This window comes from sulfur-oxidizing endosymbiont of Gigantopelta aegis, from assembly GCF_016097415.1.
In the GTDB taxonomy this organism is placed as follows: domain Bacteria; phylum Pseudomonadota; class Gammaproteobacteria; order GRL18; family GRL18; genus GRL18.
On sequence record NZ_JAEHGE010000003.1, the window covers coordinates 14,491 to 72,161 of the forward strand.

The window sequence follows — 57,671 nt, forward strand, 5'->3', positions numbered from 1 at the left end:
ATCTCAACAATGGTATCAGAAACCACACAATAACTCCCCATAGAAACTAGTGGTGCATAGGCCTGTAATTCACTCAGTACATGTTCATGTGTATGGTTCGAATCAAGACAAACAAGTATTCTGGTAAAATTTTTGCTATAGGCTATTACTTTATCAATAATTGTTTGTTCAATACTGGATCCTTCTATCAGATCGATATGGGGAAACAAGGGGTGTGATTCTAATGCCTGACGATTATGTTTTCGAATATCAATATCAATACCTAAAACTTTTCGTTTAGGCTTAGATGGGTCAATCATTAACGAGTTTTGTTGTGCTTCAGCGTATTCTAACAAGGCTAACACGGATGCATTAGAGACTAATGAACCACCATGTGCAATACCTGTCTCAATAATTAAATCGGGCTTCACTTGCCAAATAATTTCATGCAGCGCCATTACATCTTGGGGAAATTGAATAATAGGACGCCCAAGCGATTTAAAATTATAGGTGTAATGATGATCGGCTGAAGCAATATTCCATGCAAGAGACTGTTTTTTAAAATCTTCATCCTTAGATAAGCCACAGATATTATCTTTAACTTCTTTTTTAAAATCACTGACTGGATCCATAAAGACTACCTTTTAAGCTATTTATATTTATTAAAAATAATTTACTAATTTTTAAACGACGCAGATTTAACCAATTATTTAACGATTGACATCATTTTCAGAGCGCATCATGACGATCTTTTGAAAATAATCATTACTCTGACTGGTATCGCCCTGTTTTCCCATCAACCACTTTGTCTCATCTCCATCAATTTCTTTATGCAGTGGTAATTTTTCCTTAAACGTAAAACCTAAGGCTCTATTTAATTTTATTGCCATAGGATTTTTTGCAATGATATAACCATATATTTCGTTAACTTCAAACATTTCAAACAACCATTTAATAAGTGCTAATGCCGCATATTCTATCAATTTTGGATGCCCTCCACGCTCACCACGCATTGCATTATCTAATAAAACCGACTCATTACTCAGCTCTTTGAAACCATAATGCCCCAGTAATGTCCCCTCACTATAAATTAAAAACATCATTTGTGTGGCACTGGATAAAACGGTATTCTCCAGCCATTGTCTGGTTCTTTCGGATGTTGCATTAAATTGTGTTAAAAAAAATTCTTTATTTGAATTTCTCCAATCCGTTATTTTTTTTATCATTGTTTCATTGAATAAATCTTTTTTATTCAATGCACGTAATAAGCCAATTTCATTGGCTTGATCATCATAAATTATAATTTCTAAGACCTCATCTCCCATTGAAATCTTTTTTATATAATCGGTCTCTTGTTTATCATTCAAGCAACTGTCCTCAGGCGTCATAATATTCTTCTAAGTCTTTATAGCTTATCTTTCCTGACTTATTTTTAGGAATGCAGTTAATTGCTTTCATATAAAAAGCACTTTGATTCAACTGTGTTTTATTAACTGTATAATCTTTTACTTTTTCGAGTAGAGTGTTTATTTTCACGTTTGATAACTCATCATTACAAATAAATATATACATCTTATCATCCAAACCACTACAGGCAATATCTACAGGTGCAAACTGTGCTTTAAGTAATTGTTCCATTTCATCGAGATTCAAACGGTTGCCATATATTTTTATAAAACGTTTTTTCCTACCCACAACCCAATAATAGCCATCCTCATCAACCTTAACCATATCACCGGTTAAAAGCTTACCCGCACATTCATCACTTTTGTTAAGATCAGCGCCTTGTTCAGCATATCCTAGCATCACATTCTGGCCTTCATACATTAATTCGCCAGTCATATCAGTACTTTCTATAACGTCTCCATGTTCATCGAGAATAGAGAGTTTTCCACCAGGAATGGCAATTCCAATACTGCCATATTTATCAAGCGACTGTTCATAAGGTAAATAAGACATTCGTGCCGTGGCTTCTGTTTGACCATACATGACATAAAATCGCTTACCTGTCTCTTTAGCATAGCGGGCAATTTTTTCATGAAGTGCTGGCAATAATTTACCACCTGCCTGTGTCATCGTACGTAATGCGGGCAGTTGCAATTTATAAAATCGGAGTCTGTCCAGCATTTCATAAGTATAAGGAACGCCGCCAAATGAAGTGGCATTAAAGTCCTTTAGTTGCTGCCAAAAGTTTTTTTGTACTATTGTTTGTTGCGTTAAAATTAAGGATGCACCCGCACATAAATGACTATTTATAATTGATAAGCCATAAGTATAATTCATTGGTAAAGTCGTAATTGAGCGTTCTGTTTCATCAATTTCAAGATAGCTCGTAATGGCTTGCATATTACTTTTTATATTGTCATAACTCTGCCTTACTAACTTAGGGCTACCGGTTGATCCCGATGTGGTCAATAACAATGCCAGTTTTGAAAAAAGAGCATATGCCGCAGTGTGAGATGTTTTCAACAATGTATAATCACAATCACTGTATACAACTTGATAATCTTCAAAATCTGCTACTCTCTCTGAGGGTAGCCAAAAATAATCCGGCTGATAGCTTGCCGTTAGCTTAGCAAAAAACTGACTGTCAATTTGTGCATCAAGCATCACTGGAACAATATTATGATTGATAAAAGTCACATAACCCAATAATGAACCTACATTGTTAGTGCAAAGACAAAAAACCAGGCATCGAGCACTTATTTGTTCAGCTAGTTTTTCTGTTGCTACTTGTAAATCAGCATAACTTAGCTTATCCCCTGCTTCGTTAATAATTGCAACATTATCACTGTATTGTTTAAGATCCCACATGCTTAACACCTTTAAGGATTTTGTTACTCATTGAGCAAAATCTGCTACTGTGATCAAAGTGTTTTCTTTGACATCCTGCACTAATATTTTACCGATTAACTGTTTCATTTTTTCTGGTGGCAATCCCGTTCCAGGTCGTTTTACATCTAAGTCATCGGTCGTTAATTGAGTGCCTGCCGATAGATCTTTCGTTGCAATAATACTACGTCTCATTTTTGTTCTTTGTTCTATTTCTTCGCTTAAGACAATACGTTCCTCATCCCCTAGTGCTTGTTGAACTATACGGCAATGGTTGACCATTAAGCTCATCTCATTAGGTTCCATAGCCATTTGATTATCCATTCCAATTCGTGTTTTATCAAGGGTGAAATGTTTTTCAATCATGCATGCCCCCAAGGCAGTTGCCGCTGTGGCAATTTCTGTTCCGATTGAATGATCGGAAAAACCAATGGGATAATCAGGAAATTCCTTACGTAAACCAATAATATTATTTAAGCGTATGGTTGATACTTCCGGAGGATAAATAGAGATACAATGTAATAGGCATATCGCATTATTACCAGTTTGTTTAATGCTTGCGATAGCACTATGAATTTCTTCTAAATCCCCCATGCCGGTGGAAAGTACTATCGGCACTCCTGAACGAGCAATATAATCTAGAAAAAAATGATTATTCAAATCCATTGAAGCAACTTTAATATAGGGCACTTGACAGCGCTCAACGAGAAAATCAACTTCAGCCTTTGAGTAAGGAGTGGATGCAAAAGCAATTTCTGTTACACTGCAAAAATCAGCAATTTCTGCTAATTCGCTTTCTGAGAAAGAAAATTTATCAGCCATTCGCTTTGCAAAAGGTAATTCGTCATAATATATTTGTGAGTATAAGGAATCTGCTGACCATGATTGAAATTTAACACAATCACAGCCAGATTTTTTTGCTTCAACAATCATTGCTTTTGCCGTATCCATATGACCAAAATGACTGGTATTAACTTCGGCAACAATATATGGACGACCATAATCACTGATCATAGTTGAATCATTCAGTTTCAAACTTGCCAAAATCTATTCCTCTTTATGAATTGTGCTCTTAAACTCTATAACATCAAGTGATGAAGGACAATCATCGACATTATTGATCAATCGGCTCTATGATCATTTCAGACTGAAACAATTCTCTATCCAGAAATGGGCTTTGATCTTCAAGGGGGCGTTGAACATATTGTCCCTCAGAATTACGTGCATGTGAGACATTAATGTAATCCTGATTTTCCAAGCCCATGATTTCACACAAAACTGGTCCGTCCATAGCAATTACAAATTTAAGATTGCTTGCTAAATCTGCACTATTTAAAATTTTCACATACGAAATTTCAAATCCTGATGCAATCTTTTTAAAATCCGAACATTCTATGCCATTATCTGCATCCGTTCCTATGGTACGTGAACGGAATAATTTAACCTGTCTTTTTCGAATAACAGCATAAGCATTATTATTGATAACAAATATTTTTGCTGGAATTTTAAGGTATTGAATCGTCTTTAATTCTTGTAAATTCATCATAATTGAACCATCACCAATAACCGCAATCACCGGCAAATGACTCGCATAATATGCCCCTATAATTGCAGGCAATGCAAAACCCATTGCTCCTTGAGAGACAGGGTGAATACAGCGCATTCCCTCTTTAAAGCAAATATTAGTGGGCAATATAAGCTCATTAAGCCCGGAATCTGTTAAAAAAACAGATTCCAGAGGTAATATTTCAGAAAAACTCGCTGCCAAGTGGTATAAATCCACTCGCTCTTCATCGAGATGCTTATTTATAATGTGAACGTCACTAATAGAAAAAAGTTGTTTCCAATGTAAACATTTTTTTATCCATTGCATCTGTGCTGATTCTGACTTAATTGTTATAGTCATCAACTCATTTAATAAATGTTTAATATCCGCAATAATCAAGCGATCTATTTTAATCGACTTTTTACTATGCTCAACGCTGTCAATATCAACAACAATGACTTTTGCTGAGCGTGCAAATTTACAATATTCAGTGCCTGTCGTCATTGAAGATAATCGACAGCCCAGTACCAGCAATAAATCTGAATTCTGCAAGGCAAAATTGCCTGCACGGGTACAGCCCATAATGCCCACTGAACCAATTGAAAGTAAATTATCTGTGCCATAGCTATCCACTGCTGAAGCCGAATAAACCAGTGGGATTTGGTATTGTTCAATAAAACGGTGTAATTCATCTATCGCATCAGCTGAACGAATACTACTGCCAATTAATATAACCGGACGTTCTGCTTGTTGAATTGCTTGACGAAGATACTGAATATCTTCAGCTATAGGCTGAAAATAAACCGGTTCCGGAACAAAGGATTCTAATTCATCCGGCTCTATGTGCATACTTTGCACATCCAGAGGTATATCTATCCAGACCGGCCCTTTTCTTCCCGTTTGAGCTAAATAAAGTGCTTTTTCAAGCGCATATTTAATTTTTTTGGGATCGCTGATCATGGTGGCATATTTTGTAATTGAAGTAACAATAGGGATAATATCAGCTTCCTGTTGCCCATAGGTTCTCAGCGCTATTCCGGTATAATGTGTCGTTTCTTGCAACATATTCTGACCAGAGATAAACACACAAGGGATGCCATCCTGCCACGCAGAAAGAACGCCCGTAATGGTATTTGTTGCGGCACAGCCTGTAGAAACAAGACAAACACTGGGCTGTTCTGAATAATCCGCATAAGCTACGCTGGCATAAGCTGCTGCCTGTTCATGATGTACTGATATACTATGTGTAGCCTTATGTCTTGCCACAGCATCGGTTAGAAATAAAGCACCACGTCCCGTTACCATAAAGATATGTTTGCAACCTTCTGCATACAAACGTTCTATAACATAATCGGCAACGCGCATCATTGATTAATTTCCATTTTATTCTGATCGTGGCTTTTTGGGAATGTAGCTATTCAACACATCAGGAATGCCCACAATAAAGTCTGCACTACAAGCTAGTTCGCCATCAACAAATGACTCACATTGTCCCATTGCCATACCGCGCCGAAAAGAGTTCAATATAGCGACCGATTCCAATGTGTCTCCCGGAATTATTTTTCTCTTAAAACGCACTTTATCGACACTGATAAAATTGGTTTTTTTACCCTTGTATTCAGGCATACAGAGAAAAGACATAATGAAAGTTTGTACCATACACTCAATTTGAATAAATCCCGGCACATTCGGATCACCCGCAAAATGTGCCGGAAAAAACCATTCATTATATGAAAAACATTTGATACCCCGAGCACTCTTACCGGGTACGGCCTCAAGAATACGATCAACAAATAATAACGGATGTCTGTTTTGCTGACAGGCCTGAATCCCCATCAGATCAAAGCTTAAGGGCTTAGTATCATTACTCATGCTTTTATCCGTTAAATTTCCACAGCATATTTTTTTAAAATATTAATGCCTTCTTCATAACTAGAGAAATCAATTACATCATCAATATCCAGCTCAATTGCAAATGCATCTTCCAGACTTGCCATCAATTGCATATGACCGACACTATCCCAACCTTTAATGTCTTGATATTTTAAGCCCGCCAGATCACTTTCATTAATATTAAATATTTTAGTAAAAACCTCATTATAAGTTTCTCTATTTGACATATTTTTTCCTTACATGGGATCAATAAATCCCTTAATTCTCTCTAATATCTATAAATACTGCAATACTTATGCCATGGATATGATTCTCGACATCTGCCGAATTAAATCATAGCCATCCCAAACTAGGCCGAAATCTGTTGCCTTACCACAAGGAACAATGCGATCCACACCTAAAACACCTTTATTTAAAAAAAGCTCGACAATTTCATTTTTCTCCAGTCCAATATATACCAAAGTCTGAAACTTTCTTGTAATAACGTCACAAAGTTTATCGAGTGACGTATCTGAATACTCAAAAAAACTACCACCCGCACAAACATGTTCTGGTAAATCATCCGGTAATGCACTTAATTGAATTCGACTAATACGATTATCCTGTGTTTGAATTATTTGAACATCCTGATAATCAATAGCAGCACTACAAGCAGTATAATATTTATTAATCGAACTAATTGCGGTAGTTTTATATTTTTTCTCATCAAGCATGACTTGCACATAATGCCAAAAAATAGCTTTTGCTTCTGCTATCTCTGTCTCACTACCCAACCAATATATCAAGCGAGGTGATGAGCACGCATTTTGATCAAATAAGTAGGTATCATTATAAAACCCTAAAGCAATTTTATGCTTATCGCTTATCTGTAAATAATCGCCTGCACTAATAACACAGAGTGAATAACGATCAGCAAAAGTAATATCATAGGCTCGTGCTGCTAAAGGGGATTGACGGATTTCAGCAATGCTTTGATCCCCGCCCCAAATAATTCTGACATCACATAAGCCTGAAAAATAGTCATTTATTATTGCATTATGTTCATATTTAATTATAGAAATACGCGCTTTTAAGTCAATAAATTTATCTTCATCTAAGACTTGGGCAATAGCATCACTGACAATACGGGTTTGAATAAAATCTTTAGAAGAAGACCTGACGATACAAGCATTGCCCGAAATCAGTCCCACAAATAAACTATAGGCAAAGTTTATCGGCACATTGGATGGTGCAATATGAAAGCTCAGGCCTCGGCCAAGCCATTGTGATGCATTATCTTCATAAGGTTTTTTTAGCTGTTTTATGTTTGCCCGTCGGCAAAAAAAACCGAAGCTAGTAATGTCAGGATAAGCACGACTATCTGGATGCTTCAATAACTTTTTTGATAAGCCATCAAAAAAATTGATGTGTGAGCCGTTCCATTCACCCAAGGTATTTTCACAACGGTAATGATCCTGTTACAATATCTTCACGGCACAGGCTGAGGAGCCGATGGCCGTCAACGGTAATGGGCGGCATTTATGTCGCCTTTTACCCCTCTTCAATCAATCGATTTAAGCTATTTCCTGCTGTATTTCATAATCGACTGGTGACAAATAATCATTAGCCGAATGAAGTCGCTCCCGATTATAAAATACCTCAATATATTCAAATATTGCCTGCTTTGCTTCTACTCTGGTTTTGAATCGACAATGGTGCGTCAATTCAGTTTTCAAACTATGAAAGAAGCTCTCTGATACAGCATTGTCCCAGCAATTTCCTTTGCGGCTCATAGACTGAATTATGTTATGATCCGACAATATTTTTCTATGACTATCAGAGGCATATTGGCTACCTCGGTCAGTATGCCAAAGCAATCCATCCATTGGTTTACGCTTCCATATGGCCATCAGTAAAGCATCATTGACTAGCTTGGCTTTGGCTTTCATTCGCTCATCCATCGACCAGCCAACAATTTGCCTAGAGAATAAGTCAATGACAACCGCTAAATATAACCAGCCTTCCTTGGTGGCAATATAGGTAATATCACCCACATAGTAGCGATCAGGTTGAGAGACAGTAAACTCTCTTTCCAGTAAATTTGGAGATATACGCTTATTATGCTTGGAATTAGTCGTCGCTTTAAAGCGTCTCTTCGTTTTACAAAACAAACCGGCTTTTTTCATTAATCGACCAATTCTCCGGCGGCTTATATGAACGCCTTTTTCAGCCAGTTTTCTTTTAAGACGACGGGTTCCATAAGTCTTGCGACTGTCTTCAAACAGTTTTTTAGCTGCTCAGTAAGCGCTTCATTTTCTTTCTCTCTATCCGTTTTAGGAGAGCTAACCCAATCATAATAGCAACTACGGGAAACATCCATAAAACGGCACAGAATCGTTACCGGGTAATCTTTAGCCTGATCAGTTATCCATGCGTACTTCACAAAGTTTCCCTTGCAAAGTACGCTGTGGCCTTTTTAATAAATCACGCTCCTGAATCACTTTTGCCAATTCTTTTTTTCAGACGTTTTACTTCATCATAAATGTGTTCATCACTTCTATTGGCTACCGTCTTCACCGGTTTGGAATATTTACTGATCCAGGTATGTAGAGTATTTACATTAACACCTAGCTCCCTGGCAGTCTGAGAAACGGGTTGATCCGTCTCATTAGCTAATTTGACAGCTGATTCTTTAAATTCTGATGTATAGCTTTTATTCGGTTTTTTTGTTTGATCATTCATTTTAGGTCACACTTTTTATCTTTTAGTTATTTTAAGTTGTGTGTCCGGTTAAGTATAGCCACATTAAATCAATCAATCTTACATCAAAAGGCCTATAGGTTTTTAAACAAGGCATTGCCTCATACTGATCACTACCAGCAAGTAATTGAATATCAGATAAATTCAGCGGCATGAGTATCACTGCATCCTCTTATTTCTGCATTTTTTATACGCCCTGTTATTGTGAAGTATTTTCCCTTACGACCACACGAACAATCATCCTCACCCAGTAAAATCCCATTATCTTCGGTCAATAAAGAGTGTCCAGGATAGGACATCGGTAGTGCCGACAAAACTTGAACAATACCTTCTTCCCCCACCTCAGCAGGCATAAAATCACTTTCTCTGCGTACAATCACATCACTGAAAATACTACTATGTAAATAACCAAATTCACATTCCATAGACAGAGTACCCGTCTGCTCAACCATGCCATAGTAATCATAGACTTTTTCAATAGCGCACACCTTATTAAGTGAGTCTTTAAACACTTGGGGAGAAACCGCATTGTCTATTAGTTTTTTCCATCCGCCCCCATGCAGCAAAATAGCTTGGGATAGATCCGGACAATAAGTGCTATTTTTTAAGGATTGATAAAAATACTGCCAGATCATAAAAGTAAAACCAAATATCAGAATTTTTTTGCCGGCATATTGAGTAAAAAAGTCATCCAGAATAGCAAAATCCAATACCATATTGTCATCAAGCGCATAGGTCACATCACGTCCAAACATGGAAAAACCCAATATACCCGCACCTCTCGCCGAAAAAAGTGCACGGTCTTTAACCACCGATGCACTGTCAATGATAAGCATGGGAAGGCGCACACTACCCAGAAAGGATTGAATGATTTTTGCCAGAACTTTTGTTTGATAACGCGAGGTTTCCCGATCTAAATATATTTTTGATACTTGCTGGCCTGAAGTACCTGAAGAGGTCATTGTTTTTATGATAGCTTTTTGATTCACACTTTTTAAATCATATTGTTTAAACAATCGAACTGGTAAAAATGGCAATTCAGATAAGCTGGATATGGTTTCAGGTTGAACACACATTGCATCGAGTATTTTTTTATAAGCTGCACAATGCTGGTAATGGTAAGCTGTTAAATATTTAAGCTGTGCCCCTAGAACATTGGATTTTTCCTGCTGTGCAAGTGAAAAAGGTGGTATTGACAGCATATCGTCAATATTTTTCATTGCTCGATAAACCTGTTGTTTTCTGCCATGTTTTTGACACCTATTTTAACGCAGCCTTTAACACAGTCCTTAACAACATTTGCAACACGCTCTAAATCTTCATTTGTCATATCATGATAGCTGGGTAAATTAATTGCCCGTTGAGGAATTGACCAAGCATTGGTATTTGTTTTTACCGCTTCAAACATGGGCATTGCCGATAGTGGCCAGAAAAAAACACGGGCATCAATATTTTCTTCAGAAAATAAACGCAGTAATAATTCCCGTGTTATGCCCATATTTTTAGCAAAGACAATGGTTGGCATCCAGGCACCATTAACAATATTATCCGGCTCGGGATTTATTTTAATGCCATCAATAGCACTAAATTGTTGTCGGTAATAAGCCAATATGTCACGTTTTCTACTGATTAATTCATCAATACGCTCTAACTGAGCACAGCCAATCGCTGCTTGTATATTGGACATCTTAAATTTAAACCCTACAGTGTCAGCCCAAAATTGTTTAGTCTGTGTGGGTGAACGGCCATGAGAACTCAGCGTTAAGACTCGCTCATAAAGCGCATCATCATTGGTAACAAAAATACCACCTTCACCTGTTGTAAGTGTCTTTGTACCATGAAAAGAAAAAGCCCCGAACTTGCCCATTGAACCCGCTCGTTTACCATGATAAATTGAACCAATTGCTTCGGCTGCATCTTCAACAATAGGGAGATTATACCGCTTACCCAAGGCCAGTAAGGCTTGCATTTCACATAAATTACCATAGAGGTGGACTGCAATGATAGCCTTGGTTCGTGGTGTAATAGCCGCCGCAATCAACTGTTCATTGAGACACCAAGTATCCTCTCTGATATCAATAAATACCGGCTTAGCACCCAAATGGACGATGGGTGATGCGCTTGCAATCCAATTGCTATCTGCCAGAATCACTTCATCACCAGCACCGATGTCTAAGGCTGATAAGCCCATGTGCAAAGCACCAGTACAACTGGATGTGGCGATAGCATATTTCACCCCCAGATGCGCTTTAAATTCTGCTTCAAAGCGATCCAAATAATCATAGCATTGAGCGCCCCAACCATTTTTTGCTGCATCGGTTGCATAAGCAACTTCTTGTTCGCCAATAGAAGGCTTAGTATAATAAATACGTTGCTTTGTCATAGTAGCTCTAACTCTGGAATGGCCAAAACAAATTGTTTACCGTCCCGTTTAATATAATCAAGTTGAGCTATAATTTCATTTTTTAAATTCCATGGGAAGATAACCACATAATCCACTTGATTATCTTTGAGGTATTGTTCATCCTTTATCGGTATCCGACTACCCGGCATATATTTTCCTTGCTTGGCAGGGTTTTTGTCCACAACAAAAGCAATCAAGTCAGCATGAACACCTGAAAAATTCATCATTGTATTACCTTTTGCAGCTGCACCATAGGCTGCCACCTGCTTGCCCGCTCTTTTAGCTTGAATTAAAAAGTCCACAAAATCGAGTTTTATTGTTTCAATTTTAGCTTGAAAGCCTGTATAAAAATCTAAACGATTAAGCCCCGCAATTGTCTCTTGGGTTAATAGCGCTTCGACATTTTCGCTAATTGCTTGTTTGCCCGTTTCACTGCTTTGTGCATAGACTCTCAGACTGCCACCATGAGTTGTTAACTCCTCAACATCAAAAACATTCAGACCATTTTTTTCTAAAATACTTTGCACTGAAATCAAGGATAAATAGGAATAATGCTCATGATAAATTGTATCAAATTGATTATATTTTACTAAATTTAATAAGTGTGGAAATTCAAATGTAACCACACCATCCTTTTTAAGCAAGACCGTAAAGCCTTTTATGAAATCATTAATATCCGGTACATGGGCAAGGACATTATTAGCAACAAGTAAATCAGCCCGTTTATTTTGTGATACTAATTCTTTGGCCTGTTGCTCACCAAAAAATTCCTCAACAATCTCAAGGCCTTTTTCTCTGGCTGCTTCCGCTGTGCCATGAGTGGGTTCAATGCCATAGCAAGGAATGTTATTATGTTTAACAAATTGCAAAAGGTAACCATCATTAGCCGCAATTTCCACCACACAACTCTGTTCGTGTAAGTGAAAACGGCGGATCATCATATCAACATAGTTGCGAGCATGTTGTAACCATGAGGATGAAAATGAGCTAAAATAGGCATAATCATCTGAGAACATTTCTGATGCACCCACAAAGTCTTCTGTTTGCACCAACCAGCAATGATGACAGACCAAGACTTTAAGCGGATACCACTTCTCAGGAGCCTTCATCATAGCATCACTGAGATAGGAGTTTGAAGGGGGTGAACTGCCTAAATCAACAAAGCGATGTTCTAATTCAGTGTCACAATGTCTGCATTTCATAGCACTTTCAGTCCTTCAAACGACTCATTCAGTAATGGATGGTCACTATCTTTCTGAGAAATTTCACTAATAGGCAATGGCCATGGAATAGCTAATTGTGGCTCCATGACATTAAGCGCACCTTCTGCACCCGGCGCATACGCTTCGGTGTGTAGATAAAGTAATTGGCAATCATCACTCAGGGTTTGAAAGCCATGAGCAAATCCCGCTGGGATGTATAAACTCCGGGGAGTTTTTGCGCTTAATTTTTCACCATGCCATTGTAAAAAAGTGTCTGAATTTTTTCTTAAATCCACAATTACATCAAAGATTTCACCTTGTAGGCAAGTCACTATTTTTGTTTCCGATTGTGGTGGATATTGAAAGTGCATACCACGAATCGAGCCTTTTTTCCCGGTGTAGCTAACATTCATTTGTGCAATGGCTTGCTCCAAGCCGATTGATTTGAATTCTTCAGCACAATAAAAACGGCTGAAATAACCGCGCTGATCGCTCATGGGCTGTTGCTCAATAAGATAAGCGCCCGCTAAAGATAGGGCATTAAATTTAAAGCGACTCGTCATTGTGACTGTAGTTCTTCCTGATAAGAATTAATTTGTTGTAGCGTAAATTGATGCATATTTTCTTGATTGTGCCAAGCCTTATACCAGCGTACACTCTCGGTCAAAGCACGTTCAAGATCCCAAAGCGGTTGCCATTTGAGTTGCGTTCTTGCCTTTGAACAATCCAGTTTCAAAAACCGTGCCTCATGTGGATGTGCTTCTTTGTCTAGTGCCCACTGTGCTGATGCGCCCCAATTTTCAGACATTATATCGGCTAATCTGGATACCGGTTGAGCATCTTCATCCTTAGGGCCAAAATTCCAAGGTTCAGAAAATTGTTCTGGTGCTTGTAACAATTGCTGACAAAGCAAGAGATAGCCCGCAAGTGGCTCTAAAACATGTTGCCATGGTCTAATTGCCAGGGGATTTCGCACGAATAGAATCCGCTTATCCATAAAGGCTCGCATGGCATCGGGAACAATGCGATCGGTTGCCCAATCACCGCCACCAATCACATTACCTGCTCGTGCTGTAGCCAATGCCACACCAGAGTGTTGAAAAAAAGATTGGCGATAAGCTGAACTGACTAATTCTGCACAGGCTTTACTACTGCTATAAGGGTCATACCCACCCATGGGCTCTATTTCCCGATAGCCCCAGTTCCATTCTTTATTTTCATAACATTTATCAGTAGTAATATTCAGTACAGCTTTCACACTGACAGTCTTTCTAATCGCTTCAAACAGATTAACCGTACCAATGACATTGGTCGAATAAGTCGCCAATGGATCGTCATAGGACTCTCTTAGTAAGGATTGAGCCGCCATATGAATAACAATTTCAGGTTCAGCATTATGCATAGCACGACTAAGACTAGCACCGTCTATAATGTCGCCATGAATATGTTTTTTTAATGCATGATTAATGCCAGCATCATTGAATAAAGCAGGGCTTGTCGGTGGCTCTAGGGCATAACCCGTCACCACAGCACCCAGCTGCTTTAACCATAGACTTAGCCAACTACCTTTAAAGCCCGTATGACCGGTCAAAAAGACCTTACGACCCTGCCAAAAATTTGACTCAATCACCACACTTTCCAGGGTGCATTATTACTTTTCCATAATTCTTCTAGTTGCGATTTATCTCTAAGAGTATCCATTGCCTGCCAAAAACCATGGTGAGTAAATGCTGAGAGTTGCCCCTCTTTAGCAAGCGTATCCAATGGCTCATTCTCCCATACCGTCTCGTCACCATTAATGAGTTTAAAAACCTTGGGAGATAAGACAAAAAAACCGCCATTTATCCAACCGCCCTCACCTTTTGGTTTTTCTTCAAAATAAGTGACTTTATTTTCTGCCACATTGATTGCCCCAAAGCGTGCATCGGGTTGGATGATTGAGACTGTTGCCATGGTATTATTTTTTTTGTGAAACTTAATTAATTTTTTAATATTGATATTGGCAACACCATCACCATAGGTAAAACAGAAATCATCATTGCCGATGTATTTTTTTATTCGTTTTAAGCGTCCACCAGTCATGGTTTCCTGTCCAGTGTCAACCAATGTCACTTTCCAGGGTTCAGCCATATTATTATGGATTTCCATACTATTATCTTTAAAATCAATGGTCACATCTGACATGTGTAAAAAATAGTTAGCAAAGTATTCTTTTATTATATAGCCCTTATATCCCAGACAAATAATAAAATCATTTAAACCATAGTGGGAATAAGTTTTCATGATATGCCAGAGTATTGGCTTACCGCCGATCTCAACCATTGGCTTAGGACGCAAATGTGTTTCTTCGCTGATTCGGGTGCCGTATCCGCCGGCTAAAATAACTACTTTCATATCAAGTCCTGAGTGTCATATCAAATACTAAGTGTTATAGCAAATCCTAAGCCAATTTAGTTTTCAATTTTTCGAACATAGAGGGCATCACCCCAGCCTGCATTTGTCCAGGCAGTTTGCAAACGTATAAAGCCATGCCCCTCTAAAAATCGGTCTAATTCATCGATAAGAGGAATATCTTTATATAAGGTTTCTCGATTCACTTCCACATAAATACCCATTAAGCTGGGAGATTTAATATATTCACCCAAACCTTCAAGAATGGCAAATTCTGCCCCCTGGGTATCAAGATTAATAAAATCAAAATCAGCAAATGGTAAGGGACTATCTGCTAGACTAATAAAGGAATCTAACCGAAAAGCATCCATTTCTATGGCATCGGTATAGACAATATTAGGGTAATAATCCTGATGTTTATCAAATTCAAATACCGATGATGACTGGAAATTACTGGAGATATTTAACTTTATTTTTTCATTCTTATTCCATAAGGCATAAGGCACAATTGTTTGCTTCATATCTACCGTATTAATGGCTGCCTGAAGCTGTGGAATGATTTGAGGGTTAGCTTCAAACCAACAAACATCGGTGACACCATTTTCATGATAAGCAGTTGCCTCTTCGCCTATATGTGCTCCAATGTGATAAACCTTAGTGGCTTTTCTACCGTAGAGGCAACTCATGACTTCACTACATCGGGTAAAATTAATTAGCATTTAATTTCTCAATCTTTTCTTTTTATGGTTAAAGATATTGTTTGGCAATTGTTAAGCCTTGTGATTCAAGCATCTCTGAACGCATAGCTTTTAATTTTTCATTCGGTGCCGGCCAGCGTCGATAGACGTATAGATAATCAAGCACTAATTCAAAATCTTTTGCTGCATCGGTAGTGCTACGTCGATTTCCCTTATTAATATAATCTTTATAAATAATCGCACCCAATAGGTTAATCGGTTTAAAATTTGTTTTTGAGGCAACTGCCAATAAAAATTCCCAGTCTTCAAATGAACGCATATGAGTATCCTGACTGACTTGTTTTATTGCCTCAGCAGGAAAGATGCAGGCCTGAGTATAAATGAAATTTTTCACATACATGTTAGGGAAATCATTGGCAATTACTGCATGTGAAATCGGTGGGTCAGGAAAGATAATATCTTTTTCTCTGTCTTCTTTTAAAAAATTAACATTTCCATAAATAACATCGTGAGGATTCGATAATGCTGCATCGACAAATGCTTGATAATCACTATCCGGTAGCGCATCATCATCATCAAAAATCAAAATATGATGACCACTTGCCATTTTTATACCTAAGTTTCTACTCTCAGCCGGCCCGGGTTTTCCCCCTCGGATAACGTAGTAATCACAATTTCTTAGGTATTCACCGGCAATTTCAGAGGTTTTGGGATCATTGATATCTGCAACCAGAATGATTTCATAACTACGTAATTGACAATTTTGAATGGATTTTAAACAACGAACTAATTCTCTGGGTCGTGCATGTGTTGGAACAATGATACTCAGTTCAATCATACCCTTTATTAGCTCCTATTATTTCAGTTGTGACATCAATGATTTTAGTTGTGTTTCAAGATTCACTACAAAGCGTGGTGTATCAAATAGCACACCATCAACTTTGATCGCTTCAACCTGCTGCCTTAAACGACGGTAGTTGTCACTATCTTGTGCCAATTTAACCGCCATCTCTTCATAGTCATGCAAGTTGTATGCAATTAATTCCGGTAGTTTTGCCGCAGTCAATAATGCTCCTGCCATGCGTGATGCAAAAGATTTTCCTGTGAGTGTCAGTATTGGCAAACCCATCCATAAGACATCATTGGCTGTAGTCCCGGCATTAAAAGGAAATGTATCCAAAAACAAATCAGCCGTTGCAAAACGCGCCAGATAATCTTCCGGAGATACTCTTGGGGCAAAAATTAAGCGTTGTTCATCAATCCCATGTGATTTAAAAGCATTTTTTTAATTCATTTCTGACCAGGGATTATCTGCTAATAGCCAAAGTACGCTATTGGGCACTCTGCGCAAAATATTCATCCAGATGGCAAAAACCTCTGGTGTATATTTGTAATTATTATTGAATGAACAAAAAACAAAGCTATCTTCCGGTAGGCCACATTGGGCACGGCTAGGAATAATGCCATTTTTTCTTTGACTATCGCAAACCTGATACACATCAGGCATGTAAATCATTTTTTCTGAATAATATTTTCTATATTCTTCAGGAATTAAAAATTTATCGGCAATGACATAGTCGATGGAAGGTAGGCCAGTTGTTGCCGGCAAGCCCAAATAGGTGATTTGAATGGGGGCAGGATGATAGGCCAGCATATTAGTGCGAGCCCCCAGGGTTTGTCCGTGCAAATCAACAAGAATGTCAATTTCACGTTCTCGAATTAAGCGTGCAGCGGCTTCATCACTAAGGTGCAAAATACTCTCAAAATGATCCATACCCTTAATGACACGTTGTCGAAGAGGTGAATCACCCTGATTAGTCCAGCAAAAACCATAAACTTCAAAGTTATCTCGATCATGCAATTCAAATAATTCGACCGTTAACATCGCCACTGGATGCAGACAAAAATCCGATGAACAGTAGCCGATACGAATTTTTTTGTGCCCATACCCAGTTTGTTGGGCTAATTGAGGTACATCATTATTAATTTTTTTCTTAACATAATTACGTGCGGCAGCTAGTTGTGTTTCCGGATCATCTGAAAGGCTGATCATAGCCAGTGCTGATGTTGATTGCTTTAATAATTCGACACTCACGTCAGCAAATGCTTCATACACAGGCCAGACGCAATGCTTGGCACGTAAAAAAACTAAATGGTGCAGGACATCGGGCTGATTAGGTTCTATTGTCAGACTTTTGGTCATATAACCTAAGGCTGTATGATAGCGCTTATCAGAGGTTTCTAATAAGCGTCCCAGATTGTTCAGTGCCAGTAAAAGCACCTCACGCTTATCAGCTTGATTCGGTAGGATATTATCATCAAGCCAGCGCCATTCAATAATCGCTTCATCTATCATTCCAAGACGTTCGTAGGTCATGCCAAGATTAAAACGTGGTTGAACAAAATTATGATCGAGTTTAATGGCTTCGGTATAAGCGTCTTTAGCACCTTGCAGGTCGCCTACCTTGAAAAGAGCTGCCCCTAAATTAAACCAGGCAACGTGATTGTATACTGAGTCATTTCGTTTTAGCCAAGTCTGATATAACACAATAGAGAGTGTTAACTCGCCTTGTGCTTCTAAGTCTGCAGCATAAGAGAGTAGATGGGTATGATCGAGCGTTCCCTGCCATGCATTTTTTATTGCTAAGGTAAAATCACTTTCAATTGTCAATATCAATATCCTCTTATGAAGTTGGCAATTTAAACATTTAATTAAATAAACTATAGCACATAAAAACAGTATTAAGGGAGCCTTAAAATAGGAAATTTTAAGCTAGAGGAGGGAGATATAACTGGGAATTCAGATCAAGCCTATTTTTAGCCATGGTCAATCTGAATTTAACTATTTTTTATACCGTACGTACTTCAAATCCAGCAGTTTGATCCGTTGTCATTGCATCGATTTGAGCATAAGTAATGGCATATTCTTGATCACTGGTCAGTGACTGAATTTGGTCAGACGTCAACGCTTGAACCTGAGTAGTCGTTATAGACTGAATCTGGCTATCGCTCATATTGGTAAATTGTGTGGTACCAAGACCTGATTGGATTTGATCAGAGGTCAGTGAAGCCACTTGCGTATAAGTCATGGCAGAAATTTGACCTGCGGTCATTGCTTGCATATCAACCGTTTCAATGGCCTGTACCTGTGTGGCACTTAATTCACGTAAGTCCTGCGTTTCCATTGCCTGAATTTGGTCAGTCGTCATTGCCGCCACATTATCACTGCTCAGATATTGCATCTGTGCCGTGGTTAAAGCAACAATGTCTTCCGTACCAAAAGCCTGAATCTGATCAGTTGTCAATGAGCCTAATTGTGAACCGGTCAAGCTCGCGGTTTGATCCGTAGTCAGAGCAGCAATATTATCTGTCGATAAAGCAGAGAAATCACCCAGTTCAATGGCCTGAATTTGCGCCGTTGTTAGCGTACTGATTTGATCTGTGGTCATGGCATTGAACTGGTCACTGGTCAAAGCCTGTATCTGTGCATTGGTCAATGCAGTAGTCTGAGCTGAACTCAGAGAAGTCACTGCATCAGTACTCAGATTACTGATCTGAGTTGAGTTTAAGACTTGTATGTCATTGGTCTCAATTGCCTGCAGTTGATCCGTGCTCAGTGCATTTAAATTGTCCGTTGTCAAAGCGCCAATTTGAGCTGTCGTCATGGCTTCAATTTCATCAGTGGCGAAGGTTTGAATTTGATCCGTAGTCAGAGCTTGTATCTGAGAGCTGGTCAAACTGACAACCTGAGAGACGCTCAATGCTGTCACACTATCGGTTGATAGCGCAGCAACGTTGTCAGTTGAAATTGATTGTAATTGAGTTCCCGTTAATTCAGAAACATTATCAGTCGTCAATGCATTGAGCTGATCACTGGATAATGAGGCCACCTGTGCATTGGTCAACGCAACCGTCTGATCCGATGTCAATGCATTAATACCATCCGTACTAATAGCACTTGTCTGCGTGGTACTCAACACTTGCAGATCTTCTGTTTCAATGGCCTGAATTTGATCACTGGTTAAAGCATTGAGATTATCACTACTCAGACCCGACATTTGTCCGGTTGTCAGAGATGCAATTTCATCGGTAGCAAAGGTCTGAATTTGATCAGATGTTAAAGCACCTAATTGTGCATTGGTTAAGCTAGGTATTTGATCCGATGTCAGCGCAGTAATACTATCCGTCGTTAAAGCGGCCAAATCTGCTGTTTCAATCGCCTGAATTTGTCCAGAAGTCAGCTCCGCAACATTATCTGTTGTTAGAGCATTCAGTTGATCACTAGAAAGTGAGGTTATCTGCGCATTCGTTAAGGCCACAGTTTGATCGGAGGTTAAGGCATTGATACCATCGGTACTCAGCGCACTGGTTTGATCGGTATTGAGTGCTTGTAAGTCATCGGTTTCGATGGCCTGCACCTGATCGCTAGTCAAAGCATTCAAATTATCGGTTGTTATACCGGACATTTGCGCAGTGGTCAGGGCGGCGATTTCATCCGTTGCAAAGGTTTGAATTTGATCCGTTGTTAAAGCACCCAATTGTGAATTCGTCAACGTACTAATTTGATCTGAAGTTAAGGCTGTGGTGTTATCGGTCGATAAGGCAGCCAAGTCAGCTATTTCAATTGCTTGCACCTGATCAGTGGTGAGTTGTGACACATTATCTGTGGTCAATGCATTCAGTTGATCACTGGATAGTGAAGCAATCTGCGCTCCACTCAATGATACGGTTTGGTCTGAACTCAGAGCAGCAATGCCATCAGTATTTAAGGCCGCTATTTGATCCGTATTGAAGGCTTGCAAATCAACGACTTCAATCGCCTGTACCTGATCGGTGGTTAAGGCATTAATATTATCCGTACTCATGGCCGGTATTTGATTGGTACTTAAGGCCACAATATCATCCGTGGCAAACGTCTGAATCTGGTCGGAAGTCAACGCACCAACCTGATCAGTCGTCAAGCTTGCCGTTTGATCAGATGTCAGTGCCGCCGTATTATCAGTCGATAAGGCTGTAATATCAGCCACTTCAATAGCCTGAATTTGATCGGATGTGAGTGCTGCAATATTGTCCGTGGTCATGGCATTAAATTGATCACTGGACAAGGTTGCAATCTGAGATGCATTTAGTGCAACACTTTGATCCGAGGTCAGTGCTGAAATACTATCTGTATTTAATGAAATAACCTGATCACTATTCAGAGTTTGTAAATCTTCTGTTTCAATCGATCTAAACTGGTCGGTTGTTAAGGCATTCAAATTATCGGTCGTCATTGCCGTCATTTGATCAGTTGTTAAGGCTGCTATTTCATCTGTCGCAAAAGTTTGTATTTGATCAGTCGTTAGCCCCCCTATTTGCGAATTAGTCAAACTCGCGGTTTGATCCGAGGTCAATGCAGTCGTGTTATCCGTCGATAGTGCCGATAAATCTGCCACTTCTATCGCCTGAATCTGATCAGAACTTAAAGAAGCTATATTATCAGTCGTCATGGCATTGAATTGATCACTGCTTAATGCCGTAATCTGAGTTCCGGTTAGTGCACTACTTTGATCGGAGGTCAGTGCTGCAATGCTATCGGTATTTATTGAAATGATCTGGTCACTATTGAGCGCTTGTAAATCATTGGTTTCAATCGAACTAAACTGATCCGTTGTTAAGGCATTCAGATTATCCGTTGTCATTGCCGTCATTTGATCAGACGTCATGGCTACAATTTCATCTGTCGCAAAGGTTTGTATCTGATCCGTTGTCAAAACACCAATCTGTGAGTTAGTTAAGCTTGAAATTTGATCTGACGTTAAGGCTGTCGTGTTATCCGTTGACAAAGCAGCCAGATCGGCATCTTCAATTGCTTGAATTTGATCAGATGATAATACCGATAAATTATCAGTCGTCATGGCATTCAGTTGATCACTGGATAAGGATGTAATCTGTGCCCCAGTAAAGGCAGTAGCCTGATCCGAAGACAATACATTGATATTATCCGTTGTTATTGCCCCAACTTGATCGGTATTTAAAGCCGCAAGATCAGCCGTTTCAATCGCCTGGATTTGATCACTGATTAAATTAGCGACATTATCAGTGGTAATGCCCGGCATTTGATCTGTCGTCAAGGCAGCAATTTCATCAGTAGCAAAGGTTAACATCTGATCAGAGCTCAACGCACTCAATTGCTCAGTCGTCAAACTGGATATTTGATCGGAGGTTAAAGCCGTTGTGTTATCCGTTGTTAAAGCAGCTAAATCTGCAGTATCAATGGCTTGAATTTGTCCTGAGGTTAGCACCGCTAAATTATCCGTACTAATCACGTTGATTTGATCGCTGGATAACGATGTGATTTGTGGCGCTGTCAAAGCAATTGTTTGATCAGACGATAAACTATTAATATGAGTTCGAGTAAAGGAAGAAATTTGATCGGTACTCATCGAACTAATTTCATCGGTACCAAAAGCCGCAATTTGATTAGTAAACAAGCCCTGAATACTATCCGTTGACATCACTCCTACCTGCTCTACTGATAAGGCAGCAATTTCATCTGTTGATAGAGCACGGATCTGATCCGATGTTAATACCTGGAATTGTGTTGTAGTCAGACTCGCAATTTGATCTGAGCCCATTGCTTCTATTTTAATATCCGAGAGGCTTGCCAAGTCTGACACTTCAATCGCTTGTATTTGAGCACTGGTGAGGACACCCATGTTATCTGTCGATAAACTATTGAGCTGATCACTGGATAGAGCAGCAACTTGTTTCGTCGTCAGTGCCTGAACCTGGTCAGAGCTTAATTCACCAATATTATCCGGGGTGATAGCTGCAATTTGGGTAGTATCAAGAGTACGGAGATCATCTGTTTCCAATGCCTGAATCTGACCTACAGCCAAGGCAGTTAATTGAGCGCCCGTCATCGCTTCCACTTGTGATGACGTGAGTGCTGCAATATTATCGGTAGTAATCGCTCTAATCTGATCAGTATCCAAACTAGCCACTTGTGTAGAACTTAGACCCTGAACCTGATCCGATGTTAATGCTTCAATATTTTTGGTGGTCAAAGCACCCAGTTGATCAGAGTTAAGTACACGCAGATCTTTTGTTTCAATGGCAACAACTTGATCAGTAGTCAATGCTGCAATATTATCAGTCGTCATAGAGCGCATTTGTATCAAACTCAGGGCAACAATATCACTGCTAGAAAATGCTCTAACCTGATTAGTCGTCATTGCCGTGAGTTGATCACCGGTTAAATTAGCGGTTTGATCCGAGGTCAGGGCAGCAATATTATCGGTGGTTATATTTGACATAACACTGCTATTAATGCGCTGTATTTGCTCACCCGACAATAAGGCCATATTATCGGTTGTTAAAGCATTTATTTGACTGCTGGACATCGTGCTAAATTGAATAGCGGCAAAAGCCTGAACAGAATCCGATGTTAAAGCGCCCACTTGAGCAGTAGTCAAAGCATTTAGTTGCTCACTGGTTAGCGCAAAAGCTTGCTCGTCGGTCAGTGCAGCAATACTATCTGTTGACAGCGATGCAATACTATCGGTAGGAATCGTTCTATATTGATCCCCTGTAAAGGCAACTAAATTATCGGTTGTTAAGGCATTAAATTGATCGGTTGATAATGCCTGAATTTGCAGAACACTCATGCCGCGAGTTTGGTCGGAAGATAGAACGGAAATACTACCCGTGCTTAATGCGCCAATCTGATCGGTACTCAATACACGTAAATCATTGGTCTCCATTGCAATCATTTGATCGCTAGATAATGCCGCAATATTATCAGTAGATACAGCCTGAATCTGATCAGTTGTTAACGCAATAACATTACCCGTCGTTAAAGAAAGAGTTTGATCAGATGTTAGTGAACTTATTTGATCGGTCGTTAAGCTAATAGTTTGATCAGTTGTTAAGGCTGAAATTTGATCAGTCGATAGATTTGCGAACTTAGTCGTCTCTATCGCTTGTATTCTTATATCTGTTATCAGAGAAAAATTATCAGTCGTCAGGGCATTTAACTGATCAGTTGTTAATGTAACAAATTGAGTACTCGTAAGAGACTGACTTTGATCAGACGTTAGTGAAGCAATACTATTTGTGCTTAATGCTGTAGTTTGATCAGAAGTCAAAGCTCGCAGATCCTGAGTTTCCATTGCAATAATTTGATCACTTGTCAGAGCTGCTATACTATCTGTTGATAAAAGAGATACTTGTCCCGTTTTCAAAGCAACAATATCAGCGGTTGAAAAGACTTGAATTTGATCTGAATTCAAAGCTGATATCTGATCACCTTTAAGAGAAACAACTTGATCGGATGTCAAAGCTGCAATTTGGTCCGTTGATAAGTTTGATAAATTACTCGCCTCAATAAATCTAATTTGACCTGTTGTCAATGCCACGACGCTATCTGTTGCCAATGCATTTAATTGATCGCTTGACATTTGTTGGACTTGTGCACCAGTTAATTTTGAAGCTTGGTCCGTAGTCATTACAGCCACATTATCAGTACTTAATGCAGCAAATTGATCAGAATTCATCGCACGTAAGTCATTAACTTCCACTGCAATCATCTGATCAGTTGTCAGTGCTGCAATACTATCTGTTGATAAAACCGACATTTGCCCCGTTTTTAGCGCAACGATATCAGCAGTTGAAAAAGATTGAATTTGATCGGATGTTAGAGCTGCAACTTGATCTCCTTTTAGTGCTGCTGTTTGAGTCGATGTGAGTGCGGCAATTTGATCAGTCGACAAGCCTATTAGATTCGAAGTTTCAATAAACCGAACTTGACCGGTTGTTAAGGCGGCAATATTATCCGTAGTAAAAATATTAAGTTGATCACTGGATATTTGCTGCATTTGCAAACCCGTTAAAGCAGAAGCCTGATCGGTTGTCATCACACCAATACTTTCAGAGCTTAATGCAGCAATTTGATCTGAATTCAGCGCACGTAAATCATCAACTTCCATTGCAAGCATTTGATCAGTGGTTAGTGCTGCAATACTATCTGTGGATAAGACTGCCATTTGACCTGTTTTTAGTGCAACGATATCAGCAGTTGAAAAAGCTTGAACTTGCTCGGATGTTAGAGCAGCAACCTGGTCTCCTTTTAGTGAAGCTGTTTGTGTTGATGTTAATGCAGCAATTTGATCAGTCAGTAAACCCGATAAATTAGAGGCCTCTACTAATCTTATTTGCCCTGTCGTTAAAGCGGCAATATTATCTGTAGTAAAAGTATTGAGTTGATCACTGGACATTTGCTGAATTTGTGTACCCGTTAATTGGGAAGCTTGATCCGTGGTCATCACACCAATATTATCTGCACTTAATGCTGCAAACTGATCAGAAGTCAGCGAACGTAAATCATCAACTTCCATTGCAATCATTTGATCGGTTGTCAGCGCAGCAATACTATCTGTCGATAAGACTGCCATTTGCCCTGTTTTTAGTGCAACAATATCGGCGGTTGAAAAGGCTTGAATTTGATCGGATGTTAAAGCCGCAACTTGGTCTCCTTTTAGTGCAGCTGTTTGAGTCGATGTGAGTGCAGCAATTTGATCTGTCAATAAGCCCGATAAATTTGATGTTTCTATTAATCTGATTTGTCCTGTCGTTAAAGCCGCAATATTATCTGTAGTAAAAGTATTAAGTTGATCACTGGACATTTGTTGGATTTGTGCGCCCGTTAATTGGGAAGCTTGATCCGTGGTCATCACACCAATATTATCTGCACTTAATGCTGCAATTTGATCCGAACTCATCGCACGCAAATCTTCAACTTCCATTGCAATCATTTGATCAGTTGTCAGCGCAGCGATATTATCCGTGGACATCACCGTAATCTGCCCTGTTTTCAAAGCAACAATATCATTGGTTGAAAAAGCTTGGAATTGCTCAGAATTTAAGGAGGCTATTTGAGAACCAGTCAAAGCTGCAACTTGAGTCGATGTAAGAGCGGCTATTTGCTGAGTTGATAAATTAGCAATGTCATCAGTTTCAATAAGTCTCACTTGGCCTGTTGATAGCACCGCAATATTATCTGTAGACAAAGCATTAAATTGCTCACTGGACAGTTGTTGCATTTGTGCGCCAGTCAATGCTTTTGCTTGATCTGTCGTCATTGCATTTATATTAACAGTAGTTAATGCAGTAACCTGTGCTCCTGTCATTGCACGTAAATCTTCAGTTTCCATTGCTTTAAACTGATCAGTTGTTAACGCAGCAATGCTATCTGTTGACATCAGTGCCATCTGTCCAGATTTTAATGCCACAATATCATTGGTTGAAAATGCTTGTATTTGTTCAGAAGTTAAAGCTGATATTTGATCACCTTTAAGACTACTCACTTGTTCAGATGTCAAAGCAGCAATTTGCTTAGTCGACAAACTGGTAATATCATCCGTTTCAATAAATCTTACTTGGCCCGTTGTAAGAGCAGCCATATTATCTGTTGACAATGCATTTAATTGAGCACTTGTCAATTGCTGCATCTGAGCACCCGTAAGCGATCTCGCTTGAGAGCTTGTCATGGCGCTTATGTTTTCAAGACTTATGGATGCGGTCTGCTCAGAAGTTAACGCACGTAAGTCTTCTGATTCCATAGCAACCATTTGACTAGTCGTTAATGCGGCAATGCTATCCGTTGATAATAAGCGGACTTGTCCTGTCTTTAGAGCAACAATATCATCAGTTGCAAAAGCCTGTACCTGATTACTTGTTAATGCTCCAATTTGAGACCCCGTTAAATTAGCAGTCTGTATTGAGGTAAAAGCAGCAACCTGGAATGCTGAAAATGCAACTAAATCATTGGTTTCAATTGAGCGAACTTGGTTTGTTCGTAATACCGAAATACTCGCAGTAGATAAAGCATTTAATTGGTCACTCGATAGAGCTGTTATCTGGCCATTTGTCAAAGCTCTTAATTGGTCGGATTGTAATGAAGCTATATTATAGGTTGAAACCGCCTCAAGCTGAGTAGAGCTTAGTACGACAAGGTCTCTCGTTTCAATAACACGAAATTGTGTAGCACTAAGTGCATCAATTTGATCGGTTGACATACCTGCAAAATCTGTAGTCGTCAGCGCCACAATCTGTGCAGTCGTCAGTGCACTAATATCAGCTGGTGTCAAACTATCGATAGCCATTCTTAATCTCCAAACTTTTTTCTTTTACAATTTTTAGTAACATTTATCAGTCATGATTGCATGAAAAATATAACATTAATGCCACACAAGACGATATAAAGAAGAAATTTTATTAATATAAAATTCATATAAAACAAATAGATATAAGCATAAATTACAGACGTCTTAATAATAGCGTACATTAAAAGCATGCAATACTAATGCCAACTTTAAGAAAATTTACATCTAAATTTAGTCTAAATAGGAAACAAATTACTGTTTTTTCATTTAGCAGATATGCTGGATTAAAATCCTACATTTACCGCTTCAATTTATATAGCGGTTCGATTAGCACTTTCTTTAGAAATTATTACAAATTCCTCAATTATCATCTGACAACACACATTGAAATCACCAATTTCTTTTAAATGCTCAACTCTGACAACATTCAACATTCAACATTCAACATTCAACATTCAACATTCAACATTCAACATTCAACATTCAACATTCAACATTCATATAAATTATTACACCTTAAATTGATATTTTATGTTCATTACATTCAGCTTCAATCATCATCTTTACTATATCAGGCATTGAATATAACGCTTTCCAACCGAGAATTCTCTCTGCTTTAGATGGGTTCGCAACTGAGATATCAATATCAGATGGACGGTAAAAATCACTCTGAGTTATTACATGCTCTTCACATTTTAAATTTAAACTTTTAAAAACTTCGGCAACAAATTCATGCAAAGCATAAGTTTTTCCCGTTGCAACAACAAAATCTTCAGCTTTTTCCTGTTGTAGCATCAGCCACATAGCAGCTACATACTCTGGGGCCCATCCCCAGTCCCTTTTTATCGCCGTATTACCTAAGATTAATTTCTCATTACTACCCCGAACAATTCGACAAGCTGTATTGATAATTTTTCGGGTAACAAAACGTTCAGGTCTTAATGGTGACTCATGATTAAACAACAAACCTGAACACGCATAAATAGTATACGTCAAAACTTCCCACGTTGACGTATCATTCCACTTTATTTAAAGGCTGAATTTTTTCAGTCAAATTCCATGGCAACAATTGCTCTAAAGCCTCATCATCATAATGCCTGCCCAGCTTAGGTAACTCAGTCAGAATGTGTGTTAAAAAGGCAAAGGGCTCTAGGTTGTTTGCTTTCGCTGTTTGCACGATTGAATATAAAATAGCACTGGCCTCAGCACCACGAGGATTTTGGTTCATGACCCAGTTTTTGCGCCCAATCACAAAGGGTTTGATCCGCCGCTCTGCCATATTATTATCAATCTGGAGGTTGCCCTCTTCAAGATAGACAGTCAGATACTTCCATTGATTGATCACATAACGAATAGCGACACCCAACTTACTGTCTTTTGTTGTTTTAGTCACTTTATCATCACACCACTTTTTAAAGTCATCCAGTAGTGGTTTGCTTTTTTCCTGACGGATCAGGTAACGTTGTTCAGCATTGAGCGGTTTGATTTGTTTTTCAATCGCATACAATTTAGCAATTTTACTGATCGCCATTTGTACCATGCCAGGCTTTTTCTGACTGTTCTTGGGTAATGCTTTTAAGGCATCATGGAACTTGCGACGAGCATGTGCCATGCAGCCTAATAAAGTGACTTCACTGTTCTCATTTTCGAATATATGATAACCGGGAAAGCCATCCGTTTGCAGGTAACCTGAAAACCCCGTTAAAAAGGTTTTGGCATGTTGGCCTGCACGAGTAGGCTGATACTCATACAAAACAATGGGACACTTGGAATGATAGCCGCCACTTTGATAGAGCCACATATAAGATTTAGGGCAATTCTCACGTCCATCATGGATCACTCGCATCGTTGTTTCATCGGCCTGGATGATTTTCTGCCTAATGAGATAATACAACAACCGATTATAAAAGGGTTTGAGTAATTCAGCTGATTTAAGCACCCAGTTGGACATACTGGCTCTGGAAAGTGTTATCTTATAGCGTTTAAATATCGCTTCCTGTCGATAGAGAGGCAAGCTGTCTAGGAATTTAGAAACAATGATATAGGCCAGCAGGCTGGGTGATGCAAAACTTCTAGGAATGGGCTGTGCAGGCTTAGGAGCAGTTTTAACGCCTTCCTCACAAGCACGACAGGCATATTTAACCTGAACATGTTCTACAACATATACCTGAGCAGGAACAATTTCCAGTTGCTCTGAGGTCTCTTCACCAATTTCATGCAAGTGATGACCGCAGTCACAGACTTGTTCTGCTTCAGATAACTCATGACGAACAACTTTACGAGGTAGGTCTTTAGGTAAAGGCTTACGACCGGGCTTTTTACGCTCATAAGTAATGGTTTCACGGACTTCCGGTGCTTCTTCGGCGAACGTTTCTGCCTCATTAAAGAAGTCGGGGTGGGCTTCTTTTTCACTGGAAGTACCAAACCGTTTGTGTTGCAACAGACGAAATTGTTCCTCATACCAGTCCACTTTTGACTGGAGTTCAAGCACCCTGTTTTTGAGCGTTGGTATCTCTTCTGGTAGTATTTTGTCTGTTGAACTCATGCGTTATATTATACTAAAAATGAGCGTTAAATGCTTGTATTTATTCTGTTTAATGCGCATCTAAAGGGACTTTTTTAGTTGTTTTCCAGACCATGAATTTCAGGGTGAGCATGGTGTTGTGTGCAAGATAAACCATCCAGTAACCACTGTAATTCTCTCAGTGTTAACGAAAGAGTGGGTTGTTCTTTTTCCATCGGCCACTGGAATTTCCCTTTTCAAGTGTACGATAGTAAAGCCAGAAACCATTACGCTCCCAGTACAGTATTTTAAGTTTATCTCGCTGACGATTACAAAAAACAAAGACACTGCCATCAAAGGGATTGTGTTCCAATTGCTCTGAGACAATCAGTGATAGCCCATTGGTTGCTTTTCTCATATCGGTAACACCAGAAACCAGATAAACCTGATTGACTGTGATGCCCGTTATCATGAAACAGTCCTGAGCAAATCCAGAATGGACTTGAGCTGATTCAGGTTCGTATCAGAATTGATTTCCAAACTGAAACCATTGGTATGGCTTACTTTAATTGCATTGCTTGTGGGGGAATTGGCCAGTAAATTAATGGGAATGAGTTGATTGTTGGTGTTGACCTGTTTTGATGAGCTAACATAACCCAACTTCTTTCGATAATAGCTAAAAATATGAGAGGGTATCTTATGTTGTTGACAATAAACTGCCTGGCTTAAGTTACTGGCTTGGCAGGCCTCTATGTGTTGCTTCATCGAAGCATCTTTTGAATGGTTGCTCATTTGTATCTCCAAATTACGAATTGAAGATCATAGTTTGAGCTAACTGAAGCTTATTGTGAACGTGGGTTTTAATTGACGTTTACGCAACAGCATAGGGACTTCTGGGTTGAAAAAGTGTTGTTTCTGATGCAGCTTCCCCTTCTGTATTGCCAAAACATTCACTGGAGCTCGCATTGTAAAGTCGCATGGGCAATTTTAAAAAACGCATTGCTTCAAGCAAGTTTAGTACTGCAATACTGATACTATCAAATGTTTCAACGGGTTGTTCAAAAGAAAGGCCTACAGAACTTTGTCCAGCCAAGTTATAAATTTCATCAGGTTTAATATCACTCAAAACCTGCAACACACTACGAAATTCATTCAGAGACATTGATTTAAGTTGAATTAAATCCTTAATTCCTAAGTTGTTCAGGTTAAAAAAAGAAGATGTGGATGCATCTCTTGAAGTACCGATAACACTATAATCTTTATCTAAAAGATACTTAGCCAGATAAGCTCCATCTTGACCTGACACACCAATAATTAAAGCTTTTTTTCTATTCATTTTTAATATTGAATACCTCTACAGTGAACATCGTAGCTATATAAGCTGCCTATCTTATAATAACCTTCACAAATATTACTATACCCATGACACTTGAACATTCAGGCTTCGTTATTTTATCAATCATGGAGTACTTTACTATCCGCAAGCTCCAACGTACCCCAATAATATCAAGTCTATCATTAATAAGTTGTCAGAAAACACCTAAATAGTTGTCAAATCTTAATCAATTTATATCGATAGTATTTTTATTTTCCCTTTATCAATACCAAGTTCATAATGTAAATAATTTTCAATATTATTTTCACGACCTAAGACAGCAACTAGAATACAATCAAAAACATATTCATTCAAATCACCTGGTTCAATAACATGGTATTTAGAAATTATATTATTTGCATTTTTGTCCACAATAACAACCTCAGAAGTAAATTTATCTGCAATTAATTCTGCAAAGACACTGTCCCCATAAATAACTATATTATTATATTTTAATTTTATTTCGTCAATTTGGTTCATTGCTTTATTTAAAAACACAGAAAATAAATAGTTATTATCTTTTTTTAAACTTTCAAAACGAGCGTATGAATTTAAGTTGTATATCTCATAGGGATTTTCCAAATACTTGGACTGGACAAACATATCTTCAATCTTTGCTCTCACGGGATTCATTTCTGCCATTCCACCCGCAATAAAATTAGCAATAGCAAAATCTAAAAATTTGAAGTGGTAATGATGATGGTAGCATTTTAAAACAAAATCATAATCTGAAACAATTTTAAACTCCAAGCTAAACTTATATTTTTTCATTATATGAGTTTTTGTAAAAAGAGATTGATGACATAACATACTACTCTGTAAAGCAGATAAGTCTTTTGGGGGACGATACTCTCTATGATTTCCATCAATATAATAAATGCCACCTGAAATAAGCTCCGCTTCTTGATCAAAATGAGCGGCAACCTCAGACAAAGTTGTTTTTTTACAAAAGCTATCACCTGCGTTCATAAAGTTTATCCATTCACCTGATGCTTTATCAATTGCCTTGTTCATTGCATCATAGACACCAGAGTCTGGTTCACTTTGCCAATAATCAATGGATTGCTCATATTCTTGAACAATATTCAATGTATTATCCGTGCTTCCACCATCAATAATAATATATTCTATGTTTTTATAATCCTGTTCAAGTACACTTTGAATAGTTGAACGAATCAACTTTGCTGCATTATAAGTCACGGTTACAACTGTCACTAATGGAAGGCATTTAGACTGATCAGTCGGATTTATTGGCATTTTTAATTAAACATCCTGTACATGAATAAATTTCATTGTCATATTTTTCAAAAATACAAATGAATATAGTTAATATATAACGATTCATATTTACCCAACCAACTTAAAAATATAGCAAGGCATTTACAAGTATCACGAGTATAAGATAGGGAAAATATATGAATCTTTACAGTTTCACTTGAATCTTTTATACTAAATTTTTATGCTATCACAGAACCTTCAGTGATAGTATTCGATTGTAAAACTTCTGGATTAAGCACTACTTATGGAAATTGATATCAGTGTCATTATACCCGTATATAATACTGAATTGTACTTAGAGAGATGTCTTGCCTCAATACTCAGCCAAAATTTAAACAATATTGAAATTGAAGTTATCATTATTAATGATGGTTCCACGGACTCCAGCGCTACTATTATAGACGATTTTAAAAGAAGTGATCCCAGAGTTATTATCTATAATCAAAAAAATCATGGTGCATGGGCAGCTCGCAATAAAGGGATTACTCTTGCCAAAGGCGAGTATTTAGTATTTGTTGATAGCGATGATGACATCAGCCCTAATATGCTTAAAGACTTATATTGTCAAGCCAGTGAACAATCTTCAGATATTGTCGTATCAATGTATAAACGAATATCCGACACAGGTAAGGTTTCAAGCATATCCAGAACCTGTGTTTCTAAGAATAAAGAAGCAATATTCCAGGATATATTAACATCCAATATATTACCTACTGTATGGTCTAAACTCATCCGACGAAGTATTTTTATTGAAAACAACATTTATTTTCCTGAACTTGATTATTTTGAAGACATTATCGTTGCCATTAAGTTATTTTATTTCGCCCAATCCATTAGTATAGTCAACATTCCCTATTACAATTGGCATATAAGAGATGGTTCAGCTACCCGTCAATCCTCTTTAGAACATATTTCCGATAAATTCTTAATGCTTGATAGCATAAAAAACTTTCTAATTGAACAAAAAATATATATAAAATATAAAGCAGAATATTTATGCCAATGTGCAAAACGTATTATCTCTGAAATCAATGTTGTCAACCTGTTCGCCGATGACCGAAGCAATGACATGCTGGGTATCATTTTTAATGAAATGGAGACGAGGCAATTAATGGATAAAGAGAATCTCCAACTATTGAATCAATATGATAATGAATTATATAAAAACCTAAAATACAACATTATTGATAAAACATCCTATATAAATCTTAGTAGGGAAGCACTGGAAAAAAAATTTGAAACATGCTCAATATTACTCCTGAAAAGTGAAATGGAACTTGAAGCACTTCAAACATTCAAAGGCTTTCGATTTCTAAGTGAATCTGAAAAAGCACCTCTACAAAAGCTTAAAAATAAGTTTAATAATAAACGCTGTTTTATACTTGGTAATGGTCCATCTCTCAATCAATGTGATTTGATGTTGCTAAAAAATGAATTCACATTTGCCAGCAATGGTATCATAGCCAACATAAGCAGTGATGGATTTACCCCCTACTTTTATGTTGCTGATGATGAATTCATTATCAATAGTTTATCGGGACATATAAAATGTTCATCTATCCCCTATAAATTTCTTCCTAGCATTTATATTGATAAAATGGAAAAAAATGACAAGCTCATTTATTTTACTGAAGACTTCGGTTTCAAGCAAAAAAATCATCCCGATTATGCTCACCCTAGATTTTCAAAAAATTGTACTGATAGTCTTTATTCTGGTGCCTCAGTTAACCATCTTTGTCTCCAGTTAGCTTTTTATCTTGGCTTCCATGAAATTTATTTAATTGGTATGGATTTTACTTTTGATATGGCCAACCTGAGTATCAATCAAATTATTAGAAATGACTCTATAGACGATATAATCAATGATTTTTCTTTGGCTAAAGAAACATTTGAAAATTCCGGTAAAAGAATATACAACGCAAGCAAGGGCGGTAATATTAATTTATTCAATAGGGTTGATTTTGATACCCTATTTTTCTAAACAAAAGTTTTCCTAACTTAAGGGTTTATTTAAAGTGACTATTTATGTTGTTTAACAATAAAATTAATTTCGAAAAATGTACTTCAGTTTATTTAACACCTTTTTCACCTGAATCTGAGTCATTTAAAAAATATTTGGAAAATAATTTTGATGTCAATATTAAAGGGTTTTTCGATCATAATCAGAATGCGAAAGATATTTTTCAAACCTGTGACATAAACAATCATAAATTTGACAAGATTATTATCATATCAAGCAATCATCATGAGGCAATCTATCAGTCACTCATACACTATGGATTATCTAGAAAAAGAATTCATATTGTTTGTTTCAATAATAACTTCAGATTCATAACAAGCTTTGAATTAAAGATAAAGAAATTTTTAAATAATATTTTACCAAAAATTCACCATTATATTCAAAATCGCTATAAAATATTATTTGAAGACAAACATCATTATCTTTTATTATCTCCTGATTTTATAGACATTAATATCAAAGCACTTTATAGCTATATCAATAAACAAAATAGTAAAACAGCAATCATTGCTTCAAATAACAAACAGCAACTACAATTATTAAAAAAAACAGGCTTTAAAGTTGTCTATTATCCATCACTTTCATTTATTTATCATAGCCTTAAAGCTAAAACAAAAATTTTGGATCACACTCCCTTAGATAAATCATTAATCTATTCTTTAATCCATTCTCTAAGCGTTCAATTATGGCATGGTATTCCATTAAAACGCATTGGAAAAAGAATCAACTACAAAAAAACGCATTACGATTTATTAGTATCCACATCTGATTTTGTAAGCAACTATGCTTTCTCTCATATTTTTAAATACCAACATATTATTAATTCAGGATACCCTAGGAATGATGTGCTTGTTAATGAAAAAACGGATAAAATGACTTTGGCTTTAGTCAATAAAAGCATTTATAAATTCATACAAGCAAGCACTTTAAAAATTATTGTCTATATGCCTACCTGGCGAGAAAACAGCTTTAACTCCAATCCAATTAATCTCGATGATTTGAATCAGTTTGCACAGGATAATGACTTATTTATCTTAATTAAAATGCACCCATTTATACGAGAAAATTCTTTTTTTGATAGTATTGAACAAGACAAATATATTTTTCAAGATGGCTATCAATTTAATATTAGCTTTTATCCCAGTACGGATGATATTTACCCGTTTCTTTCCCATTCTGACCTACTCATAACCGACTATTCATCTATCTACTTTGATTACCTATTAGTCAATAAGCCCATTATATTTTTTATTTATGACAAAGATGAATATCTTAAATACCGAGGGGATTTTATGTTAGAGTTTGAAAAATACACTCCCGGTTTAAAGCCTGAAAACATGTCTGAACTTAAATGTAATATTTTAGAAGCCCTTGAGAACGACGAGTTTGTTATTGAACGAAATAAATTAAAAAATAAACTCTTCGATAAAAATTCAATCGGTCATAGTTCAGAAATTATTTTCAATAAGATAGAGCAACTCATTAATGACAATACTAATTAACTGCACTGAATTCAGTACATTCGTCATTTAATAATTCTGATGAAATTCGTTCCGAGGACCCAGCATCTTGAAAGGTGTAAAAACAATCACACACTGTCTTTCGTTGCTCATGATATTGGTCGTTTCCCTGAATGATCTGTTTTAATTCTGTAATTAATTGTTCCTGATCGATCACTTTTTCACCAGGTGCCATGAGTTCATAATCATACACAAATCCACCCATATTATTGCTATAGCGTTCAAAATCATAACAAAAAAAGATTATAGGTCGATCAAGTAATAAAAAATCAAAATAAACTGAAGAGTAATCCGTGATAAGAATATCGGTGTATTTTAGCAGTGGATAAATATCGCCCTGCGCAGAATGAAACAATATGTTCTGATAGCCATTTTCAGGTGAAAAACGCTCATAAAATTGTGTCACAAAAGGATGCAATTTTACGATAAGGTGTGCATTCATCTGTTTTAACTCTTTATCCATCTGAATAAAATCCAGTGGAATAATTGACTCAGTTGACACCACAATATCTGAGGTATCTTCACGATGCGTTGGCATATAGACAATGACTTTTTCTGATGTATTAAAGCACTGCTTCACAAACTGATACAAGTTATCATCGCAGAGTAAACGATCATTTATTGAATGCTCTTTAAGCAGTAAATCATTGCGAGGATAGCCTAAGTCATAATATTGGTTTGCTACAATAACATCGGCAAGTGAAGTTTCATTGACAAAAGTAGAAGTGCTTACCATATATTTATAGGTAATATTGCTCAGTCTATTCATGCGTTTCAATGGCACACCATGCCACATCTGCAGTGTCTTTTGTTTAGAGTTTAAAAGGGCTTTGCCCTCTGGAACGATAGAGCCGTTCCATTCACCCAAGGTATTTTCACATATATTGGCTACCTCGGTCAGTATGCCAAAGCAATCCATCCATTGGTTTACGCTTCCATATGGCCATCAGTAAAGCATCATTGACTAGCTTGGCTTTCATTCGCTCATCCATCGACCAGCCAACAATTTGCCTAGAGAATAAGTCAATGACAACCGCTAAATATAACCAGCCTTCCTTGGTGGCAATATAGGTAATATCACCCACATAGTAGCGATCAGGTTGAGAGACAGTAAACTCTCTTTCCAGTAAATTTGGAGATATACGCTTATTATGCTTGGAATTAGTCGTCGCTTTAAAGCGTCTCTTCGTTTTACAAAACAAACCGGCTTTTTTCATTAATCGACCAATTCTCCGGCGGCTTATATGAACGCCTTTTTCAGCCAGTTTTCTTTTAAGACGACGGGTTCCATAAGTCTTGCGACTGTCTTCAAACAGTTTTTTAGCTGCTCAGTAAGCGCTTCATTTTCTTTCTCTCTATCCGTTTTAGGAGAGCTAACCTAGCCACATTATAACAATGGCTCGATATAATTGCCTTGATCCTGAATCACAATTTTCGCAAAAGCAAGAGTCCATATTGCCCGCAAACTAAAAAAGAGGAAAAACCTTTAGGCCGACATTCTTTAAACTTTTAAGCTGTTGTACATTATCAGTCAGTAAGATAGTTTGATTATCCACTGTCGCATGATAAAGAAAAAGCATCTTTGTATTAGCACCGACAAAGCCTTTAGCAACAAAAACTACCTTCCTTCCAGAAAGATTGAGAATGTAGTTCAATCGAGTCAAAAACTTTAAAAGTAACATACTGATTTGCTGTGGAATAACCTGAAATTTATATCTAAGAATTTCATTTCGTGCTAAAAAATGGTAGCGGTTATCCTTAATATCAATTTTATAGAGCTTATTCAGTGAAATATGGTGCTTATGGTCATCATATATTTTATCAAAATGATTTTGAGAGAGTATTAATATGAAGTCAAAACTTGTATCAGCAATATCTTTCAATTTGTGTATATCTTCACCTTCTTTTACTTTATCAATATAACCTAGAAAAGTTGAAGTAGGAAAATGATCACACATTTTTTTTTTTAAACATGGTTGTTTGAGGAGAATGGGGAGCAATATAAATTTTTTTATGACTAAAATCAGGAATGAATAACTCGGTCACTATAGTTCTACTTTATTTTTAACCAGAAAATCGTCCAACAATTCTTTAATTTCGGTAGTTGAAATATTTTCGGTTCTGGAGAGATAAACACATCGCAATAAGGACATAGGAAATCAAATTTTCCTTCCCAATCATTGCCCATAGCAAAAATGTCAATGTCATATTGTTGTATGTCATCCATTTTTTGTTCCCAGTTTTCTTCGGCGATAACGCGATCAACACATTTGATGTTTTCAACAATTTCAAAGCGTTGCTCAAAAGGAATTAAAGGTGTTTTTCCTTTTATTTTATTAAATTCATCCGTCGAAACAGCCACAATAAGTTCATCACCCAACTCTTTAAGTCTTTGTAATAATTTTAAATGACCGATATGAAACATATCAAACGTACCATAAGTGATAATCGTCTTAACTGACATGATTCACCCTCATTTTTTTAAAGCGTTGACCAATCTGTAATTTTTTCAACAAAGGCTATTCTTGTCGGCACTTTATAACGTTCTAAGCGCTGGAAACATATCTTTCTAATGATATTTTTTAATGTTTTTTATCAATGTTGTCAGTTTTAATAATATCAGCATTCACTGATTGTGTCCGGTAATTGAGTTTGCCTTAGCATAAACCAAGCAATCATCAACCCCTCAATCTCTAAAAGCACCGACTCAACTTCTGCAGGCAATACTTTTTCGCCACCCACATTGATAACTTCTTGAGTACGACCGATAATTTTCATAAAACCATCATCACAGAGTAACACGCTATCACCGGTACAGAACCAACCATCTGAATTAAAATTTTCCATGCTGGCATTAAGGTAACCTAGAATTTGAGTTTTACTTTTTAACCAGAGTTCACCCTCAATAATTTTATAGTCTAAATTTAAATCATCTATTTTTATATCGTAAGCGCTTAACCATCTAGCGTTATTCAAAAAATATCTCCCCTGCCTCATAATCAATCCATCGATTAATTATGAGACATATCAATGAAACCAGAAACCCAAGCCAACTCAAAACAATTTTGGCAAGACCACGTTAATCAATGGAATGAAAACAGTATCAGCCAGGCATCCTATTGTCAGGAACATGGGCTATCCATCAAACGTTTTGGCTATTACAAGCGTAAGTTGCTGGGTGCAACAACGCAAACCAGTGCGATGACAAAGGGGAATGGTTTTATTCAACTATCCTCCCCGAAACACTATTCAGCCCGCACCTCAGCATTAATTGTAGAATTACCCAATCAGCTACGCATTGAAGGAGTGACTGCCGATAATGTACAGCTGGTAAAACAATTAGCAGGACTGTTCCAATGAAGTCAGCCATACGTCCATCACTCAGCCTGCCACAGGTGTATCTCTATCTGAAGCCTGTTGATTTTCGTAAAAGTTTTATTGGCCTCAGTGCCATTGTTGAATGTGAATTAGGTCATAATCCTTTTGCAGGCCATCTGTATGCCTTTACCAATCGTCAGCGTAATAAAATTAAATGCCTCTTCTGGGATAATACCGGTTTTGTACTCTATTACAAAAGTCTCTCAGAAGAAAAGTTCAATGGCCAAAGGGTGAAGATGACCTGATGAATATCACCGGACAACAAAAATCAACTGGCTATTAGACGGCTATGATATCAGTGTCATGAAACCGCATAAGAAATTGCATTATGAGTCTGTATTTTAAGTACTTTTAGTCTATTTTTTGTTATAATAAAGCCATGCAAAACAAGGCTGAATCCACAAAAACGACTCTATATTTTCCGCTTTTTCACACGCGGACAAGAATGAATTGTTGAGTGTCATTGAACAGAAAAACCACCGTATAAAAATACTGGAAGAAGCCCTTCGTCTGGCTCGTAGTAAACGCTTTGCACCCAGCAGTGAAAAAAGTGATGGTCAGGAACGCTTATTTGATGAAGCTGAGCAGGCGGCTGACGATGAGGGGCTCCCTGAACCTAAAACCACTTCGCCTAAGAAGAAAGAAAAACAGGCAGGAAGCCTTTCTCAAAGACTATTCCAAGAGTCCCTGTCTTCATCGATCTGACAGATGAAGAAAAAGCCGGTGCCATTGAGGTTTTTTACACTAAAGTCAGAGAAGAGCTGGATATCATTCCAGCTAAAGTCCAAATACTGGAATACTTCCAGGAAAAAGCCGTCTTTGCAGGCACCAATGACACAGACAGTCGTTCAATGAAAGCTGCGGTCATGCCAAAACATCCATTACCTAAATCAATGGGCAGTATTCACCTGATGGCACACATCATTATCTCAAAATATGCCGATGGTTTGCCTCTGTATCGAATGGAAGGCATATTATCACGCTATGGCGGCGATATAACCCGAGCCACCATGGCCAATTGGGCTATTAAACTGGCTCATCAGTTCCAGCCGCTCATCAACCTCATGCGAGAACATCAACTGTCGGGTGACATCATCCAAATGGATGAAACGGTGCTCAAAGTATTAAAAGAGCCGGGACTCAGTGCTCATTCGAACAAATACATGTGGGTCAGTCGTGGCGGGCCACCTGGACAACCCAGTGTGCTGTTTGAATACGATCCTTCTCGTAAGAAGGAAGTACCACTGCGCCTGCTTGATGGCTTTAGCGGCTATCTGCAAACCGATGGCTATGCCGGTTACAATGCCGTGTGTGCACAAAATAATGCCACATCGGTCGGCTGCTGGGATCACACTCGCCGTAAATTCAAAGATTCTCAGACGGCACAACCAAAGAAAAAGAGCAATCAAAAGCCTACAAAAGCCGATGTGGCACTGGCCCATATCAATAAGCTGTATTTAATTGAGCGTGAGATAAAAGAAGCCAGTGTTAATGAAAAATTTAAGGTTCGTCAGAAACAGAGCCTGCCGCTTCTTGAGAAAATAAGAACATGGGTCGATAACACCCTGGGCAAAGTGCCGAACGACAGCTTGACAGGAAAAGCACTCACCTATATTAATAATCAATGGCCTAAGCTGACTGTTTATTGTGAAGATGGTCGGTTGAATATCAGTAATGTGCTGGCAGAAAATGCTATCCGTCCATTCTGCGTGGGTAGAAAGGCCTGGTTATTTTCAGATACGCCAAAGGGTGCACATGCCAGTGCAGTTCATTATAGTTTTATTGAAACCGCTAAGGCCAATGATATTGAGCCATATACGTATATGGTCTATGTATTAACCCAATTACCTTATGCGGATACGGTTGAAAAGCTGGAAGCATTGCTTCCCTGGAATTTTAAAAAATCAGAATTGGAAAAGGTAAAGAACGCTGTTCGTTAAGCGCTTACTTTATATCTAAGCTCGTTGATGATCGACTGCTGACTTGTGCAATGCCCGTTTCACTGGTACCAAAGGTTTGTAATAATTTCACCTTCGGAAAATTTATTTTTAATCGTTTTAAAACACTTTCCGGCATTGTTTCTGTGCCATAGGTGATCATTCTCAAACTGGAGAGGTCATAATGTTGGCTAACATTATCCAATAACATTAAATTTAAAAAGGTCGGTGATGCAGGTAATACAGTAACTTTTTGTTGCTCAATAATCCCCGCAATGGAAACGGTTTTTCTATCTTCAGGAATAACAGCCTTTGCTCCCATGGTCAGAATATTTAATATCGTATTAATGCCACCAATATGATCGAACATTAAAAAAACCAGTATTGAAATCGCCTTTGGTTTTTTTTGCACGTTTTTAGCTTTATAACTGTCCAATAGCATACTCAAATCATGAAGCATTGCCTTGGGTTTTCCCGTGCTACCACTACTGAACAATATCAGGCCACTATGCTCCCTCTCAATCAGAGTTTGGCATAGTTTATTTTGTTCCGACACGGGCTCACAAGGTGTTATCTTTAAGGTAATATTCTCTCTTTCTGCTCCTTCTAACGAAAGTATAAATTGCACCTCTGAGACCGATAGCTTGTCTTTTAGTTCTTGCTCATTATTTACAATAATAGGTACTATGATTAATTTTTTTAAGTAACAAGCGATAAATAAAGCGATACTATGAAAAGAGGAATCACTTATAATAGCAATGCTCGTCGCATGGTTAATTGTTTTATCCAACAGAGAAATATAAGCTTCAATCTGCTCTAATAATTGTTGATAGCGATATTCTCCGGTACTATCAACAATGGCGACAGCGTTTTTATTCTGAGTAAAGTTTTCGATCAACCAGTGCGTCACCGCATTACCCCGCCTAAATAAATGATTTGTCCGGTAATGAACTGACTTTTTTCAGCAATGAAAAAATCAATGACATTTTTTATATCATCGACCGTACCAAATCGCTTGATAACTTGGCTCTCCAATAAATTATCAATTTTTTCCTGAGGTACCATTTTAATGAGATCCGTCTGAACCGGTGTAGGCGCAATGGCATTCACTCGAATGCCCAGAGGGCCTAATTCTTTAGCAGAAATTTTTGTCAAACTTTCTATTGCGGCCTTACTGGCCGCATAAATGGCTTCACCTTCTAAATTGAGTGGCACAGCAACGGTTGAATAATTAATGATATTACCACTTTTTTTGCGCATCATTTGCTTGGCTACTTCACGGGTCAGTAAAAAGGTTGCAAAAAAATTGCTATCAAATACTTGTTTAGCCTTAGATAAGGTGGTGGTCAATAGATGATTCATTGAGGCCATGCCGGCATTATTCAATAACACATCAATGACCCCTTGTTGCTGTTTGATTCCTTTAACCATTTTGATAATGGCTTCTTCATCCGATACATCTAATGAGTAATGCGCGTAGTCTTCATGTTCAATAGTTGCCCTGCTACGGCTGCAACCAATGACTCGAAAGCCTTCCTGCAAATATCGCTGAGCCAAGGATAAGCCTATGCCCTTACTTGTCCCCGTAATCAACATTAATTTTTTTTCTGAGCCGTCGTTTAACATGCCTAAGATTCTGCTAACAAATTTTCAATGTAGTTGATCAAGGATTTTACAGAACGAAACGGGGATGTTTTCTGACTCATGGCCCGATCATCTGCCAAGGTGATACTTTGTGCTAATTCCTCTTGAATTTGATCTTCTATTTCAGCAATTAACATAACAATACCGAGACTGTCTAGCACACCAACACCACCAAATAAGCGTAAATCTTCATTTGGGTTCAACAACGCCTGGTTTTCTTCCAGCTCACCCATATTATGAATTGCGCTGAGTACAATCTGCTTTATCTTGTCAGCCATTTTAAACCTTGCTTTTCATCTGATATTTATCCAGTTCCAATACTTGTACCGTCCCCCTGACATGTTCATAAGTGTCAATTTTCTGATACCCTATACGTTTATGCATAATTAATGCCGCTTTATTCATTTTGAACACTTCACACTTTAATTTCTGTAATTTCATTGTATCAAAGGCAAATGTAATGGCTTCATGCTCGATTTTGAACCAAAGCTTCAACTTCTCATAGTCTGCAAATTGATCGGAAAAATAAAAACCCCAAAATGCTTCCTTATATTCAATAATGTCATAATAATTCACCACACCCGCCGCTTTACCGTCATGAAGATAGACCATCCACTGCTTTGTTATATCTGTTTTTATTCTTTCCCACCATCGATAATGTTCCTCAGGTGAAATAATCGTATCATTGAATGAAAAATGACGCACTTCACTTTGATTACGCCAAACAAGAATGGTATCCAAATAGTGTTCAGTCAAGGGAATTAACATCTTAGCCTTTGTCCTGAATCGCTTGATACATTAATTCAGCACGATACCAGTCTTCTAGTGTATCAATATCCTGGACTCGATAGCGTGGTAAAATGGTCGCGATGGTGTCGTGTTTGCCGGTCAAAAAAGCATCGGCTGTGCCTAAATAAAATTGTCCGGCATCATGGTAGGCCTCGATTAAATCTTGTGAACGTTTTGGCATCATTTCGGGCTGAAAAGGGATAGGACGACCATCTTCAAGTAGTTTGACGGCACGTTGAATCGGAAAGGCGAAAGATGTCACAGAATAAGTATAGCTTTTATTATTTTCAATCAGATGTTGATAGCCTTGCTGCAAAATGGCATCGGTAATAAAAGGCGCTGTCGCATAGAGGCAGCAAACATAGTCAATATTCCAACCTTGTGCCTGACACCACTGGATAGCATGATTGACTACGGGTGTGGTGCCCGTATAGTCATCAGATAAGTTTTCAGGACGCACAAAGGGTGTGCTGGCACCATATTGGCGTGACACTTCAGCAATTTCCTCATCATCGGTAGAAACAATCACCTGCTCAAATAAGCCGGATGCTAGTGCCGCTTCAATAGAATAGGCAATAATGGGTTTTCCTAAAAAGGGCTTAATATTTTTTTTAGGAATTCGCTTACTACCACCGCGTGCTGGAATAATAGCAATATTCATTGTTCACTCTTTAATAAAGGATTTTTATAAACCATTATTTTATAAGCCATCGTTGACATGTAAAATTTTAGTCAGATTATCGACAATAAAATCAAGTTGTTCGACACTCATCTCGGCAAAAAGTGGTAGCGTTAGAGCTGTAGCATAATATGCTTCACTGGCAGGGAAATCACCCTCTTTAAACCCCTTCTCTTGATAAAAGGGCTGCGTATGGATGGGAATATAATGCACATGCACACCCACACCCGCTTGCCGCAATAAATCAAATATTTGCTTTCGCCCCACATTTAAATGCTCAAGCTGTAAACAAATCACATATAGATGCCAGCTGGATTGGGTATCAGGATGTTGCCAGGGGATGGTCAACGCCAATCCTTGTAACTTTTCATTATAGTGTTTAGCCAAAGCACGGCGTTGACTTACAAAATCATCTAAACGCTGTAATTGTGATAAACCTAATGCCGCTTGAATATCGGTGATACGGTAATTAAAACCTAGGTCGAGTTGCTGATAATACCAACTACCATGGCTTGCACCTTTCATCTGTTCAGGATTTCGAGTGATGCCATGCGAACGTAATTGCTCGATACTATCAGCCAAATCCTGACGATTGGTCAAGAGCATGCCACCTTCACCCGAAGTAATCATTTTTGCCGGATGAAAGCTCATAATGCTTATATCAGAATAATGACAAGAACCAATTTTAGTCTTCTGATACTCCCCTCCTAAAGCATGAGCGGCATCCTCAATGATCGAAAAACCATATTGTTGAGACAATGATTTAATGGCTTGCATATCACAGGACTGACCAGAAAAATGCACTGGAATTAATACTTTAGGTAAGGTGTTATTTTGCTCAGCTAATTTCAGTTTATCTTTGAGCTGAGTCATACTGATATTATAAGTTTGAGGATCGATATCAATAAAATCGATTTTTGCACCACAATAAAGCGCACAATTAGCGGAAGCGACAAAAGAATTGGGAGAAGTCCATACGCTATCACCCTCGCCCACGTCTAAAGCTAGACAGGCAAGATGTAAGGCAGCTGTACCATGACTGACGGCAATGGTATAGTCAGCGCCGCAGTACTCGGCAATGGCTTGTTCAAATTGCACAACAACCGGCCCCTGAGTAATAAAATCTGAACGCAATACCTTAGCAACTGCTTCAATATCCTGTTCAGAAATGGATTGCTTGGCGTAGGGGATCATGCTTATAGGCTCATATTTATAAATTGGTGCTTATAGCTCTGCAAATTTATCATATTCTCTTATTTTTTCAATACTCAGGAATTGATTGTTATCTGAACTGTATTGAAAGCCTTCGGGAACTAGCGTACCTGCTTCACCCAAAGCATTTTTTGAAAAGTCATTTTCCCGACTATAGAAAAAAATGGAGGGTTTAATCACAAAGTGCTTTTCAAATTCATAGGTCAGGTGAGCATCATCCAAGGGACACATAATCTCATGCAATTTTTCTCCAGGACGAATGCCAATAATTTTAATGGGCAAATCAGACATAGAGCGAGCTAAATCAGTGATCAGTACCGAGGGAATTTTAGGAATAAATATTTCGCCACCTTGCATACGCTTAAAGTTTTTAATAACAAACTCAACGCCTTCATCCAGGGTGATCCAAAACCGTGTCATACGCTTATCCGTGATAGGTAAACTATCTACGCCTTCTGCAATGAGTTTTTGAAACAAAGGGACAACTGATCCTCTAGAGCCAACGACATTGCCATAGCGAACCACAGAAAATGACGTTTTATAACCACTGGCAATATTATTGGCCGCAACAAATAATTTATCGGAAGCTAGTTTTGTCGCACCGTATAAATTAATCGGATTGGCCGCCTTGTCCGTTGACAAGGCAATGACTTTTTCAACATTGTTTTCTAAGGATGCATGGATCACATTTTCAGCACCATAGATATTGGTTTTAATGCATTCCATAGGATTGTATTCTGCCGCTGGCACTTGTTTCAATGCAGCTGCGTGGATCACAAAGTCAACGCCCTTAAGTGCTTGCACCAAACGCTCTCGGTCCCTCACATCACCAATAAAAAAGCGCAAGGATTTATTGCTAAACTCCTGTTGCATTTCATATTGCTTGAGTTCATCACGGGAAAAAATAATGATGCGTTTAGGGGAATAATTTTTCAGGATGTTCTTAATGAATTTTTTACCAAAAGAACCGGTGCCACCCGTAATAAGAATTGATTTATTGTTAAACACGTATTTTCCAGATGTTATGGTGACTCTTATTCAAAATAAATAAGCTAAGATAAAAAATAGCCTAAAGTCACTTATTTTGAAGGCCATTATTTTTAAAGTGATTGTTTTAATTTAGCTTTTTTAAGCCGTTGTTCTTCATGGTAACGTGCTTGCTCTTCAGTATTAACCTGTTCATAAATATTCTCAACTGACAAAGTGACATTAATTGAACCAAATTTAATTTCATCACCAAGAAAATAATAATTTGATTGCCAGTTGTTGTCTCGTTCAAAGACAATGACTTCACATTTATTTTGCTTAACCAACACATATTCTTTTAATGATGGAATATCAAAATAGGATAATCTTTTTTCTGACTTATCATATTTTTCCGTTGAATCTGACAAGACTTCAAAGATAATTTCAGGTTTGGTCTGATAATAATCATTTTCTTTCTCGTCTTTTTCATCCTCCTGATTAAAAGCACCGACAACCATAACATCAGGATAGAAATATCGAGTACTTTTTCTGCTCACTTTTACTTTCATATCAGAAGTAAATGTATGGTAGGATGACTTGTTTTGTTTTAGCTTATTTTTTAACTCATAAAAAAGATTGCCTGTAATGAGATCATGCTTTGTACTTGCCCCCACCATCGCATAAACAGCACCATCAATATATTCATGCTTCACATCACTGAGCAACTCACCTTCTATGTAGTCATCTTCAGTGAGTTGTTGCTCAAATTCTCTTGCAAAAGACATTTGTTTGTTCCTTAAATAGTTATTCCTTAACTAAATTTTGCTCATAAATGACTATCCTCGACCACTAAAAATAACATATACTAAACATTATATCTACACTTAAAAACACATTTATAATCAGTCACTTATATAACAAAAATAGGCTAAAAACATTAAACATTTGATTTTATACAAAAATGTTCATTATTTTGCATCTTTCCCCAGCATCGCTTTAATTGAACAGAAAGATTCATCTTCCCCACAGCTACTTTTAATGTTTCGCCGTGCCCGGGATAGTCGTTGGCTAATAGATGCAGATGATGAAGCATCGATACAAATAAAACAACAAGTAGACCATATTGATAGCCGTTCTCAGCTCACCAAAAGGCTGTTTGACCTCAATTTACAGCCCCTCTCAGAGGCTGAACCCTTGAGTATTAATCCTGAGGCTGCTGATCAGGATGCTTGTTTGTTAGTTTTATCGAATAAAGACATTTTATTATCCTCTTTTTCCTGGTATCCCATTCATTCACGCCTCAGCCAGCCGTTAAAAAAACAAGGCGTGTCTCTCTATGGCCATCCGGACATCACTGGTTGCTATTATGTCTTATGGGGTGGTTTTACCCGTTTATCCAGTGATCAAGGACAAAGCTGGTCCAAACATCAGTATTTACCCCCCTTGCCCGGTGCCAGGGATGCAATACCCGACAAGCGCCCCTACTATGGTGGCGCAATACGAGGCCAGGCCATTGAAGTGAACGGGGAAATATTATTACCAACGTATGGACGTTTAGAGAAAGATAAGATTTCCAGCTCCCACCTCTATGTGTCCAAAGATAAAGGCAGAAGCTGGTCCTATCGTGCCATAATCGCCCAGGATCAACAACAAGTATTAGACCTTAATGAACCTTCATTACTCTCCCTCGGTGGTGATCGTATCATGGCCTTTATCCGCAACACCCGGGGTAATGATCATCTGGTGACAGCCATTTCTGATGATTGTGGTCACCACTGGGCACAGTGGCAGGAAAGAGACGTCATTGGTCATCCCACTCACCCCTTAAAACTTTCTGATGGGCGAATCTTTATCTGTTATGGCTTTCGTCATGAGCCTTATGGGATTCGTGGCCATTTAATGGATGGGCAAGGCGAAAAATTATTGGGCGATGAAATCATCATTCGCGACGATGGCTTTTGTGCTGATGTCGGTTATCCCTGGGCCATAGAAATGCCTGATGGCAAAGTGCTAGTCGCTTATTATTTTACCCAAGACGATGGCATACGCCACATCGCAGCCAGCCTTATTGAGCTGCCGTGATTTTTTTAGACAGCAATAAGGCAATACGTTCAGCACCTTGCCCATCAATCAAAGTCCGAGCTTTTTGGCTCGCCCGCTCAAGCTGTGGTAAATCACTTAACATCGCTTGTGCCTTAGTCAAAATCAGCTCCGGTTGATTCTGTTTCCGACAATCGACCATCTCACACCAATCAGCCTGACTGAGTTTTCGCATTGATAATAATTGATTATCAGCCACGACAGCAAACACAGCCGGAACACCACAATAAGCCAGTTCAAAGGCCGTCGAACCAGCGGCAGAGATGGCGAATATTGCCGAACAAAACAGCACCGCCATATTTTTTACATCATGATAATGGCACAATCCGCGTTGCTGACAAAACTCCGCAATTTTCTGCTGTTCAGCACAGCCTTTACCTGTCACTACCACCACCTTATAGCTCATCAAAATACTGTTTATATTTAACATTGCATTCAACAAGGGTAATGTTAAAGCCGTCACATCAGAGCCGCCCAAAGTAATGACAATTGACTCTCTTTGCTCAAAGGCTAAGGGGGATTCGCGGGTAAATATTGCGCGTAATAAGCTATATTCCAGTCCCAATAATAAGCACGCATCCGCTGCCATGTGCTTATAGTCTAGCGCGCTTGCATGGAGGGAAGGATTAATAATGACATCTGCATATAACTGTCCCCGATTACATTCATCATCTAAAATGACTAATACAGTATTTTCTAATTGCGACAATGAAAAAAACAACTCACTATAGTAATCATAATGATCAATAATAATAACATCATACGCTTTTGCCAAAGCTAGAAATTCATCTTCATCAGCAATCATCATGAGCTGATGCCCTGAGATGGCAGCGGCTGAATGTAAATATCGACAAGCAAAAGTACACTCTATTTGCAATGACAAGAGCGCATCAGCCAGTGATTTACTGCGCATTACATGACCCAAGCCAAATTGAGCACCTGAATCAAGCCGAAATAAAGCCTTTTTATTCAGCTGCACAACGTCATTCATCAGAGCCATCTAATAAATCAAAGCGCATTGCATCTCCCAGCGCTATTGCTTGTTTTGCTGTTTTCCCCATAATGGCATCAAAGTGCTTAGGGGCTAAACCAAAACCGGGGCGTATCACTCGAACATTATCACGGCTAATGATTTCACCTACTGCAATTGCTCGACTACAATAAATCGAACGACGATATTTTTTTGACTCTTGTTCATTTTCAGAACCGCCATATTGCACCTGCCCCATTGCACGATTAATAATGACCGAGTCATGAACCAGTTTTTCTAATTCATCAGGCTCTAACGAAAAAGCGGCATCAATGCCCCCTGCAGTGCGATCTAAAACAAAGTGTTTTTCTACCAAAACCGCACCCAATGCCACACCCGCTAAAGACACGCTGATACCCGAACAATGATCCGATAAACCAATTAAACATTGGAAGCGTTGTCGCATATCAGCGATTGTGGCCAGATTTGAATCCGAAGCATCCGCAGGGTAATTACTGGTACATTTTAATAAAACAATTTGCTCATTACCCGTTGCTCGAATCGTCATGAGCAATTCTTCTATTTCTATTACCGAGGCCATGCCGGTTGAAACAATAATTGGCTTTCCAGTTTGTGCTACTTTTTTAATCAACGGTAAATCATTGTTTTCAAACGAGGCAATTTTATAACACGGCACATTCAACGTTTCCAGAAAATCAACGGCTGACTCATCAAAGGGCGAGCTAAACGCAATCATCCCCAGTGATCTGGCTTTTTCAAACAAGCCTTGATGCCATTCCCATGGCGTTGCAGCCTTTGCATAAAGACTATAAAGACTTTCGCCCTGCCAAAGACTCGCTTCATCATTGATGACAAAATCCTTGTTTTGTAAATCAAGCGTCATAGTTTCGGAAGTATAGGTTTGCAGTTTAATCGCATGAACACCAGCAACAGCAGCGGCTTCAAGCATTTTTTCTGCCAGAGAATAGTCTTGTTGATGATTGCCCGATAACTCGGCAACAATAAAGGGAGAACAGCCTTCACCGATTTCAGTTTGAGCAATGTTAATGTTTGGCATGATCATTCGGGATTGCTTTATCTAATCTTAGAAGATGAGTCAATATGTTTAGTAATAATTATATGAAATTAAACAGTGAAAGTCCCTGAATTTTAGTAAAAGTTTGCTGTGACGCCTGCAGTCCAATTTGTTCTCGTTCTAAACGACTAATAGCTTCGGTATAATCCAGATCCTGAGTTTCAGATAAAGTGGTTGCCAATTGCACCAGATAATCTTCATTGACATTTTCCTGACTTTCTGTTGCATTAAGTCTTGCTCCAATACCTGATTGCTTATCTGCTATCTGACCTAAGGCTTTATCGATATTCCCAATGGTGCGTGACATTGACTCACGAAAAGTTTCAGGTGCAGTACCTTGGCTGGTTCTTAACAGCGTTTCAAGTTCTTTGACAACGGCAAAAACACTCATTGGAGCTGTACTGGCTGGGTTTGCATTATCAGAACCACGCACATTCATAAAAACATCAAAACCATTATCACCACTGGCAATTTGTCTGGTCGCACTCACCTGGAGAAATTGCTGCCCCTGATCGCCATTATAATTAACTACCCCACCAATATTTTCAAAAGGTACATCTCTACTATTAAAGCCACCAAAAAGAAATTCACCATTACCATTAGTGGTATTAGCAAATGCGGTAATAGCTTCAAAATGCTCCTGAATTTCCAGACCAATAATGGCTTTTTGTGAAGCATCATAGGTATCGCTATTAGCCTGAATAGAGAGTTCTCTTACCCGTTGTAAGGTATCAACCACCCCATTCAAAGCGGTTTCTTCTATTTGCAAAGAGCTTTTAAGGGTATTAATATTTTTTTGAAATTGCTCAGTTCGTGATTTTGCCTGATTAAGGCCTAAGACTCTGGCGGCTCCAGCAGGATCATCTGATGGACTAACGATTCGCTTGCCCGATGATAGCTGCAACATGGTTTTATTCAATTTATAATTTTGGGTGTTCATGGATGTCACACCCTGAGAATAAGCCGTACTAGTAGCAACACGCATGATTATTTACCTCGAACTTTCATAAATAGATTCAAACCGCATTAATTAAAGTTTGAAACATGTCATTTGCTGTCGAAATAACTCGCGCTGATGCCTGATAGGCCTGCTGATATTTAAGTAAATCAGCTGCCTCTTCATCTAAATTAACACCTGAGTAACTTTCACGATCAGCTTTAGCTTGTTCATTGAGTGTTAATTGTGCTAACAAATCAACCTCTGATGACTATGTTTGTACCCACATCAGAGACTATCATGGCATAACCGGCCTGAAAATCGGTTGAGGCGTTCTCCAATGTTTTCTCTGTTTGCAATTTGGCCAGTAAAAGACCATTACGATTATCATCATAAGGGGCTGTATTACGTAGAATCTCAAACGAATCACCCACTGCCGGTGTACCTGACAGAGTAAAACTTATATCACCAAATTGTGGATAAGTTGTGCCATCTAAAGTGAAACTAACACCACCGGCATCACTATTGGGATCAAAATCAATACTAAAATCTGGGAAAAGAGTCCCTGGCGGTGCAGGACGAAGTGCAACGACATCAAAGCCAGGGTTTCCAGCCAAATTTGAATTGCTATAACTCAACACAATTTGAAAATCATTAATCGTACTGCCGGTCATTGGAATTGAACTGAGCTCTCCTAGCTTGGGCAATGAAATTGAACCTGACCCTGCATTAATTGCACCACCAAAAGAATCCGTTCTTTCACCTGAAATAATAGGACCTGCCAGAGCAAGATCTAAAACATTATTGACCGCTAAATCAATATTAGATGAAGCTTCAAAAGTCGGCCTGAGAATATAACTATCATTAACCGCTAATACAGGTAAAGGTATTTCTTGAATCCGAAACCCTTGCGGTGTCGTACCTGTAGTATAGGGAGGTCCCGCCGGATCAATAATGGCATTTAAGTTTGCAATACTGGTACTCGAAAAAACAGTATTATCACTTAAGCGAGTTAAATCATAATTTGTACCATCATAATCAAGCTTATAATCACTGGTGGTTAAAACCCTTGAGTCAGTAATGTTGAATAATACCGCACTACCTGTATTATTAGTATTAGGCAACGCTGAAATTGGACCACTTAAATCAGTGAAAAAATCACCACCCATTTTAAAGCCTGAGCCAGTATTTTGTAATGTCATTCCCAATGTATTCTGGGCATTCATCTCTTCAGACAAAGCTAAAGAAATACGCCCTAATGAACGTCGACTTGGTTCAAGCACTGAATTCTTAAAATCCAAAGTACCTTGTAACTCGCCCCCGGTAATAGAGCTAGTAACATCCGTTACACCAGCACCTTGTTTTAAGATAACATCTAAATCTTGAGCATTATAAAGATTCTTTCTTGTTAATAAAGTTGCAGAAGTACTACCAATCACCAAGGCTTGTCCTGAACCAATAAAAATATTAGCCGCACCATCATCTTGATAAATCACTTTAACATCAATTTTTTCGGCAATTGTCTTAATCATAACCTCACGTTGATCCATCAAATCATTAGGCAGACTACCTTGACCCGCACCAGTTTTTTGTACAATATTGACATTAATATTAGCAATTGAACGTGCTAAATCGGAGACTTCCTGAGTTACGTCATTCAAGTCCTGATTGACTTGATTGTTTAATTGAATAAATCGATCATCCAACAATTTAAAACGCTCTGTCATGGTCTTTGCTTCTGTTAAAAGCACTTGTCTGGATGGTGTGGAAGAAGGATTATCATTGGCTTCCTGCAAGGCACTAAAAAAACCTTCCAATGTTGGCGTTAAACCTGAATCAGGATTAGCCAGAATATTATCAATTTGTTTAGAGAGTCGATTAAAAGAATCATATTGACCAAATTGACTGTTTGAAATACGTATTTGCTCTTCTAAAAATTCATTGGCCAAACGTACCGTGTTTTGAACACTAACACCGGTGCCCACATAGCCATTGCCAGTAAATTGTGGCAATCGAGCCGCTTGCTCGGAGCGTTGGCGTGAATAACCATCCGTATTAACATTAGATATATTTTGGCTGGCAGTGGCAAGCTGGCGCTGTGCCGTCAGTAGTCCCGAAGTGCCAATTCCCATAGTGCTACCAGCCATTACAATTCTCCACCGTTCTTATTCATGAGGCTTTAGCGTCCATCCGCTCATTATTTTGATGCTAACTTAAGCTGATTTAGACGTTGATTTTGAACTGGTTCACTGTTTAGAACCCTCAAAACCTTATTTGCATAATTAGGATCAGTTGCATATCCCGCATTATGAATGCCTTTTACGTATGCTTTATCATGCAAAGATTGTTCCGTTTCATTCAAATTATTATTATTTTTATTTGAATACTCACTATAACGTGAATTATTTTTTATAAAACGGACATAATCAGTGAAACTTTGCTCATAAGAGCCATAAGCTCTGAAATTACTTTTTTGTTGTACTCTCTTGCCTCGTACAAACTCATCTGATACTTTTTCTACTTTGTCACCCGACCAACGTTGGTCAGCCTTGATATTAAAAAGATTAAAGCTACTTTTTTTATCATCGGAAATAATATATTTTCCCCAACCCGTTTCTAAAGCCGCCTGAGAAATAATCACTTCTGTTGACACACCTAATTGCTGAGCTGCTTTTTCAGCTAATGGCCATAAGATTTCTACAAACTGTTCTGGCGATGAAAATTTCACCTCAGATGTGGCGGTAGGAATGGCCGCAGAAATCTCACTCGCCTGAGAAACATTAGGCGTTTGCGGCAATATATCTGGATTTGACTTTGCAAGTTTAACGGCATAAGGATCTATAAAATGACGCCTGACCGGCATAGTATAAGAAGCCTCCTGCTCGAGTGCTATTTTTTTACCATTCTGTGATGATTGCTGGCTTGCCTGATATTGCATTTGTTCAACAATCGTTTTGGCAAAGCCAATGCCCTGGCCTTTTGATAATTCCATACCTAATTGCTGATCATACATATCTCGATAACTATCCATTGCCTGACTTTTAAAAATGGGATCTTCCATACCGGTTTTACGCAAGTTTTTGATCATCATACTGATCATCACCGCTTCAAATTGTCTAGCCACCTCAGGTAAAGCACTTTTTGCATCTTTTCTTGCTGATACCTTGAGGTTTTGCAAACCATTCAGATCGGTATAAATATCAGTTTTACTTTCCATACTATTTAAACTCATGAGCTGATACCTATATGATAATGAGTTCTGCATTAAGTGATCCTGCGGCTTTCAAGGCTTCTAAAATTGCCACCAATTCGGCAGGACTGGCACCAATATTATTTACCGCTCTGACCACTTCATCTAAAGTTACCCCCAAATTAAACACAAAAGCACCACTATTCGTTGCGGCCACATCAACATCAGATTTAGGCACAACAACGGTTTGTCCATTTGAAAATGCCGGTGGTTGACTAATGGTTGGATCATTAGTAATCGTTACTGTTAAATTACCATGAGAAACAGCCGCTGGTTGCACAATTACATTTTGCCCAATCACCACCGTGCCAGTTCTGGCATTCACTACAATTTTTGCCGCCGCAGTCCCTGGGTTAAACGTTAGATTTTCCAGCATCGACAAATAGGATACTTTTTGTGATAAATCAGTTGGCGCACTGACTTTAACCGAAGAGGCATCAACAGCCTTAGCAGTACCTAAGCCCATAGTGTCATTAATAGTTTCAGCTAGGCGATATGCCGTCGTAAAATCGGGGCGAAATAGATTTAAAGTAATACTATTACCTGTAACAAACGAAGTGATCACCTCACGCTCTACCGTCGCACCATTTGGAATCCGTCCTCCCGTAGGAATATTGATAGTGACTGATGAACCATCCTTTCCGCTCGCATTCAAGCCCATTACCACTAAGTTACCTTGTGCGACGGCATAAATCTGACCATCAGCCCCCTTTAAAGGAGCCATTAATAAAGTACCACCACGAAGATTTTTAGAATTACCGATAGAAGAAACATTAACGTCAATTTTTTGACCGGGTTTAGTAAATGGAGGAAGTTCGGCACTCAAAGTAACAGCGGCGACATTTTTAATGGGTAGATTAGCACCCGGCGGTAAAGTAATCCCTAGTTGCTCCAACATATTGCGCATACTATCATCAGTAAATGCCGCGCTGGAATCGCCGGAGCCATCCAATCCCACCACCAGACCATAGCCCACTAATTGATTTGAACGTATACCTGCTACCGTAGAGATATCCTTGATACGTTCTGCAAAAACAGGATTTAAAGCAAAGCAAAAAATAACAAAAGAAATACAAAAAGAGCGCCACATATCACACCATCCTACGTATAAAATACGTCAAAAAAACCACGTTTTATTTCTATAGATTAATTAGTGCAAGATAAATGCCAGAACAGCATGGGCTTCTTTAAACATGTGTTGAAACGTAGGATGTCGGTGAGGCACGAACCGCATCATATCTCCTCATGATTTGTTCCTCATGGGCCAAAATTGATGCGGTTCGTGCCTCACCGGCATCCTACACGTACCCGATAAGTTCGGGAAGGAATATTAGAAAGGCCAAACATCACTAAGGAAGAAGCGGCTTCCCCAGCCCGCAGAATTTGAATCATGGGTCAAACCAACACCACTATAGATAATTTGTGCATTGGCAACTTTTGAAGAAGAGATTTTATTATCCAAACCAACATCTCTGCTACGAATAACACCCGCTAGTTGAATGTATTCATCCCCTTGGTTGATAGTCACTAATTTTTCACCCTGCACTCTGAGGTTACCATTACTTAATACTTCAACAACTGTGACACCAATATTACCCGTCAGGCTATTTTTTTGCTCACTTTTACCTTTGGATTTAAAGTCATTAGTGGAAGAAATACTAGTATTGAGTGCTCTTAGCAATTCATTGGCCAAGCCAAAACCAGCATCAGAGGTCGCATTGCCGGTCGTGGCATCCGTTGTAACTGCTTTACCAAACACAGTAGGATTTGATAAACCAACTGTTGTGCCCTTTTTATCTTCCGTTTTAGTTTCTTTCTTACCCGTGGTTTTTTCATCAAAAACAACGGTTAGAATATCACCCACTCTATGGGCTTTCACTGTTTCAAATAAATTCAAATTATCTGATGTTAAATAAATAGAACCGGTATTTTGAGGTTGAGTGATCACGGCTTTAGGCCGTGTTGGTGCATATTTTGGATCATGTTCCAAGCGTTGAGCAGCACAACCAGTCAAAAGAGTCATGACCAATACCAACAAAACAAGATGATTTTTTATTATCATTTTAAGCCTTAAAATACAATTTCAAATAGATATTAAACATTTTGCGTAATATATTGCAGCATCTGATCAGCGGTTGATAAAGACTTAGAATTCATTTCAAAGGTTCTTTGTGTTTCAATTAAATTAACCAATTCTTCAACCGTATTAACATTTGAACTTTCTAAAGACCCTTGCAATAAACCACCCCGACTATCCGTTGCAGGAACACCCGTGATGGGTGCACCACTAGCAACCGATTCTAAATAGTGATTATCACCAATAGCCATTAGGCCTGATGGATTGATAAATGAGGCTGTTTCTATTGTGCCGACATTTGTCGGTGCTGTATTGCCAGGTTCTAGTGCAGAAACAGTACCATCAATACCAATGGTGACGGATAAGGTCTCTGCTGGTAGCGTAATCGCAGGCTCTAACAACATACCATCTGAGGTGACAATACGTCCTTGTTCATCAATTTGAAATGAACCATCACGGGTATAGGCAATGTCACCATTAGGTCTTAATACCTGAAAAAAACCTTCCCCCTGGATAGCAAGGTCTAAGGAGTTTTGCGTTTGAATAATATTGCCTTGCATGTGAATTTTTTGCGTAGCAGCAACCCGAACACCAGTACCCAGCATCATACCTGAGGGTAATGTTGTATCTTGAGTGGCCTGTGCACCCGGCTGGCGAATATTTTGATAAATTAAATCTTCAAAAACAGCCCTATCTTTTTTAAAGCCCGTCGTACTCGCATTGGCTAAGTTGTTTGACACCACTTGTAAACGTACTTGCTGTGCATCTAAACCTGTTTTTGCAACCCATAATGCTGGATTCATTGTATTCTCCTTAAAGAGCGATATAACATTAGGAAAGTCTTAATAATTGTGTGGAAGCCTGATCCATTTCTTCAGCTTTTTTCAGTAGTTTGACCTGCATTTCATACTGTCTCGCCAGACTGATCATATCAACCATTTCTGACATGGCATTGACATTGGAGCTTTCTAATACACCGGCAATTAATCGTACTTCACCATCAGCCTCTGCTGGCTCAGCATTTTTTTGTACCATTAAACCTGATTCATTTTTAACTAAATTAGCCACATCTGGATTGACCATTTTCAAACGTCCAATCACCGCTGTAGCAT

Annotated in this window: 51 protein-coding genes and 4 pseudogenes (1 of these 55 running past the window's edge); 7 read left to right on the forward strand and 48 right to left on the reverse strand. The window is 38.4% G+C overall.

What is annotated here, in order from left to right; all coding sequences use genetic code 11:
- The 25 genes and pseudogenes from JEU79_RS23535 to JEU79_RS23655 form a co-directional block, all read right to left on the reverse strand.
- Positions 1-611: cephalosporin hydroxylase family protein (locus JEU79_RS23535; protein WP_198266384.1), on the reverse strand; the 611-nt coding region annotated here is incomplete at its 3' end.
- Positions 612-689: 78 nt separating this feature from the next.
- A complete protein-coding gene (locus JEU79_RS23540) occupies positions 690-1,346 on the reverse strand; it encodes a GNAT family N-acetyltransferase (protein ID WP_198266385.1) in 657 nt (218 codons plus the stop codon).
- Positions 1,347-1,356: 10 nt separating this feature from the next.
- Complete coding sequence (locus JEU79_RS23545; protein ID WP_198266386.1) at positions 1,357-2,793, reverse strand: AMP-binding protein; 1,437 nt, start codon at positions 2,791-2,793, stop codon at positions 1,357-1,359.
- Between the two features lie 27 nt (positions 2,794-2,820).
- On the reverse strand, positions 2,821-3,855 hold the full coding sequence (locus tag JEU79_RS23550) for an N-acetylneuraminate synthase family protein (RefSeq protein WP_246540702.1): 1,035 nt from the start codon (positions 3,853-3,855) through the stop codon (positions 2,821-2,823).
- Between the two features lie 70 nt (positions 3,856-3,925).
- Positions 3,926-5,725, reverse strand: coding sequence for a thiamine pyrophosphate-binding protein (locus JEU79_RS23555; RefSeq protein ID WP_198266387.1), 1,800 nt, complete (start codon positions 5,723-5,725; stop codon positions 3,926-3,928).
- Positions 5,726-5,740: 15 nt separating this feature from the next.
- Positions 5,741-6,229: a 3-hydroxyacyl-ACP dehydratase FabZ family protein gene (locus tag JEU79_RS23560; RefSeq protein ID WP_198266388.1), complete on the reverse strand. Its 489-nt coding sequence runs from the start codon at positions 6,227-6,229 to the stop codon at positions 5,741-5,743.
- 11 nt (positions 6,230-6,240) lie between these two features.
- Positions 6,241-6,477, reverse strand: coding sequence for an acyl carrier protein (locus JEU79_RS23565; RefSeq protein WP_198266389.1), 237 nt, complete (start codon positions 6,475-6,477; stop codon positions 6,241-6,243).
- Positions 6,478-6,543: 66 nt separating this feature from the next.
- Positions 6,544-7,680 (reverse strand): acyl-CoA reductase, encoded by a 1,137-nt coding sequence (locus tag JEU79_RS23570; protein WP_198266390.1) that lies wholly within the window; start codon positions 7,678-7,680, stop codon positions 6,544-6,546.
- Between the two features lie 123 nt (positions 7,681-7,803).
- Positions 7,804-8,971, reverse strand: a pseudogene (locus JEU79_RS23575) (IS3 family transposase).
- A 152-nt stretch (positions 8,972-9,123) separates the two neighbouring features.
- Positions 9,124-10,209 (reverse strand): LuxE/PaaK family acyltransferase, encoded by a 1,086-nt coding sequence (locus JEU79_RS23580; RefSeq protein WP_198266391.1) that lies wholly within the window; start codon positions 10,207-10,209, stop codon positions 9,124-9,126.
- A complete protein-coding gene (locus JEU79_RS23585; protein ID WP_198266392.1) occupies positions 10,206-11,372 on the reverse strand; it encodes a DegT/DnrJ/EryC1/StrS family aminotransferase in 1,167 nt (388 codons plus the stop codon). The genes JEU79_RS23580 and JEU79_RS23585 overlap by 4 nt, the downstream gene beginning before the upstream one ends.
- Entirely contained in the window at positions 11,369-12,595 is a 1,227-nt protein-coding gene (locus JEU79_RS23590) for a class I SAM-dependent methyltransferase (protein WP_198266393.1), read from the reverse strand. Before JEU79_RS23590 ends, JEU79_RS23585 begins: the two co-directional genes overlap by 4 nt.
- Entirely contained in the window at positions 12,592-13,158 is a 567-nt protein-coding gene (rfbC, locus tag JEU79_RS23595) for a dTDP-4-dehydrorhamnose 3,5-epimerase (protein WP_198266394.1), read from the reverse strand. The genes JEU79_RS23590 and rfbC overlap by 4 nt, the downstream gene beginning before the upstream one ends.
- Positions 13,155-14,225: a CDP-glucose 4,6-dehydratase gene (rfbG, locus tag JEU79_RS23600; RefSeq protein WP_198266395.1), complete on the reverse strand. Its 1,071-nt coding sequence runs from the start codon at positions 14,223-14,225 to the stop codon at positions 13,155-13,157. The genes rfbC and rfbG overlap by 4 nt, the downstream gene beginning before the upstream one ends.
- A complete protein-coding gene (gene rfbF, locus JEU79_RS23605; protein ID WP_198266396.1) occupies positions 14,222-14,989 on the reverse strand; it encodes a glucose-1-phosphate cytidylyltransferase in 768 nt (255 codons plus the stop codon). Before rfbF ends, rfbG begins: the two co-directional genes overlap by 4 nt.
- A 56-nt stretch (positions 14,990-15,045) precedes the next feature.
- On the reverse strand, positions 15,046-15,705 hold the full coding sequence (locus tag JEU79_RS23610) for an FkbM family methyltransferase (RefSeq protein WP_198266397.1): 660 nt from the start codon (positions 15,703-15,705) through the stop codon (positions 15,046-15,048).
- Between the two features lie 28 nt (positions 15,706-15,733).
- Positions 15,734-16,522, reverse strand: coding sequence for a glycosyltransferase family 2 protein (locus tag JEU79_RS23615; protein WP_198266398.1), 789 nt, complete (start codon positions 16,520-16,522; stop codon positions 15,734-15,736).
- Positions 16,523-16,540: 18 nt separating this feature from the next.
- Positions 16,541-18,232: pseudogene (locus JEU79_RS23620) on the reverse strand (O-linked N-acetylglucosamine transferase, SPINDLY family protein).
- A 301-nt stretch (positions 18,233-18,533) separates the two neighbouring features.
- The gene (locus JEU79_RS23625) at positions 18,534-26,828 is read right to left on the reverse strand and encodes a beta strand repeat-containing protein (RefSeq protein WP_198266399.1); all 8,295 of its coding nucleotides are present in this window, start codon (positions 26,826-26,828) and stop codon (positions 18,534-18,536) included.
- A 516-nt stretch (positions 26,829-27,344) separates the two neighbouring features.
- Positions 27,345-27,824, reverse strand: a complete 480-nt coding sequence (locus JEU79_RS23630; RefSeq protein ID WP_425511200.1) for a GDP-mannose 4,6-dehydratase — start codon at positions 27,822-27,824, stop codon at positions 27,345-27,347.
- A gap of 19 nt (positions 27,825-27,843) precedes the next feature.
- Complete coding sequence (gene tnpC, locus JEU79_RS23635; RefSeq protein WP_198263504.1) at positions 27,844-29,373, reverse strand: IS66 family transposase; 1,530 nt, start codon at positions 29,371-29,373, stop codon at positions 27,844-27,846.
- 163 nt (positions 29,374-29,536) lie between these two features.
- On the reverse strand, positions 29,537-29,803 hold the full coding sequence (gene tnpB / locus JEU79_RS23640; RefSeq protein ID WP_198263387.1) for an IS66 family insertion sequence element accessory protein TnpB: 267 nt from the start codon (positions 29,801-29,803) through the stop codon (positions 29,537-29,539).
- Entirely contained in the window at positions 29,800-30,123 is a 324-nt protein-coding gene (gene tnpA / locus JEU79_RS23645; RefSeq protein ID WP_198262602.1) for an IS66 family insertion sequence element accessory protein TnpA, read from the reverse strand. The genes tnpB (JEU79_RS23640) and tnpA (JEU79_RS23645) overlap by 4 nt, the downstream gene beginning before the upstream one ends.
- Before the next feature lie 82 nt (positions 30,124-30,205).
- Positions 30,206-30,667 (reverse strand): annotated as a pseudogene (locus JEU79_RS23650) (GDP-mannose 4,6-dehydratase); the annotation flags it as partial.
- A 231-nt stretch (positions 30,668-30,898) separates the two neighbouring features.
- Positions 30,899-31,921, reverse strand: a complete 1,023-nt coding sequence (locus JEU79_RS23655) for a glycosyltransferase family 2 protein (protein ID WP_214660667.1) — start codon at positions 31,919-31,921, stop codon at positions 30,899-30,901.
- A 307-nt stretch (positions 31,922-32,228) separates the two neighbouring features.
- On the opposite strand from JEU79_RS23655, the gene JEU79_RS23660 reads away from it, so the two are divergent.
- Both JEU79_RS23660 and JEU79_RS23665 read left to right on the forward strand, forming a co-directional pair.
- Positions 32,229-33,965 (forward strand): glycosyltransferase, encoded by a 1,737-nt coding sequence (locus JEU79_RS23660; RefSeq protein ID WP_198266402.1) that lies wholly within the window; start codon positions 32,229-32,231, stop codon positions 33,963-33,965.
- A gap of 44 nt (positions 33,966-34,009) precedes the next feature.
- Entirely contained in the window at positions 34,010-35,506 is a 1,497-nt protein-coding gene (locus tag JEU79_RS23665; protein WP_198266403.1) for a CDP-glycerol glycerophosphotransferase family protein, read from the forward strand.
- Here the strand turns inward: JEU79_RS23665 and JEU79_RS23670 are convergent.
- From JEU79_RS23670 to JEU79_RS23690, 5 genes and pseudogenes are all read right to left on the reverse strand, one after another.
- The gene (locus JEU79_RS23670; protein WP_198266404.1) at positions 35,499-36,392 is read right to left on the reverse strand and encodes a CDP-glycerol glycerophosphotransferase family protein; all 894 of its coding nucleotides are present in this window, start codon (positions 36,390-36,392) and stop codon (positions 35,499-35,501) included. The two genes, JEU79_RS23665 and JEU79_RS23670, sit on opposite strands and share 8 nt — an antisense overlap.
- 13 nt (positions 36,393-36,405) lie before the next feature.
- A pseudogene (locus JEU79_RS23675) lies at positions 36,406-36,893 on the reverse strand (IS3 family transposase); the annotation flags it as partial.
- Positions 36,894-36,990: 97 nt separating this feature from the next.
- Positions 36,991-37,482 carry a hypothetical protein gene (locus tag JEU79_RS23680; RefSeq protein ID WP_198266405.1) on the reverse strand — a complete coding sequence of 164 codons (492 nt, stop codon included), beginning with the start codon at positions 37,480-37,482 and terminating at the stop codon, positions 36,991-36,993.
- 95 nt (positions 37,483-37,577) lie between these two features.
- Positions 37,578-37,988 (reverse strand): adenylyltransferase/cytidyltransferase family protein, encoded by a 411-nt coding sequence (locus JEU79_RS23685; protein ID WP_425511201.1) that lies wholly within the window; start codon positions 37,986-37,988, stop codon positions 37,578-37,580.
- A gap of 155 nt (positions 37,989-38,143) precedes the next feature.
- Positions 38,144-38,500: an acyl-CoA synthetase family protein gene (locus JEU79_RS23690; protein WP_246540703.1), complete on the reverse strand. Its 357-nt coding sequence runs from the start codon at positions 38,498-38,500 to the stop codon at positions 38,144-38,146.
- Positions 38,501-38,554: 54 nt separating this feature from the next.
- Between JEU79_RS23690 and tnpA (JEU79_RS23695) the strand changes: the two genes are divergently transcribed.
- The 4 genes from tnpA (JEU79_RS23695) to tnpC (JEU79_RS23705) all read left to right on the forward strand — a co-directional run bounded on the left by tnpA (JEU79_RS23695) (position 38,555) and on the right by tnpC (JEU79_RS23705) (position 40,842).
- The gene (gene tnpA, locus JEU79_RS23695) at positions 38,555-38,884 is read left to right on the forward strand and encodes an IS66 family insertion sequence element accessory protein TnpA (RefSeq protein ID WP_198263342.1); all 330 of its coding nucleotides are present in this window, start codon (positions 38,555-38,557) and stop codon (positions 38,882-38,884) included.
- The gene (gene tnpB, locus JEU79_RS23700; RefSeq protein WP_198265131.1) at positions 38,881-39,147 is read left to right on the forward strand and encodes an IS66 family insertion sequence element accessory protein TnpB; all 267 of its coding nucleotides are present in this window, start codon (positions 38,881-38,883) and stop codon (positions 39,145-39,147) included. The genes tnpA (JEU79_RS23695) and tnpB (JEU79_RS23700) overlap by 4 nt, the downstream gene beginning before the upstream one ends.
- Positions 39,148-39,352: 205 nt before the next feature.
- Entirely contained in the window at positions 39,353-39,607 is a 255-nt protein-coding gene (locus JEU79_RS27175) for a transposase (RefSeq protein WP_246540704.1), read from the forward strand.
- Positions 39,604-40,842: an IS66 family transposase gene (gene tnpC, locus JEU79_RS23705; protein WP_246540638.1), complete on the forward strand. Its 1,239-nt coding sequence runs from the start codon at positions 39,604-39,606 to the stop codon at positions 40,840-40,842. Before JEU79_RS27175 ends, tnpC (JEU79_RS23705) begins: the two co-directional genes overlap by 4 nt.
- A 4-nt stretch (positions 40,843-40,846) precedes the next feature.
- Here tnpC (JEU79_RS23705) and JEU79_RS23710 read toward each other — a convergent pair whose 3' ends face one another.
- From JEU79_RS23710 to JEU79_RS23745, 8 genes are all read right to left on the reverse strand, one after another.
- Positions 40,847-41,749, reverse strand: a complete 903-nt coding sequence (locus JEU79_RS23710; protein WP_198266406.1) for an AMP-binding protein — start codon at positions 41,747-41,749, stop codon at positions 40,847-40,849.
- Positions 41,746-42,465, reverse strand: a complete 720-nt coding sequence (locus JEU79_RS23715; protein WP_198266407.1) for an SDR family NAD(P)-dependent oxidoreductase — start codon at positions 42,463-42,465, stop codon at positions 41,746-41,748. Before JEU79_RS23715 ends, JEU79_RS23710 begins: the two co-directional genes overlap by 4 nt.
- A 2-nt stretch (positions 42,466-42,467) precedes the next feature.
- Positions 42,468-42,761, reverse strand: a complete 294-nt coding sequence (locus JEU79_RS23720) for a hypothetical protein (protein ID WP_198266408.1) — start codon at positions 42,759-42,761, stop codon at positions 42,468-42,470.
- A 1-nt stretch (position 42,762) separates the two neighbouring features.
- Positions 42,763-43,251, reverse strand: a complete 489-nt coding sequence (pseH, locus tag JEU79_RS23725; RefSeq protein ID WP_281401110.1) for a UDP-4-amino-4,6-dideoxy-N-acetyl-beta-L-altrosamine N-acetyltransferase — start codon at positions 43,249-43,251, stop codon at positions 42,763-42,765.
- A gap of 1 nt (position 43,252) precedes the next feature.
- On the reverse strand, positions 43,253-43,933 hold the full coding sequence (gene pseF, locus JEU79_RS23730) for a pseudaminic acid cytidylyltransferase (RefSeq protein WP_198266410.1): 681 nt from the start codon (positions 43,931-43,933) through the stop codon (positions 43,253-43,255).
- Positions 43,934-43,972: 39 nt separating this feature from the next.
- A complete protein-coding gene (gene pseC, locus JEU79_RS23735) occupies positions 43,973-45,151 on the reverse strand; it encodes a UDP-4-amino-4,6-dideoxy-N-acetyl-beta-L-altrosamine transaminase (protein ID WP_246540713.1) in 1,179 nt (392 codons plus the stop codon).
- A 24-nt stretch (positions 45,152-45,175) separates the two neighbouring features.
- Positions 45,176-46,171 carry a UDP-N-acetylglucosamine 4,6-dehydratase (inverting) gene (gene pseB, locus JEU79_RS23740; protein WP_198266412.1) on the reverse strand — a complete coding sequence of 332 codons (996 nt, stop codon included), beginning with the start codon at positions 46,169-46,171 and terminating at the stop codon, positions 45,176-45,178.
- A gap of 92 nt (positions 46,172-46,263) precedes the next feature.
- Entirely contained in the window at positions 46,264-46,914 is a 651-nt protein-coding gene (locus JEU79_RS23745; RefSeq protein WP_198266413.1) for a Uma2 family endonuclease, read from the reverse strand.
- Positions 46,915-47,167: 253 nt separating this feature from the next.
- Here JEU79_RS23745 and JEU79_RS23750 point away from each other — a divergent pair, with 253 nt between their 5' ends.
- On the forward strand, positions 47,168-48,211 hold the full coding sequence (locus JEU79_RS23750; protein ID WP_198266414.1) for a sialidase family protein: 1,044 nt from the start codon (positions 47,168-47,170) through the stop codon (positions 48,209-48,211).
- Here JEU79_RS23750 and pseG read toward each other — a convergent pair.
- The 10 genes from pseG to flgF all read right to left on the reverse strand — a co-directional run.
- Positions 48,195-49,208, reverse strand: a complete 1,014-nt coding sequence (pseG, locus tag JEU79_RS23755) for a UDP-2,4-diacetamido-2,4,6-trideoxy-beta-L-altropyranose hydrolase (protein WP_214660669.1) — start codon at positions 49,206-49,208, stop codon at positions 48,195-48,197. The two genes, JEU79_RS23750 and pseG, sit on opposite strands and share 17 nt — an antisense overlap.
- A 4-nt stretch (positions 49,209-49,212) precedes the next feature.
- The gene (gene pseI / locus JEU79_RS23760; RefSeq protein WP_198266416.1) at positions 49,213-50,277 is read right to left on the reverse strand and encodes a pseudaminic acid synthase; all 1,065 of its coding nucleotides are present in this window, start codon (positions 50,275-50,277) and stop codon (positions 49,213-49,215) included.
- Between the two features lie 58 nt (positions 50,278-50,335).
- Positions 50,336-51,280, reverse strand: coding sequence for a flagellar hook-associated protein FlgL (gene flgL, locus JEU79_RS23765; protein ID WP_198266417.1), 945 nt, complete (start codon positions 51,278-51,280; stop codon positions 50,336-50,338).
- Positions 51,281-51,311: 31 nt separating this feature from the next.
- Entirely contained in the window at positions 51,312-51,488 is a 177-nt protein-coding gene (locus JEU79_RS23770; protein ID WP_198266418.1) for a flagellar basal body rod C-terminal domain-containing protein, read from the reverse strand.
- A gap of 1 nt (position 51,489) precedes the next feature.
- The gene (flgK, locus tag JEU79_RS23775) at positions 51,490-53,379 is read right to left on the reverse strand and encodes a flagellar hook-associated protein FlgK (RefSeq protein ID WP_198266419.1); all 1,890 of its coding nucleotides are present in this window, start codon (positions 53,377-53,379) and stop codon (positions 51,490-51,492) included.
- Between the two features lie 50 nt (positions 53,380-53,429).
- The gene (flgJ, locus tag JEU79_RS23780; protein WP_343075027.1) at positions 53,430-54,497 is read right to left on the reverse strand and encodes a flagellar assembly peptidoglycan hydrolase FlgJ; all 1,068 of its coding nucleotides are present in this window, start codon (positions 54,495-54,497) and stop codon (positions 53,430-53,432) included.
- Positions 54,475-55,572: a flagellar basal body P-ring protein FlgI gene (locus JEU79_RS23785; RefSeq protein ID WP_198266421.1), complete on the reverse strand. Its 1,098-nt coding sequence runs from the start codon at positions 55,570-55,572 to the stop codon at positions 54,475-54,477. Before JEU79_RS23785 ends, flgJ begins: the two co-directional genes overlap by 23 nt.
- Before the next feature lie 240 nt (positions 55,573-55,812).
- Positions 55,813-56,505: a flagellar basal body L-ring protein FlgH gene (locus tag JEU79_RS23790; protein ID WP_198266422.1), complete on the reverse strand. Its 693-nt coding sequence runs from the start codon at positions 56,503-56,505 to the stop codon at positions 55,813-55,815.
- A 71-nt stretch (positions 56,506-56,576) separates the two neighbouring features.
- On the reverse strand, positions 56,577-57,362 hold the full coding sequence (gene flgG / locus JEU79_RS23795) for a flagellar basal-body rod protein FlgG (protein ID WP_198266423.1): 786 nt from the start codon (positions 57,360-57,362) through the stop codon (positions 56,577-56,579).
- Between the two features lie 28 nt (positions 57,363-57,390).
- On the reverse strand, positions 57,391-57,671 hold the end of the coding sequence (gene flgF / locus JEU79_RS23800) for a flagellar basal-body rod protein FlgF (protein ID WP_198266424.1). Its footprint extends 460 nt past the window's final position; only the last 281 of its 741 coding nucleotides appear in the window; its start codon lies beyond the right edge, outside the window; the stop codon is at positions 57,391-57,393.

Excerpts from the sequence above, each read along its gene's own strand:
- JEU79_RS23720 (WP_198266408.1), bottom strand. The coding sequence starts at position 42,761 with ATGGCTGACAAGATAAAGCAGATTGTACTCAGCGCAATTCATAATATG.
- JEU79_RS23790 (WP_198266422.1), bottom strand. The coding sequence starts at position 56,505 with ATGACTCTTTTGACTGGTTGTGCTGCTCAACGCTTGGAACATGATCCA.
- flgG (WP_198266423.1), bottom strand. The coding sequence starts at position 57,362 with ATGAATCCAGCATTATGGGTTGCAAAAACAGGTTTAGATGCACAGCAA.
- tnpC (WP_198263504.1), bottom strand. The coding sequence starts at position 29,373 with ATGAGTTCAACAGACAAAATACTACCAGAAGAGATACCAACGCTCAAA.
- JEU79_RS23750 (WP_198266414.1), top strand. The coding sequence starts at position 47,168 with ATGTTTCGCCGTGCCCGGGATAGTCGTTGGCTAATAGATGCAGATGAT.
- JEU79_RS23545 (WP_198266386.1), bottom strand. The coding sequence starts at position 2,793 with ATGTGGGATCTTAAACAATACAGTGATAATGTTGCAATTATTAACGAA.
- JEU79_RS23715 (WP_198266407.1), bottom strand. The coding sequence starts at position 42,465 with ATGTTAAACGACGGCTCAGAAAAAAAATTAATGTTGATTACGGGGACA.
- flgL (WP_198266417.1), bottom strand. The coding sequence starts at position 51,280 with ATGCGTGTTGCTACTAGTACGGCTTATTCTCAGGGTGTGACATCCATG.
- flgK (WP_198266419.1), bottom strand. The coding sequence starts at position 53,379 with ATGGCTGGTAGCACTATGGGAATTGGCACTTCGGGACTACTGACGGCA.
- JEU79_RS23625 (WP_198266399.1), bottom strand. The coding sequence starts at position 26,828 with ATGGCTATCGATAGTTTGACACCAGCTGATATTAGTGCACTGACGACT.
- JEU79_RS23615 (WP_198266398.1), bottom strand. The coding sequence starts at position 16,522 with ATGATTGAACTGAGTATCATTGTTCCAACACATGCACGACCCAGAGAA.
- pseH (WP_281401110.1), bottom strand. The coding sequence starts at position 43,251 with ATGTTAATTCCCTTGACTGAACACTATTTGGATACCATTCTTGTTTGG.
- rfbC (WP_198266394.1), bottom strand. The coding sequence starts at position 13,158 with ATGACGAGTCGCTTTAAATTTAATGCCCTATCTTTAGCGGGCGCTTAT.
- tnpA (WP_198263342.1), top strand. The coding sequence starts at position 38,555 with ATGAAACCAGAAACCCAAGCCAACTCAAAACAATTTTGGCAAGACCAC.
- JEU79_RS23560 (WP_198266388.1), bottom strand. The coding sequence starts at position 6,229 with ATGAGTAATGATACTAAGCCCTTAAGCTTTGATCTGATGGGGATTCAG.
- pseF (WP_198266410.1), bottom strand. The coding sequence starts at position 43,933 with ATGAATATTGCTATTATTCCAGCACGCGGTGGTAGTAAGCGAATTCCT.
- rfbF (WP_198266396.1), bottom strand. The coding sequence starts at position 14,989 with ATGAAAGTAGTTATTTTAGCCGGCGGATACGGCACCCGAATCAGCGAA.
- JEU79_RS23565 (WP_198266389.1), bottom strand. The coding sequence starts at position 6,477 with ATGTCAAATAGAGAAACTTATAATGAGGTTTTTACTAAAATATTTAAT.
- JEU79_RS23665 (WP_198266403.1), top strand. The coding sequence starts at position 34,010 with ATGTTGTTTAACAATAAAATTAATTTCGAAAAATGTACTTCAGTTTAT.
- JEU79_RS23660 (WP_198266402.1), top strand. The coding sequence starts at position 32,229 with ATGGAAATTGATATCAGTGTCATTATACCCGTATATAATACTGAATTG.
- JEU79_RS23680 (WP_198266405.1), bottom strand. The coding sequence starts at position 37,482 with ATGTGTGATCATTTTCCTACTTCAACTTTTCTAGGTTATATTGATAAA.
- pseI (WP_198266416.1), bottom strand. The coding sequence starts at position 50,277 with ATGCCAAACATTAACATTGCTCAAACTGAAATCGGTGAAGGCTGTTCT.
- JEU79_RS23685 (WP_425511201.1), bottom strand. The coding sequence starts at position 37,988 with ATGTCAGTTAAGACGATTATCACTTATGGTACGTTTGATATGTTTCAT.
- JEU79_RS23785 (WP_198266421.1), bottom strand. The coding sequence starts at position 55,572 with ATGTGGCGCTCTTTTTGTATTTCTTTTGTTATTTTTTGCTTTGCTTTA.
- JEU79_RS23590 (WP_198266393.1), bottom strand. The coding sequence starts at position 12,595 with ATGAAATGCAGACATTGTGACACTGAATTAGAACATCGCTTTGTTGAT.
- JEU79_RS23745 (WP_198266413.1), bottom strand. The coding sequence starts at position 46,914 with ATGTCTTTTGCAAGAGAATTTGAGCAACAACTCACTGAAGATGACTAC.
- JEU79_RS23585 (WP_198266392.1), bottom strand. The coding sequence starts at position 11,372 with ATGACAAAGCAACGTATTTATTATACTAAGCCTTCTATTGGCGAACAA.
- JEU79_RS23610 (WP_198266397.1), bottom strand. The coding sequence starts at position 15,705 with ATGCTAATTAATTTTACCCGATGTAGTGAAGTCATGAGTTGCCTCTAC.
- JEU79_RS23580 (WP_198266391.1), bottom strand. The coding sequence starts at position 10,209 with ATGAAAAATATTGACGATATGCTGTCAATACCACCTTTTTCACTTGCA.
- tnpA (WP_198262602.1), bottom strand. The coding sequence starts at position 30,123 with ATGAGCAACCATTCAAAAGATGCTTCGATGAAGCAACACATAGAGGCC.
- flgJ (WP_343075027.1), bottom strand. The coding sequence starts at position 54,497 with ATGCAGAACTCATTATCATATAGGTATCAGCTCATGAGTTTAAATAGT.
- tnpB (WP_198263387.1), bottom strand. The coding sequence starts at position 29,803 with ATGATAACGGGCATCACAGTCAATCAGGTTTATCTGGTTTCTGGTGTT.
- JEU79_RS23555 (WP_198266387.1), bottom strand. The coding sequence starts at position 5,725 with ATGATGCGCGTTGCCGATTATGTTATAGAACGTTTGTATGCAGAAGGT.
- tnpB (WP_198265131.1), top strand. The coding sequence starts at position 38,881 with ATGAAGTCAGCCATACGTCCATCACTCAGCCTGCCACAGGTGTATCTC.